Here is a 45308-nt window from a genome sequence, read left to right as displayed (position 1 = left end):
TACAATCTGTTCCCTATTCCCGCCAACGAGACGCCCGCCATACCATTAAGGAACATTTTGTTCCCTAATCCCGTACACGAGACGCCCGCCACACCATTATGGAACAATTTGTTCCCTATTCCCGCACACGAGACGCCCCGCAAGGCGCCTACTTCCCGCCCAACTGACCGCGCAACCGATTCCGCTCCGCGACCAGCTCCCGGAAGGCGGCGTCGAGCGCTTCCGCCTCGGCCGGCGGCGGCTGCATGCCGAGCTTGCCCATCACCTCCGCCAGCCTCGTCTCCGTCCGCATCAACTCCTCTTCCGCCGACCTGCGGCTGACGTCGTTCGGGCGTGCCGTTCGTTTGGCCGCCTCATACGCTTCCCAGCCGCCGTCGAACGAGACGACCCGATCGCCCTCGATCGAGAGAATGCGGCTCGCCACGCGATCCACGAACCGACGGTCGTGCGAGACGAACAGCAACGTGCCCTCGTACTGCATCAACAGCTCTTCAAGCGCCTCGACGGTCGGCAGGTCGAGAAACGTCGTCGGCTCGTCCAGGATCAATACGTTCATGTCGCCTAAGAACACTTTGGCGAAAGCCGCCTTCACCCGTTCACCGCCGCTCAAGTCCGCGACCGCCTTAAACACGTCGTCTTGGCGGAACAGCAAACGGGCCAGGACGTTGCGGACGAGCGGCTCCGAATGGACCGACGTTTCCAGAACATTCGCCAGCACCGTCCGATCCGGCCGAAGAATATCCAGGTTCTGGCTGAAATAGCCCGGCTTCACGTTCGCGCCGAGGCGGAATCCGCCGTCTTCGTGCAGCAGCTGGCGAAGCAGCGTCGACTTGCCCGAACCGTTCGGACCGATCAGGGCGACCTTCTCGCCGGCCGAAATGCGGAACGTCGCCTCTCGCCACAACGTCCTCCCGCCGGCCGAAGCTTCCGCGCGATTAGCGACGATGAGCTGCTTGCCCCGGAGCAGCTCCGCGCCCGGAATGTCCATCCGAACGGTCGGAGGCTCCTTCGGCTTGTCGACGCGCTCCAGCTTCGCGAGACGGGTCTCGATCGACCGGATGACGCGGTGCACGTCCTTCTGCTTTTTGCCGTGCTCCGTCTTGTATAGACGGGATTCCGAAGTGCTCATGCGCGAAGGCGGCTTCATCATTTTGCTCGCTTTCCGCTCCTTGAGATGAACGGCCTGCTCGAGCTGCATTCTTTTGTCGATATAAGCCTCGTATGCCGCCTGTTGACGTTCTTTTTCCGCCTGCTTTTGGACCAAATAGTCGCTGTAGTTCCCTTTGTATTCCTGAACGGATTCGTCCTCCAGTGCCCAAATGCGGCCGCACGTCCGATCCAGAAACGCGCGGTCGTGGGAGACGACGACGACGGCGCCCCGGTAGCGGTCCAACTGCGCCTCCAGCTTCGCGATCCGCCGCGCGTCCAGATGCATCGTCGGCTCGTCCGCGAACAGCACATCCGCGTCTCGAGCGAGCGCCTCGTCGATCGCCTTTGCCGCCGTTTCCCCGCCGCTAAGCCCGTCGGCGTCCGGCTTGAGCTGAGGCAGCAGACTTCGCGAAGCTCCCGTCTCAACGGTGCCTCCATCCGCTCGGATGGTACCCGCCAATAGCCGGAGCAGCGTCGTCTTGCCGGCGCCGTTGCGGCCGACGATGCCGATCCGATCGCGTTCGGCGATCCGCAGCAGCGGGATCGCGAACAGGCGTCTGTCGCCGATCGATTTTTCCAACTGATGTGCCTCTACTATCGTTCGCAACATCAAAAAAACCTCCCGTCCGGGAATCCGGATAGGAGGCGGCATAGGCAAGACGGCACGGATTGAAGACGCCCAAAAGGGCGCCCGTTCCGCGCTGCAAGCTTCCCAAAGACCGTACGAATCCTATCCAGAAAAAACCCGTTTCTCGCGAATTTTTTCTTGTCCGTAGATAGGATTAGTTGTTCATCGGCCTTTGGTTCACCCATTTCTTTTCAGATGACTCGACTCTACCACACTCTCCCGTCTCTGGCAACCGCGCGTCGTATGCGACTAATCTTGCGTATCCGTTACGCCCGATATCCCAGCAATCGGGCAATCGGCGCAAGCAGGCCGAAGATGGCGGTTTGCACGAAACGCGGGGGATTGGCAAGCCGGAACTCCCGCTTGTACCTCTGCATGAGCAATGCGCTCTGAAGCAGGTTGGGCGCGCCGGCCGCATTCGTTTTTCCAGCGCGGGAAAGCGCGAAGGTCGTTTCGAAAAAACGTTCGGTATCGAGCGCCGGCAGCGTCTCCCAGAGAAGCCGGGCCGGTTCGTTCCCGCCGTTCCACATCGTATGCCGCATGCCGGGCGGTATCCGAAAGCGTTCGCCGGTCCGGTAAATCCGCTCTTTCCCGTTCACTCGCGCATGAACGCAGCCGGTCAACACCTCGAATCGCTCCTCCTGCTCCGGGTGCAGATGTTCGGGCGGCGCGCCGCTGCCCGGCGCATAACTCGCCTCCATCTCGAGCACCTCTCCCCGGGTCATCTTCGCCGTCTTGCGAATGACGAGCTTTTGTCCCCGTAACGGGTCCGCCAGCAAATCTCCCGCTTGCGCCATCGCTTTCCTCTCCCTTCGTTTCAAAACGAACCATGTACGTCTTCAAGATAAGGCGAGTAGGCGGATGTTGTCAAGACGAACATCGTACGTTTTGCAAACTAGGAACCGGATTGACATCGAATCGCCTTAAACCGTACACTGTTAGGTATGGTATACATCAAAAAAATCGACCAGCATGCACTGATCGAAAAGACGTTCGAACTATTGGAGCGGGAAGGCGTCGAGGCGGTCTCGATGCGGCGGCTCGCGGCGTTGATGATGGTCCGGCCATCCTCTCTCTATCACCATTTCCCGGACAAAGCCGCCCTGCTCCGCGAGATCGCGGAGCGAGGGTTGTTGATGTTGGCCGCCGAGCTGAAGCGCGCCGCAGAGCTCGCGATGCCCGATCCCCGTCGCCGCATCCATGCGATGGGAATGACGTACCGCGAATGGTCGCTGCGGCATCCCGAGCTGTACCGGCTTCTATTTGCGGACGCTCCGCCGCTCTCTGAGGGAATGTCGCCCGCTTCGGACGCGGCCTTCGCTCCGATGCTGACGGCAATGGGCGAGCTCGTCGGCGAAGCGAAAGCGCCCGCGGCGACGCTAGGCACGTGGGCCTTTGTCCATGGATACGTCATGCTGGAGCTGACCGGACATGTTCGGCAATGTCTGCCTATCGAAGGGTTTCAGCTCGGTCTGGGCTGCTTCGTAGACGGGCTTGGACGGTCGTAGCAACTGCTGGACGACAGAGAAAGGAAGATTCGCTCGTGCAAGGCTACAACGTACTGATGGTCTACAACGCGGCCATGGATCGGCTGCTGCTGTGCAAGCGCCGCAAAAATCCATATCAGGGCTTGAGCAACCTCGTCGGCGGCAAAATCGAAACGGGAGAAACGGGCCAGGAAGCCGCGTATCGGGAGCTGTACGAAGAGACGGGCATTCCGGGCGAACGCATCAAGCTGCATCATGTCATGGACCTCACCTACTACTGGCAAAATTGCTACGTGGAGGTGTACGCCGGCAGGCTGAAAGCCGACATGGCGGTATTCGGCGACGAAAACGAATTGTATTGGTCGGATCTGGATCAAAACTTCTTCGACTTGTCGATGTTCGCGGGAGAGGGCAACATCGGTCATATGATCGAGCAGGTGAAAATGCGGCGCGATTTGCTTCTGGCCGACTAAGGTCGGCGCACTCGCCTCTACCGCATGCTGCCGCCAGCCGGCTTGCATGCCTTCTTCCGGCGGCTGGCCTGCGCGCGACCTTTCGGCAGCCATTCCCGTTTCCGCCGTCTGCGGAACACCGTTTCCACTTCAGCCTCCAACGCTCGCCCTTCGTCCTTTCGGCCTTCATCACCCGCCCCTTCAGCCCTCGACGCTCGTCCTTTCGGCCTTCTTCTCGGGCGTGAGCGCCGCTTCAAATTCGCTTTTTCCGCTTTCTCTCTTCCGCAGGTCCAGCGCCCGGCCAAGACGGCGCACCCCTTCTTCGATCTCCGTTTCGCTCAGATGACCATAGCCCAGCAGCATCTTACGCTTCGGTAGAATTCCCGCTTCGACCCCCGCTTCGGCCATGCGCCGCACCGCGTCCGGCGGGAAGTCCGCCGCGAAGGAGACGGCCAGATGCAGGCCGACCGCTTGGCCGAGTATGCGGTATTCTTTCGTCCAATGCACCTCCATAGCTTGAACCAGGCGGTTCCGTTTTTTGTGGTACAGCTTTTTCATCTTCTGTAAGTGCGCCCGCAGGTGACCTTCCTCCAGAAAACGGGCGAGCGCGAGCTGGTCGAGGATCGGCGTCTGGAAGTCCGACAGCCGCTTAAGCGCCCTGGCGCCGGCCACGAGCGGCTCCGGCAGCACCATGAAGCCGATGCGCAGCGCGGGAAACATCGTCTTGCTGAACGTACCGACGTAAACGACCCGCTCGGGATCGAGACTTTGCAGCGAATGGATCGGCGGTCCGTCGTAACGGAATTCGCTGTCGTAGTCGTCTTCGATCAGATAGCCGTCTCCCCGGCGAAGGTAGGACAAGAGCGCGATGCGCCGCTGGATCGGCAGGACGCCGCCGAGCGGAAAATGATGGGACGGCGTCACGTAAACGCATTTCGGGCGGATTTGCTGAGGCAGCAGGCGGGGATCGAGTCCCTCGTCGTCCGCGCGGACCGAGATGATCGTCGCGCCCGTAGACGCGAAAAGCGTCTTCAAATCCTCGTTCGTCGGATCCTCCAAGATGATTTCGTCACCCGCGCGCAGCAAAAGCCGCGTAAGCAGGTTGAGCGCCTGAACGGCTCCGTTCGTCACGAGGACCTGCTCGGGCCGGCAAACGACGCCGCGGGTCCGCCACAGGTGATCCGCCAGCTCTCGCCGCAAAGCCGCCCAACCTGCGGGGTCGCCGTAGCCGAGATCGTCGGGGGCGATGTTCGCCGCGGCGCGCTGCAGCAGCGTCCCCCACAAGCGAAGCGGGAAACGGTCCGCCGCGGGCTGCCCCGTTTTGAACGAGATGGCCGCGCCGACCTTCCGCGTCACGGCATCGGCCTTGCGATTCTCCGGTGCGCTCGGCGCTTTTCCGCTTTCATACTCCTTCATGCAGGCACCGTCGGCGACATAAGTGCCTGCGCCCGGCCGCCCCACAATGTAGCCTTCGGCCAGCAGCTGCTCGTATGCTTCGAGCGCGACGTTACGCGAGATTCCAAGCTCCCCGGCGAGCTCCCGCGTCGACGGAAGCTTCGCGCCCGCCGGCATCCGGCCCGTCAGGATCGCTTCGCGAAACGCTTCGAGCACTTGGCGGAACAACGGAACGGTCTCTCGCCGATCGATCGCAAACCACATGAACCTCGCTCCTTTCCAAGTGGTACTGTCAAATTCGCCTTCAAACGGCCCTTTTGCCGACCAGTAGATCTTGCTACAGTATACCTCATCCCCTTGCGAAGGAGTTGCCCGAATTTGCAAACCCCGCCCAAGCTCGCCTATGTCGAGCTTACGCTTGCCACCGTCATTATCGGCAGCTCCGTCGTCGTCGGCAAATGGACGACGGAGCAGATGCCCGTCTTCTTTTCCCAAGCCGCTTCGCTGGCCATCGCCCTCCTCGCGCTCGTACCGATTCTCGCGTTCCGGCGCGGCCTCTCGCTCCGGGTTACGCGAAAGGACGTGCTTCTCCTGATTGCGCAGGCGCTGCTCGGCATGTTTTTGTTCCGCGTGTTCATGCTGTACGGCCTCCGTCTCGTCACCGCATCCGAGGCCGGTATCGTGACCAGCCTGACGCCAGCCGTCGTCGCGGTGCTCTCGTACCCGCTACTGCGGGAGCGCCTGAGCTGGCGCGGCGCGCTCGGCGTGCTTTGCGCGCTGACCGGCGTCGCGAGCATCCGGATGTTCGAGTGGATCTCGGCGGGCCATGCCGCCGCGGCAGCCTCCGCGCTTGGTCTCCTGCTCGTCTTCGCGGCCGTCGTCGGCGAGGCGATGCTCTTGATTCTGCGGAAACTGACGGCCAGCCAAGTATCTTCCCTCGCCGGTACATCCTACGTCATCCTTTTTTCCTTTTTGATGTTCCTGCCGGTCGCGGGCGCCGAGCTCCGCAGCTTCGAGATCTTCAGCCTCGGCTGGCGGAGCTGGGCCGTGTTGGCTTATAACGGTTTGATCATCACCTTGCTGGCGTACGTCCTCTGGTTCCGCGGCATATCGCGTGTGCCGGCGGGAACCGCGGGCGTATATACGAGCATCATCCCCATCAGCACGCTGGTCTTGTCCTATACCTTGCTGCATGAACCTCTGTCTTGGATACACGCATTCGGCTGCGCCTTCGTCCTTGCCGGCGTCGCCCTCGTGTCCAAGCGCGGAACGATGAAGGGGTCCGGCAAACGGCAAAACGCCCCCCGCCGTCGAGGCGAGGGGCGCGCAGTCACGGATCCGAGCGATCCGCGATACGTTCGTACAGAAAATCCACCACATGCTTGACTTCCATGGCGGCGGGATCTCCATGCTTGCTGACGCCGAGCTTCATCTGGAGCAGGCACCCCGGATTGCTCGTGAGCAAATACCGGGCGCCGGTCCGATTGGCGTGTTCCATCTTGTGATCCAGGATCTGGCCCGCCATCTCCGGTTGCGTGACGTTGTATATACCGGCAGAGCCGCAGCAGCGGTCCGCCTCCTGCATCTCGACGAAAGTCGCGTTCGCGACGCTCCGCATGAGCTGGCGCGGCGCGTTTCCGCTCTTCATGACGTTGCGCAGGTGGCAGGAGTCTTGGTAGGTGATCGTCACCGGCTCGGCGGCGGTCGCGGCCGCTTCGTCGAAAGCGGGGATCCGGCCTCGCGAAACGAGCAGCTGGCTGATGTCCACGACCCGTGCGGCGAACTTCGCAGCCAGCTCGCGGTATGCGGGATCGTCGTGCAGTAGATGGTCGTACTCGACGAGCAGCGCGCCGCAGCCGCCCGCGTTCGAAACGATGTAGCTGACGCCGGCTTCTTCGAACGCCCGCAGATTCGAACGTGCGAGCTCGCGCGCCTGCTCCATCTCCCCGCTATGCGCGTGCAGCGCGCCGCAGCAGGTCTGGGTCGGCGGGATGACGACCTCGAAGCCCGCTTCGGACAGCAGCTTGACGGTATTCACGTTCGTCTCGGCGAACAAAACGTCCATGATGCAGCCTCGGAACAAAGCGACGCGGGCGATCGCCTCGCCCTTGGCGGGATAGAAGGTGCCGATCCGCTCGACCACGCCCTGGCCTGATGCCTCCGGGATAATGCCCTCCATCTCACGCACCGGCTTCGGCAGGAGCCGCAATAGGCCGGCACCGCGAACGACGCTGCGCAGGCCGGACTTCTGGTAGAGCGCAATCCCCTTGCCCATCCACTTCAGCCGGCCGCGATGCGGAAAGACGCCTTTGAAAAAGAGGTTGCGGATGCCTTTTACCGGGAGCCCGTGTTCGGCATGATCCTCGATCGCGTCCCGGGCTTGCTCGATCAGCTGGCCGTATTTGACGTCGGCCGGGCAGGCCGGCTCGCAGGCGCGGCAGCCAAGACAGTGATTCATCTGGTCGGCGAACGCTTGATCAGGCTCCATAAGGCCGTCGGCCACCGCTTTCATGAGCGCGATGCGGCCCCTTGGCGATTCGGGCTCCAATCCCGTTTCCCGGAAGGTCGGACAGGCCGGCAGGCAAAAGCCGCAGCGCATGCAGTTCGTCAGTTGATCGTAATCGAGCTTGGCGAGCAGCGTGCGGGATAACGGATTCGCATGATTGATCGCCGGCTTTTTCGGATATGCGGACGTTTCGGTCGGATTAGCCACGTTCGATCACCACCCTTTTTCTCGTCTCCTTAGCGAACATCTTGCCCGGATTGAGCAGGTGGTCCGGGTCGAACGCGCGCTTGATTCCCTTCATCACTTCCATTCCCGCCGCGCCGACCTTCCACTCGAGGAAAGGCGCCTTGACCATGCCGACGCCATGCTCACCCGTGATCGTCCCGCCGAGCGCGATCGCCGCCTCGAAAATTTCCTCGAACGCCAGTTCGACGCGGTGCACCTCGTCCGCGTCCCGCGCGTCCGTCGTCGCCGTCGGGTGCAAATTGCCGTCCCCCGCGTGGCCGAACGTGGCGATCGAGACACCGTGCTTGCGGGCGATCTCCTCGATCCGCAGCACCATGTCCGCGATGCGCGAACGCGGCACCGTCGCATCCTCCAGCATCGTCGTTGGCCGCAGCCGCGCGAGCGCCGTGAACGCGCTGCGCCGGGCCGTCAGCAGCCGTTCGGCATGCTCGCGGCTTTCGGCGACCTCGACGCGATCCGCTTGTTCGCTATCGCAAATCTCTTGGATGCGGGCGATATCCCGCTCCACCGTCTCCGGATCGCCGTCTTGCTCGATCAACAGGATGGCCGCCATGTCCCGGGGCAGCCCGAGCTTGGCGAAATCGTCGACGACGCGGATCGTCGGATTGTCCATGATCTCCAGCGTCGCGGGGATGATCTTGCTTTCGATGATGCGCGAGACGGTTCGCGCCGCCCCATACAGATCCTTGTACATGGCGAGCATCGTCTTTTTGCTGGCGGGCGGGGGCACGAGCTTCAGCGTCGCCTCGGTCACGATGGCGAGCGTCCCCTCCGAGCCGACCAGCAGCTTGGTAAGGTCGTAGCCCGCGACGTCCTTCATCAGCTTGCCGCCGGTCCGGACGATCTCGCCGCTCGCCAGCACGGCTTCGAGCCCGATGACGTAGTCCTTGGTCGTGCCGTACTTCAACCCGCGCAGCCCGCCCGAGCATTCGGCGATATTGCCGCCGATCGTCGAGATCCGCATGCTGCTCGGGTCCGGCGGGTAGAACAACCCGAGCGACTCGATGTGCGCGATGAAGCTCGCCGTGATCAGGCCGGGCTGCACGGTCGCCGTAAGGTTTTCCATATCGACCTCGAGAATCCGGTTCATCCTATGCATCACCATCACGACGCCGCCCTGGATCGGCACTGTGCCTCCGCACAGATTCGACCCGGATCCGCGGGTAACGACGGGCACCCGATGGGCGGAAAGCGCCTGCATGATTTCGGATACCTGCCCCGTCGTCTCCGGATAGATGACGCCGTCCGGCAGCGACTGCAGCATCGGCGTCCCGTCGTACGAATGGGCGACCCGCGCCTCCGAATCATCCCGAAAAAACTTGTCGCCGACGATGTTGCGAAGCCGTCGGGTCAATGCCGCGTCTAACATCGCTTGATTCCTCGCTCTCCAATTAGTCAGGTCATCTGATGACTTTGGATATAGTATAGGGGAAGCCGCCGATTTTGTATAGGGGCTCCATGAGGCGCTTCGCCGCGAGCGGTCCGTCAATCCGGCCGCAAACGGCGAAGGGCCGCATCCAGAATATCCTGAAAAACGGCGTTCCAGCCTTCGTAGTGCAAGGCTGCGTCCTCGGGCGCGACGAACATTCTCCCCGCGCATTCGTGCTTGGCGTCGAAAGGATGCAGCCGCTCGATCCTCATGACGTAAAAAGCCTGATACCCGACACGCGGGTATGGGCCGCTCTCGCTCCATCGCGGATTGCCGCGATGGTCGACCGACACCGCGCCGAGCGGCTCGCAGCGCCCTTCGACGCAGCCCTCCTCCAGCGCCTCCCGGAGAAAGCACATCTCGGGCGTCTCGCCCGCCTCGATGTGGCCGCCCGGGATGTCCCACCCGCGTCCGCGGACGTCGACCAGCATCAGCTCCCCATTGTGAAAGGCCATTCCGTGCACGCTGGTGACGAGCGCCCGCTCCGGTTCGCAGTCGGTATGCCAGGTCAATCGGACCGGGCCGCCCCAGTCGACCTCCACACTCGACATCGCCATCCCTCCCGTCCTTTTCCAACGATTCAGACTTAGGGTTCCTGTGACGGGGCGGGATCAGCCGACTGACGCTGCAGCTCCTGCAAATACTGGTCGAGCTGGTCGAACCGGTCCTCCCAGGCGCGCCGGAACGACTTCAACCAGTCGTCCAATTCGTTGAACGGCTGCGGACGAAGCCTGTAGATGCGCATTTGGGCGACGGGCTTCACTTCGACGAGGCCGGCCTCGCTAAGCACGCGCAGATGTTTGGACACTTGCGGTTGATGCAGCTGCAGCCGGTCGGCAATCTCCCCGACCGGGCGGGGCCCGTCGCGGAGCAGCTCGACAATGTGCAGGCGATTGGGCTCGGCTAGCGCGCTAAGCGTCGTCGTGTTCATAGCAAAATCTTCTCCATTCGCGGCATGATGAAACGTACGTCCGAAATTCTTACCCTCCATTATACCACGCGAAGCGCGGGCGTGCGCTGCTTTTGGAGAACGAAGGTCCGCCGTCTCGCAAAGGCGCCCGGAGGCGATGCGCCGTCCCCTCCGGGCCGGAGCCTCAATCCCGCGTCAGGGCGTACACCGAGGGTTGCAGCCCCTTCAGGCTAAGCGCCGCTTTCTCGAATGCGCGCAGCTGTGCGTCTGCGGCGGCGGCGAGCAACGCTTCTCGGGCGTCCGTGAGTACGATCGCCCGGCCTCCCGGCGCGAGCACCCGCCGCATTTCGCCCAGCATCCCGCGGTACAGCGCTGCGAGCGGCTCGTCCGCCGCGATCTGTCGCCCGAAGGGCAGGTTGGCCGCGATCTTGTCCGCGGAAGCGGCGTCGAGCGGCAGCCGCCGGGCATCCCAATGCCGGATGCGAACCCCGGGATGCGTCCCGACGTTCGCTTTCGCCGCAGCGACGGCCTCCTCGGATAGATCGCCGCCCGCCAGCGCGGCGTAAGGATAGGCGAGCCGTTCGCCTAGCAGCGTCCCCGACCCGCAGCAGGGATCGACGAAGCGGTCGCCGGGCGCGGGACCGGACAACCAGACGAGGGCGTGCGCGACAGTCGGCCGCAACGCGGCGCGCGTAAACGTCCGCTGCGCGCCGCGGAAGCGGTACGCGGCATCGGTGAGACGCAAGGAGAAGGCGGCCCGGTCGTGCGCGATATCCAGCCGGAACTCCAGCGCATGCGAATCGGGGTCGCGGCGAAGCCGCCGCCCGCAGCGGCGTTCGATCCCCCGGGCGGCTGCGTCGGCCGCTTCGAAACGGGAGTAGGTATGCGGCCCGACGCGGCTCGCGTGAATCTGATAAGCGATTTTTCCTTTCGCCCATCCGGGAAGCAAGTCCGCCGGTTCGAGCTCGGAGACGTCCCGCTCCAGCCGGACCAGGTCCGACTTGTGGGGGCCGACGGCGAAGCGGAGAAGCAGCCGGTACAGATTGTCCGCCGTGCGCAGCAGCGGGAAAGAATCGAAGGGAAGATCGGCCGCGAAGATTACCTTGCCCCGCTCGGCGCCGAGCAGCGCCGCTTCGGGCAGCCGGGTCCGGATCTCCGCGGTCAAAACGTCCTCCAAGCCGGGCAGGACGGTTGCGAAATAACGTGTCATGAGCATCGACAGCTCCTTCGTAAAGGGTGATAGCGGCACAAAAAAGACGCGAATGAACAGATGTTCACTCGCGCCTTCAAGGGCACGCCGAGACAGACCCCGCTGAGGGGATCCTTGGCATAAGTCGTGTGAGCTTCCGTCATTCCGGGCAGCGCGCGGAGCGAATCAGAAATCAGGCCCTGGCCTTATCGGTCCGGGCTTCCTCCGCGAACGCGTTATTCAGTTGGAAATCAACCGATAACGTCTGCCAAGAATACGGCCATCATCATCACGACTTATCCCTCCCGTTTACGAATAATTCGATTATAGCATAATGAGCGGCAAATGGGAGCCGAAAAATATATTGACAAAATATTATTTTTGTGTTATGATTAATATTTAATGTATTTACATAACGTATTTGCTCTGATACGATGACTTTTGCCGCTTGCTGCGCTCTTTTCCGAGTCCGGCGTCGGCCAGACGATTTCGAGAGGAGCACGAAGATGAACATTTCCCCCGGCATCGCTTTGCTGCCCATCTCCGCGACGATGATGGGCAACACCGAGACGATCTACCCCACCCTGCTGACCGACGACCGCCACGCCGTTCTCGTGGACGCCGGCTATCCGGGCCAACAGGACCTGATCCGCGCAGCGCTTGAAGAGCGCGGCGTTCCGCTCGAACGGCTGAGCGCCGTCCTCCTCACCCACCAGGACTTGGATCACGTCGGCTCGCTGCCCGCCCTGCTCGAGATGGCTCCAACGGGGATCGAAGTGCTCGCCCACGAAGAGGAACAGCCCTACATCCAAGGCGACCGCCAACCGCTCAAGCTCTCGCCCGAGGCAATTGAAGCGGCCGTTGCGGCTTTGCCCGACGCGGTGCCGGACGCTTGGAAACAAGCGTTTCGGCGTACGCTGGAGCAGCCGCCGCGCGCCGCCGTCGATCGCGCGCTGACCGGCGGCGAGACGCTCCCCTATGCCGGAGGCGTCGAAGTCGTCGCCACGCCCGGCCATACGCCGGGACACATCAGCCTTTACCATCCCGCCAGCCGTACCTTGATCGCGGCCGACGCATTGACCGTCATCGAGGAGGAACTCCGGGGACCGGACCCTCGGACGACGCTCGACATGCCGCAGGCGTTGGCGTCGATCCGGCGATTGGCATCCTACGAGATCGCTACTGTCATTTGCTATCACGGCGGCCTCTACCGCGGCGACGTCCGTGCGCGGCTCGAGGCCATCGCCGGGGATTAGGACTCCCGGCTGCGGGGCTCGCACGTTTCCGCCGGGTCCGCATCGGACCGGACAGCGGATACGTATCGGCCGTAGCCCTGCCGCGCCATCTCCTCGAGGGGCACGAAGCGAAGCGCGGCCGAGTGGATCCGGTAGTGCAGCTTATCCGGCCCGGGACCGTCATGCAGCAAGTAGCCCAGATGATTACCGGACAGCCGGCTGCGCAAGGCGGTGCGCGGCCGCCCGCCTCCGAGCTCGGCCGTTCTGCGGATGAAGCCCTCTTCGACCGGCTTCGCGAAGCTCGGCCACCCGGTGCCCGAATCGAACTTGTCGGCGGAGCTGAAGAGCGGGTCGCCGTTCGCCGCGTCGACGTACAAGCCCGGCCGATCGCAATTCCAGTAGGCGTTGTCGAAGGGCGGCTCCGTTTTCCCCCGCCGGATGACGGCGTATTGCGGCTCGGACAGCTGCGCCAGCAGCCGCCGCTCGTCCTCCGGCCGGTGCCAGGTCCGCTGCAGGTACGCTTCCCTGCCGGAGCCTTCGAGATAGCGCTTGTAGTCGTACGGATGCGACTTGTAGTAATGCTGGTGGACGTCTTCCGCCGGATAAAACGGGCCGGCCTGCACGATCTCGGTCACGATCGGCTTCTTGTACCTGCCGCTGGCCGCGAGCGCGCGCTTTGACGCTTCGGCCGCCTTGCGCTGCGCCTCGCCGTGGTAGAAAATCGCGGTCCGGTACGAAACGCCGCGGTCTTCGAATTGTCCGCCGGCATCCGTCGGATCGATCTGCATCCAGAACAGCTCCAGCAGTCGTTCATAGGGAAATCGGTCGGGCTCGAAGACGATCTGCACCGCCTCGGCGTGCCCCGTCGTCTCGGATCCGACCTCCTCGTAGGTCGGATTCGGCCGATGCCCGCCAGTGTAGCCAGAGACGACGGAGCGGATGCCCGGCAGCTCGTCGAACGGCTTCACCATGCACCAAAAACAGCCGCCCGCGAACGTGGCCAGCTCCGTTTTTTCTTCGTAGGCTGTCAATGCGAATCTCCTCCTCGCGCCGGGTCTGCGGCCTTGTTCGCTGCTCCCGGCCCCTCTTCTATGACTACTTTACCCGGAAAGGGGCAAGCCGTTCAAACCCTTCCATATTTTGTATGGCCGTCCGTAATATTTGAATATGTCGCTTCATAAAGTGATAACAAGGACAAATGTCCTTCGACAGCAAGGATAAGGGCGGTCGGCGATCCTTCCGGAAGGGAGGCGAGTCGGGTGACGATTAGAGACGCATTGAGCTTGATGATCGGATTCGGGACGTTCGTCGTTGCGTTGCTGGCCCTTGTCGTCAGTATTGTAAACACCGTCGGCAAAAAGAAATAAGACCGCCCCGCCCGGGAATCGGTCTTGTCGAAAAACGAACCATACGCAGCGCCGCCGCCGTTATCGGCCGTCGGGTAAAGGGTCGGCTGCCACCGACCCTTTACCATTCCTATTTCCCCCTCCCCATTTATATGCGCGCAAATCGCGGGCGTCCGGGAATTGCGCCGTAACCCTTCACTTCCCATGGACGACGGGGAACTCTCCGATACGAAGCTTCGCGCTGCCGTAAGGAACCAGCTCCAGCTCCACCGCCTCCTGCCCCTCCGTATGCGGATTCAGCGGCGGCGCGCCCGCGCTGCTGCCTTCCATCGGCCAATTGCGCACCAGCATTCCTTTCGTCCGCAGCTTGACCGGCGCCTCCCGGGCGAGGAACGGCTGCCGGGTCATCTCCCCGAGCACCGGCTCGAACCCGACGTCCTGCAGCAGGCCGTATCGCCAGGCGGTCGTCGGATAAATCTCCCAATCGCTGAACCGCTCGCGCCGAACATGCGGCAACCATTGCTCTCCGATCGGCAGCGCATAGACGAGCGGCCCCCGTTCGACGCTGACCGCGTACAAATTGCGCGTCGACGTCACGGTCCGCATCGGCAGCCGGAGCTCGAGCCGGTCGCCGTCTTGCCACTCCCGTTCTACACGGACGAATCCCTTCTCCGCTTGCGGGATTTGCAGCTCGCTCCCGTTCAGGTACAGACGGGGAGCTTCGCACCATGCGGGAAGTCGCAGATGCAAGGCAAAGCGCTCCGGCCGGGCGAGCGCGAGACCGATCGCGACCGATTCGCGAAACGGATAGTCGCCGGAGACCGTCAGCGCCGCTTCGACGCCCGAGCCGACCGTCGTCCGCACCTCGCAAGGCGCATACGACACCACCGCAAGCCCGCCGGCTCCGTCCGACATCCACGCATGCGAGACGAGCTTCGGCCAGCCCTGGTGCATGTTCGCGGTGCAGCAGCCGAAATGAGGCTCCAGGCCGAACAAGTTGGCTTCGTCGCCGTTGCTCCAGTCCCGCTTGGCTACGTTGCATACGACCTGGTTCACCTGCTGGTCGTACTGGTGCGACGTCCAATCGGCGGAGATGGCGGCCGGAAGCGCGTTGAAGGCGACTTTTTCCAGGATATCGCCGTATCGGCCGTCCCCGAAGATTCGGACCAGCTGCTCCATCGTGTACATGTATTCCACGACGGCGCACAGCTCGACGCCCTGGGAGGGGTGCGTGCCGGAAAGCCATTCGTCGCCGGAAAACATGCCATGCGCTTGGCCGTGATGCGTCATGAGGCTGTCGATGCCCTTGCGAACGGCTTCCTCTTGCTCCGCGCTGCCATCGAGCTCATAACGAAGTCCCGGCGTCTTCACGCCCATCGCGACGTTGACGACGTGCGTCCGGTGATCCCAATGCTCGACCTTCCGCCAGAACGGGAACCGCTCCAGAATGCCGGTCCAGTCCGTCGTCTGCCGCGATACAACGCCGGACAGTTCCAGCAAAAACGGCTCGCCGGTTCGCCGGTACGTCCAGTGCAGCGCGAGCATCAGCTCCGCTCCCCGCGGCACCGCCCATTCCCGAAGCGGACATTCGTCGATATGCCTCGCGACGTAGCGGAAAAACTTCACGAGGAACGGCACGATGCGCGCGTCGCCGGTCGCCTCTTCGAATTGGATCATCACCTTCAGCATGATCATGTAATGCCACCAGTCCTGCGAGGCCACTTCGGCGTTAACCGTCGAGATGCGGTCCGGCCCGAAGGATCCGTCCTCTTGCTGGCTGGCGAGCGACCACTCGATCCAGCGCCGGGCTTTGGCGATGAGGCGCTCGTCCTCCAGCAGGTACGCGAGCGGCACGAGGCCGTCCAGGTAGTAAGGCCCCCGTTCCCAGCTCTCGCCTTGTCCGCCGATCCATCCGTTGTCCGGCCCGACGTCCTTCCAGTGTTCCTCCAGATGCCCGGTCAGCCCGTCCGCCTGCAAGCGGAGCTGATCCCGGAGCCAGCCAAGCGGCTTGATCCGGCCGAGCGGCAGCGATTCGAAAGCCGTAGCGTGCAGCTTCATATCGGATATACCTCTCCTTTGTCTTTTCGTTCTCATGGGGAATATATCACGGCGCGAAGCGTAGATAGAATATCGGATCACGACCTGAAATTGTCCGATCTGAACTTATGATAGGGTGAAAAAAGGCTTCTTCAGGCCAGATTTATCGCAATCTTTTGCCTGAATGCGATTTGGGACGTACAATGAAAGGAATCGCGCAAAACCGCCTGCGTATCCCGCACTCCAGGAGGTCGTCATTCCGATGTCGGAAATCCGGTTCATCTCGCCCCCGCTGCCCCATTACATTTTGAGCGGGGAGGACACATACGCACCCGGCGTCTCTCACGCCTCCCGCAAAGACATCGGCGTCTTCGATCTGCTGGCGGTCGATCGAGGCTGTCTGCATATGGCCGAGGAAGACGCTGTCTACGACGTTACGGCAGGCGGCTATCTGATTTTGCGGCCGGACCGCTCCCACCGTGCCGCCAAACCATGCACGCAGGAGACGCATTTTTACTGGCTGCATCTTCAGATGCTTGGCGCGTGGCACGAGACGACGTCCACCCAGATCTCCCTCGATCCGATCGACGACAATCCTTACGTCCAGGTGAACCAGTTCACCTATCAGATCCCCCGGTTCGGACGAATGCGTCAGCCCTCCGCCGTCTTCGGACTGATGGACGAGCTGCACCGGCTCGACCGCGAGCCGTACGCCGTCGACCGCCTGAAGCAGCAGAAGCTGTTCCAGGAATTGCTGCTGCAGCTGCTGCCCGAGCCCGTCCAGCCGGCTTCGCGCCACCCGCAGCTGGCGGTCGCCGAGCAGGCGGCCGCGTTTCTGCGGACACACCATCGGCGGTCGCTCTCCTATGCGGAGCTGGCCGAGGCGGTGCATTTTCACCCTGCCTACATCGCCCGCTGCATGAAAGCCGTCTTCGGCTGCACGCCGCTCGAATACGTGACCCGCTATCGCATCGAACAGGCCAAAGGATTGCTCGTCCATACCGACGAGCCGGTCGGCCGTATCGCCGAGGCGGTCGGCTTCGGTTCGTTTCCGTTTTTCGTGCGCTGCTTCGCCAAGCATGCCGGCTGCCGGCCGCGCGAATACCGGATGCGCTACCGGGAAAGCGGGGGGCGCTAGTCGCGGTTGCGGCCGCTGTCGCGGTACTGGCCGGGCGTTAACCCCGTATGGCGCTTGAACGTCCGCTGGAATGTCGTCTCGCTCTGATAGCCGACGCGTTCGGCGATCTCCCGGACCGAAAGGATCCCGAGCGCGAGATAGCGTTTGGCCGCCTCCATCCGGCATCCGATCAGGAATTGGATCGGGCTCGCTCCCGTCTCTTCCTTGAATAGATGCGCGAGGTGGTAGGCGTTGACATAGGCCAGCCTGGCCAGCGAGTCTAGCGTGATCGGCCGGTCGTAATGCTCCTCCATGTACCGCATGGCGGTCAGGACCGCCGCCCGCCCCGGCTTGCGGGACGCGGCTGCCGCCGTTTTCCCGTGGACGTCGCGGGCCAGTCTCCCCAGCAGCGCGCCGAGGAGATGGTTCGCGATGTTGCGCGATTCCGGCCCGACGTCCGCCGCTTCCCGGATGCACGCCCCGAGCTCGCGCGCAAACGCGTCGGCCCGGTCGCCCAGCGGCAGCACCGGCGCCGTTCCCGGCGCCAAAAAAAAGTCCGGGGGCATCCCCCGCAGCGCCAGTCCGCGGAACCCGACGTACAGCGCCCGGAATGGATAGACGGTCGACTGCTCCTCGTGCCAGACGCCGCGATGGTAGAGCAGCAGCGTGCCGGCAGTCGCCTCGTACGTCCGGCCGTCGATCCCGAAGACGCCCCCGCCCCGGTCAACGAAAAGCATTTCGCTCATCTGGTCGTGCTTGTGCATCTGCAGCGAGAAAGGACGTTCCTTGCTGCATTCGAAGATTTGCCCACCCAGCAGAACAGGCGAACGGATGACGACCGACGCCTCCTCCATCCCTTTTCCCCCTATCGCAAGATCGGATAGCCGACTTCGCAAGAATCGCCATTGTTCCCGTTTGCGTTTCTATATACATTAGGCGTGAAAGCGCAATCTCCTTCCGGAAGAAGGAACGGCGCTTCGCTACTCGTCCGGCAGCCCGGAACCGCCGGCGCCGGCAAAGGAGGATGGATCGGCTTGCTTCGATTCGCCAAGCGGCGATTGTCCGCGGAGAAATACGAGGCGTGCTCGGTATTCGACGTCAATGAAGACGGAATCCCGGATATCGTGAGCGGTGCCTATTGGTACGAAGGACCGGATTACGTCCGGAAGCATCGCATCTGCGAGGTGACGGCGGTCAACGAGTATTACGACGACTTTTCCGACTTTCCCCTGGACGTAAACGGCGACGGCCGCCTGGACATCGTCACGGGCGGGTGGTGGGGGCAAACGCTCCGTTGGCGGCGCAACCCAGGCCAAGCGGACGAAGAATGGCAAACGTTCGACATCGACGTCTGCGGCAGCATCGAGACGATCCGCTTTTGCGACATCGACGGCTGCGGGACGCCGGAGATCTTCCCGAATACGCCGTCGGAGCCCCAAGCCTACTACAAGCTGCTGCGGGACGCCAATGGCAGGGCGAACGGCCGGTTCGCCCGGCACGTCATCGGCGCCGAAGCGAGCAGACACGGCATGGGATTCGCCGACCTGACCGGCAACGGACGGCTCGACGTCATCCTTTCGAGCGGCTGGCTCGAGCAACCGATCGATCCCGCGGCGGGTCCTTGGACGTTCCATCGCGAGTTCGATCTCGGCTCTGCGAGCGTTCCGATTCTCGGCTGGGACGTCAACGGAGACGGCCTGACGGATCTGATCGTCGGCCAAGCGCACGATTATGGATTGCATTGGTACGAGCAGCGGCGCGCGGCGGACGGCACCCGATCCTGGATCCGCCATGAGATTGACGGTTCCGGATCGCAGTTTCACGATCTGCAGCTCGTCGATCTGGACGGGGACGGCGTGCCGGAGCTGGTGACCGGCAAGCGGTATCGCGCGCACAACGACGGGGATCCCGGCGCGCACGATCCGATCGGTCTTTACTACTACAAGCTCGAGGACGGGCGGTTCGCAAAGCACGTCATCGACTACGGACCGGCGGGCGAGGCGTCCGGCGCGGGCATTTTCTTCTGGACGGAGGATCTGACCGGCAACGGCTATCCCGACATCGTCGCGCCCGGCAAAGACGGATTGTACCTGTTCGAGAATTTGGGCCCGGGAGGCGAAAAAGGATGAACGGAAAGCTGAGGATCGGCTTCGTCGGCGTCGGCGGCATGGGTCAGATGGCGCACCTGTCCAACTATGCGGCGTTGACGGAGCAGTGTGAAGTGGTCGCTTTGGCCGAGCCGCGCTCGCGCATGGCCCGGCTGGTGGCGGACCGCTACGGGGTGCCGGAGGTATACGAGGATCACCGCGAGCTGCTCGCGCGCACCCGGTTGGACGCAATCGTCGCGCCGCAGCCGTTTCGCCATCATGCTGCGATCGTGCCCGATCTTTTGCGGGCGGGAATCCCCATCCTGACGGAAAAGCCGCTGGCGCTAACCGCTGCGGCCGGCCGGGAGCTCGTGCGGATCGGTCGGGAAAGCGGCGCTCTGCACATGGTCGGCTACCACAAGCGGTCCGATCCCGCGATGGCGTATGCCAAGCGAACGATCGACGCCTGGAGGTCTTCGGGAGATTACGGCAGCATGCGCTACATCCGGGTGACGATGCCTCCCGGAGATTGGATCGCAGGCGCCGACCGACCGCTCGGCACAGACGAGCCGTATCCGCCCGTCACGCTGGAGCCCGGTCCGGAACGCTACACGGAGCGTCAGACGGCGCTGCTGGACAGCTTCGTCAACTACTATATTCACCAAGTGAACGCCATCCGTTTTTTTCTAGGGGAGGATTACCGGCTGACGTTCGCCGATCGTGCCGGCGTTCTCCTCGCCGGCGAAAGCGGCGGCGGCGTCACCGTCACGCTCGAGATGGCGCCCTACGCCACCTCGCACGAATGGCACGAGCAAGTGCTCGTCGCGTTCGAGCGGGGCTTTGTCCGAGTGGACCTTCCGGCTCCACTCGCCCGGCAGCACCCGGGCGCCGTCACGGTCCTGCAGGACAACGTGGCCGTCGGCGAAGCGATCAGGTACAGCCCCGTGCTGCCCAATGTCTCGGCGATGCGCCAACAGGCGATCAACTTTCTCGCGGCCGTCCGGGGGGAGCGTCCGGCCCCTTGCGAGGCGGCCGAAGCGCTGGAGGATCTCGCCTTTGCGGAGTCGTACGTCGATTACCGGATCCGCCACTACGGCGAGGTGTGATCCGCGTTGCGGACTGGCGCCGGGGTGGTTCGATGTTGGCGGGCGGATGGTCGTAAGTTACCGTTGGGATGGTTCGGTGTTCGCAGGCGGACGGTCGCATAAGGTCGGACCGTACGACCGTCCCGCGGCCCCGATGTATTCGATTTTTCGTATAAATGGGACCGCGCCGCCGCCCCGTGACCCCAATGTATTCGATTTTTCGCATACATGAGACCTCATCGCCGCCTCGCGGCCCCGATGTATACGATTATTCGCATACATGAGACCTCATCGCCCCTCGCGCCCCAATGTATTCGATTTTTCGCATACATTTGGCCTCATCGCCGCCCCGCGACCCCGATGTATTCGATTTTTCGCATACATGAGACCTCATCGCCACCCCGTGACCCCGATGTATTCGATTTTTCGCATACATTTGACCTCATCGCCGCCCCGCGACCCCAATGTATTCGGTTTTTCGCATTCATTTGGCCTCATCACCGTCTCGCGATCCCCATGCATACGATTTTTCGCATCCATCGGATCTCTGCAAGAAAAGCCCAACCCGGATGCCATCGCATCCGGGTTGGGCTTTGCCGCCTTGCCGCTTTGCCGCATTGTTGTTTTCCGGCACCCGCCGGCTCTATCCTTCACCGCTTTGCCCCGCTGGCGGCGATCCGGCTCGATTCCCGCACGACGAGCTTCGGCAGCAGCCGGATTTCTCCGCCCTCCCGGGGGACGCCGCGAATGCGGTCCATGAGCAGCCGCGCCGCCTGCCGGCCGATCTCCTCCTGCATCATCGCGACGGAAGTCAGCTTCGGATATACCCGGGAGGCGAGATCCAGGTTGTCCATGCCGACGATCGCCATCTCGTCCGGCGTGCGCAGCCCGGCCTCCTCGCATGCCTTCATGACGCCGATGGCCATCAAGTCGTTGGCGGCCACGATGCCCTCGGGCCGTTCCGCCCCGCGCAGCATCGCTTGGGCCGCCAGATAGCCGCCCTGCTCCGTGTAGTCGGATTCGGCGACAAGACGCTCGTCGAAGGGCAGGCCCGCGGCGGCCATCGCATCCTGGTAGCCGCAAAACCGTTGATGCCCGGTCTGCTCGCCCAGGCTGCCTCCGATGAAGCCGATGCGCGTCAGGCCTTGCTCCAGCAGATGTCCGGTCGCCAGCTTGATCCCCTCGTATGTGTCCACGTAGACGTAGTCGAACCGGTCGCTGCCTTCGGAGGAGACATACTTGTTCGTCAGCACGACCGGCGCCTGAAGCGCGTTGATGGCCCCGATATTGGCTTCGCCGAAGTCGAAGGAGACCATGATCATGCCGTCCGCGACCTTTTCCTTCACGTTCTGGATCGCCTTGAGCTCTTCCTTCAGGCTGTGCTTGGTATAGAATAAAATCAATAGATAGCCGTATTCCTCTAGCACCTGATTGATGCCGTTGATCATATCGAAGTAGAAAGGATTGCAGATGTCGGGCACGGCGAACAAAATCTTGTTCGTCTGCTTCATCTTCAGCGCCTTGCCCGCGCTGTTCGGGGCGTAGTTCATCTCCTCGGCCGCGGCGAGGATCCGGCTCTTCGTCTTCGGTCCGCAGTAGCCTCTGCCCGACAGCGCCCGCGACACCGTCGAAGGAGAGACGCCGACCCGCTCGGCAATGTGATAAATGGTGTGCTTGTCCATCCTGTCCTCCATACGGGGATTGGCCGCGTTGCCTTCGGCTCCATATGGTTCCACACTATCACCTCGCGAGCAGTTTATCAAATTCTTCCAACTATTTCCCCTCCCAATCGAATGGAAGGAAAACCTCCTGCATCGAATTCAAGCGGGAGAAAGCTCTCTTGCAGCGAAATCGAGCGGGAAGAAGCTCTCCTGAAACGATTTCAAGCGAAAGGAAACTCTCCTAGAGCGAAATCGAGCGGAGAAAAACCTCCTGCAACGAATTCAAGCGGAAGGAAGCTCATCTGTTTCGAATTCAAGCGGCAGGAAGCTCTCCCGCAGGTGAAATCGAGCGAAAGAAAGCCCCCCGCTGCGAAACGTTCTCACGCTCAACGGATTTGGATCTGCACCTTCCACAGCTCAGGATCTTTAGGCGCGGCCAAAAAGGCCGGCGTCTCCTCCAGCGAGATGACCTTGGAGACGAGCGGTTCAAGCGCGATGCGCCCCGTCTTCACCCAATCGAACGCGGGCAGGAACGTCCGGTTGATCGCCATCGACCCGAGAATCGTCCAGTCCCGACGGTACAGCTCGAACGGGTCCAGACGCACCTGCGTCCCGACCGGCGCGACGCCAAATTGCAAATACGTTCCGGCCGGCCCCACGTACGTCAGCGCCTCCTCGATGACGGCCGGGATCCCGGTCGCGTCAATGACGACGTCGTACCGCCGCCCCGCGAGCCGATCCCGCTCCCGGACCCGAATCCCCTCGGTCGCGCCGAGCGAGCGCGCCATCTCCAGCTTGCGGTCGGAGACGTCTACGACCGCAAGCTCCGACGCGCCGGACTGGGATAGCGCCTGCACGAGCTGCAAGCCCATGGCGCCGGCGCCGAACAGGAGCACGGACTGCCCCGCGCGCAGCCGGAGCCGGTTCATCGCATGGACGACGCACGCCATCGGCTCGATAAACGCGGCCGTGGCGAACGACATGTCGTCCGGCAGCAAGACGACATTGGCGGCAGGCACCGCGACGAACTCCGCCATGCTGCCGTTGACGGTATTCCCCAACGCCCCCCACGATTCGCACTGGTTGCCCGATCCGGTCAGGCAGTAGCGGCAGCGTCCGCAAAACAGTGAAGGGTCCGCCGTCACCCGGTCGCCGACGGCCAAATTCGTCACGTCAGACCCGACCTCGTGAATCGTTCCCGAAAATTCATGCCCCGGGATGAGCGGATAAGGGGAAAGGAACTCCCCTTCGAAAATATGAAAGTCGGTCCCGCAAATGCCGACCCGTTCGACCGCGACGACGACTTCGTCCGGACGCGGGGACGGATACGGGACCTCCTTGACGGCCGCGCGGCGCGGCGCTTCGATAACGATCGCTTTCATAAGCTGCCTCCTCGTCGATTTCGCGAATGTGACGGAGCGGGCGGCCTCGCGGGAGACTCGCCCCCCGAAAGCCGTCCGCCCCGCATGGTCTTAATTTTTCGTCATGCTGAAGTCGTCCGCCTGAATCCAGGTGTCCGCATTGTTCGCCCAGGTGCCTGCGTAGATTTCCACGCTGTGGCGGTTGCCGGCGTTAAACGTGACCGTCTGCAGCGTATAACTGCCTAACGGCTGCGTCAGATGGACCTCGCCGAGGACCGGTCCTCCTCCAATCGCCCGGGCGCCGAAGTAGCCGTCGTTTTGGTTCGGAGATGTCCGAATCCAGGCGCTCAGCGTATAAGAGGCGTTCGGCTCGACGGCGATCTCCTGCTTGACGGCGTTCCAGCCCGTCGTGTTTCGCGCCCAGGCGTTGTTCGCGCCCGTATGGGCAAAGCCCAGGTTGCGGTCCACGCCGGCGTTGCCGTTAGCGTACCAGGGCGACGTCAGCGACCCGGACGGCTGCTGCTCGAAGCCCGCCTGGGCGACGAGATTCGCGCTCCGCGTCAGGTTGACGTCATCCAGCTGCATCCACGTATCCCCGTTGTTCGCCCAGATGCCCCCGTATACCTCGACGATCGTATTGGCGCCCGAGTTGAACGTGGCGGTCAGTTCGGTATAGGCGCCGAGCGCCTGGAACCGCGTCTCGCCCAGCACCGGCCCGTTGCCGGGACTCCTCGCCCCGAAATAGCCGTCGGTGTTGTTCGCCGAGGTGCGAACCCAGCCTTTCAGCGTATAATCCGTATTCGGCTGAACGACGACGCGTTGCTTCAGCGCGTTCCAGCCGCTGTTGTAGCGGACGAAGCCGTTGTTCTGCCCCGATCGGGCGCCGCCGTTGCTGCGGTCGATGCCGCCGTTGCCCTCGACGTACCAGGGCGCCATGACGGGCGTCGCTTCCTGCGTCTCGAAGCCGGGCTCGGACAGCAGGTTGCCCCCGGAAGCGTCCGCGCTGAGCGTCGTCTTCATCAGAAACGTATTGTACGGCGTCCACTGGGACATGACGAAATACATGTCCGTTCCGTTCATGGACCACGGGTGGATAAAGGCGTTGTACAGCCCCGGGTAATCGGAACCTTTGGCCAGCAGCTTTTCCCCGCTCCAGGGACCCGTCAGCGTGGCGGAATCCCGCATGACGACCGCCTGGCGATGTTCGTTCAGATACGTCATGACGTACCGGTTGAAATGCGCGTTGTAGGCGACCGACAGTTCGCCCGCCACGCCGATGGCGACCGGGGCGGCGGCGGACTTGGAGGCGGTCCAGCCGTTCCCGTCCCAGTATCGGTAGTCCCCGATGTTCAGGAGGCCGGTTTCGGCAACCCGCGATAGGTAGACATTGCCGAAACGCCCGTTCGGCGTCGAGTACATGTAGACGAATCCGCCGTCCTTTACGAAAGCCGCCATTTGGAACGGATCGGACCAGGTGCCGTTGTTCGCCCACCGCGCCGTCGGGTGCTTGATCCACGTCTGGCCGTTGTCGTCGGAGTAAGCGATGCCGGCGTAGTTGGTGAACCATTCGCCGGGGTTGCCCCAGTGATTGACCGACATGTAATGGATGTAGTGCCGCGTGCCGACGGTGACCCCGGCGGTCGGGATGACCGTGATCTCGTCGTTGTTGATTTTCTTGGACGACAAGAGTTCCTTGGCGTGTCCCGGCGTATCCTGAATCATCGTCGAAAAGGACAAGCCGTCCGCCAAATTCGTATCCGAGGACTTGGCCAGCACGTTGCTCCGCCAGCCGCCGCCGCAGCCGCCGTTGCCGCACCATCCGGGACCGAACGTATCGCCGAACAGCGCGAAGATTTCGCCGCCGCCTTTGTCCCACAGAATGCCGAGGTCGGTGCCCTCCACCTGATATTGGGAAGCCGTCTGGTTCGGATTCGGGAGCGTCTCTCCCGCGGGCGTGGCGCCCGTGACGCGGGCGACCTTGACGGTACCGCTAGGCGTAATCGCCGAGGCGGTGCCGGAAAATACCGCCGCCGCGGCGAACACCGCCGTTAGCGTGCCGTATGCGAATGTACTTCGTTTCATTTGCGCATCGACCTCTTTTCAACGGAATGGAACGTGCCGCTTGCCCTCAAGCGTATTCGATCATGACGACGGCCGACGGCGGAAGCGCAAGCTCGGCGGTGCCGTCCCCGGCCTCGCGCAGCGCGACGTCCCGGTCCGGATCCGCGCCCGGCCGGTAAAGACGCGCTTCCCGGCGCAGCGCCGGACGCGGCAGCTCGTCTTGCGCCGGCAGCCGGACGCGAATCCGCCGCTCTTCTTCGCTGACGTTCGCGAAGAACAGCGCCACGCGCTCGTCCCGGTACTGCCAGGCCGAGTGCACGACGGCATCGACCTCGAGCTCGCCGGCGTCGTTGTATTCGGGCGTCTCCTTGCCGTGGTTGTAGTGCTGCCAATCCAATACGATCCGCTCGCTTGCGAAGGCGAGCGGACGGAGCATCCGGCCGTACGCCCAGTAGAGGCGGGCGTCGCCGACGCGCAGCCGCGCGTATAGGGACAGGTAGCCCGCTCTTGCCGGCGAGAACGCGTAGCCGCGTGGATCGAACGGATAATAGTGCTCTTCGGGCGCGTTCTCCAGGCCGTCCAGCGCCTCCATCGGACTGTATTCGTAGTTCAACTCGTACAGGCCGCCACACAGGTAAGTACGGGCCACGGTAAAGCGATAAAGCGAGCCGATCTCCTCGACCAGCTTGCCCCAGCCGTCCATCCGCAGCGCCCCGTATTCGTGGTACACGTAGGCGAACATCGGAACGAGCTCCGCGTCGCCGGACTTCAGCAGATCGCGGATCGGCCAGCCTTCGAGCGGCGCCGCCGGCTGTCCGCCGGCTCTTGCCTGGTAATAGTCGATCAGGTCCAGCATCGTCTCGTTCATCATCTCCGTGCCCATCGGCACGCCTCGGCCTGCCGCTTCGCGCATGGCCGCTTTCGTGTCGGCGTAGTTCCGGCGGTACGCTTCCTCGATGATCCGGCCGGCGCCGACCGGGTGTCCGTGCGATTCGTCCATGCAGATCTTCAGAATGTTGTTGGCGGAGATGTCGTAGTAGATCGCGTCCACGTCGTCCGACCGCTGCAGCGTCTCGTCGCGCCGGACGTGGAAATCGTGCGTATAAGGGTGGGCGGGGCACAGGAACGGGAACTTGTAGGCGTCGATGCTTTTCTTGTTTTCCGGAAACCGCTGCGCCGCCTCGCGCCCCAATTCGCCGTCCGCGCCTTCGAAGTGGTACAGGTAATCGAATTCGAACGGTGCGAATCGGTCGCCGTTCTCGCGAATCCAGTCGAGATTGTCCGGGTTGAACCGGGTCGGGAACCAGTCGTCGAAGCCGCCGGGCACGCCTTTGTAAAACGTCTGGGGCGCGTTCGTCCAGTCCGGGCCGAGGACGTGAAAGATCGGCGTGCCGATGTGCGCCCGGTACGCGCGCAACCATGGCGTACGGTCCGAACCCGCGTTGATCCCGAACGTTGCGGCGCCCATCTCCTCGTGGAGCCAGGCGGTTCCTTCCGCGCCGCTGCGGTCGGCCAGCAAGCCGTGCGCGCACCATTTCTGCCGAACGGCCCATGCTTTGTAGCGATCCGCGGCCTCATACCAGTCGCCGGCGTCCAGGAACGCGACCAGCACCGGGTACGCGGGCGCAAGACCGCGGCCCGGAGCCATGTCCTCGCAGCCGTGGATGAACGAGGCTTCGAGCAGGTCGTTGCCGTTCTTGTAGAAATTCAGCCACTTCGGACAACCATCGCCGTCGGGCGTCGCCACGTACAGTCCGCCGACGCCTTCGCCGCAATAGGCGAAAAATTGCATGGTCGATCCGGAGAAGCTCTCTGGATAGGGCATGTACCGGAACCCCGCGCCCCCCGCGACGAAGCGGCGGAGCGGATCCCGCACCTTGAAGCCCGTCGCGAACGGATGCGCGACGTAGTCTTCTCCGTCTCCCCGAATGGCGCCGATGTTCGGCAGGATCGGATATTCCAGACTCAGAATCCGCTCTCCGGAGCCGTTGTCCGCCGCGCAGCGGAACGACGCTTCGCCGTCTTCCGGCGCGAGCGAGACGGTCGCCCGCACGACGACGCCGGATGCGGTGCGCCAGGTCAGCGCCGCCGCATCCGATCCGTCGCCCGTCTCCAGCCGCGTCCATTCGAACGAATCGAACGCCCCGCTGAAGCCGTCGTCCGTCTCCAACCGGAACGGATCGGCGGGCAAGCCCGCATCCGCCATCGCGATTAGATCGATGCCTTTCGCAAGATCGCGCATTCCCCGCACCGTCCCGTCCGTCTCGCTGAGGTCCAGCCGCATGCGCGCGTTTTCCAGTCGGATCAAGGCCCTTCGCCTCCTTTATTTCAACCCGGAAATTTTAATGCCCGAGATGATGTACCTCTGGAAGATGAGGAACAGGATGATCGTCGGCGTCGCGGACAAGGCGGAGCCGGCCATCAGCATCCCCATCTCGGTCGCGCGCTCGGAACGGAACGTATAAAGGTACTGCATAATCTGGAACAGGTCGGGATTGGTGATCGTCATCGTCGGCCACACGAAAGAATTCCAGTAGGCCAAGTAGGAGCCGATCCCCACAATGACGAAAACGGGAAAGGACATGGGCAGAAACACGCTGGTGAAAATGCGGACCCGCCCCGCCCCGTCGATCAGCGCCGCCTCCTCCAGCGCAAGCGGAATGTTCAGATAGAACTGCCGGATGAAAAACATGTGGCCGGCCGAAGCGACGCCCGGCAGCACGAGCACGCCGAGCGTGTCGAGCATCCCCATCTTGTTGACCACGATGAACGACGTCAGCAAGATCGCCATGCCGGGAATAAACATCGTCGTGATGACGTAGACCCACAAGACCTTTTTAAAACGGAATTCGAGCCGGGCGAACACATAGGCCGCGGCCGAGTTAACCCCGAGGCTCAGCGCCGCGAACAAGATGGCTCCGCCGAAGGTCACCCCCATCGCTTTCAGGAACGCCGGGTCCCCCAGGATGTCCGTATAGTTTTGCACGAGCCATTGCTTGGGGAAAAACCGGAACGGCGTCGCGAGCACTTCGGCCCGTCCCTTGAACCCCGCCAGGACGACCCACAGCAGCGGGAACAGCGCGAGCGCGGTCACGAGCGCGGCGATCGACGTCAGCGCCGTTCTTTGAATGCCGGTAAGCTTGTTCACTCTCGTTTCCTCCTCTCCGCCGGTTACCCGTCGACCGCTTTCTCCGAATTGAGAATCCGGAAGATGATCGCCGAGATGCTGCCCAGCACCACGAACAGCAGAAGCGAGGCCGCGATCGAATTGCCGACCATCACGTCGTTGCGGAAGTGGTTCAGAATGTATAGGTTCGGCGTCGTCGTGACGCTTAGCGGACCGCCGTTCGTCATGACGAGCGACAGCTCGAACTGGGAGATCTGCGCCGTGAAGCCGGTGACGAGAAGGTACAGAATGACGTTGCGCATGAGCGGGATCGTGATATGCACCATTTTGGTCCACGTCCCCGCGCCCTCCAGGTCCGCCGCTTCGTAATAGCTCTCGGGAATGTCGTGGAGTCCCGCAAGCATAATCAGCGTCGTCAAGCCGAAGCCAAGCCAGATCGCCGGGGCGGCCACACTGGGCAGCGCCGTCGCGACGTCCGCCAGCCACGCCTTGGGCTCGGCGCCGAACAGGCCGATCAAATAGTTGGCCAATCCGCCGGTGTAGTCGAAGATGAAGACAAAGATGACGGAAGCCACGATGCCCGAGATGATCGTCGGGATGTAGACGGACGTCTTGACGAAGCCGGAAAACCGGGGGCCGAGGCGTTTGATGACGTTGGCGAACAGAAAGCTCAGCACGAGCATCGCCGGCATGACCATCAGCGCGAACTTGAGACCGACCCACACCGACTCGAGAAACAGATCGTCCGTGAGGACGAGGCGAAAGTTGCGGAATCCGACGAACACGGAATCCTGATAGAAACTCCAGTCATAGAAGCTGACTCGGAGCGCGTAGACAAACGGAATGACGACGAAGATCGTCAGCAGGATGAAGATCGGCGCGAGCAGCAGATAGGCTGTGCCGTTGTCCTGACGGAAGTTTTTGTTGCGCATGTCCATCACCGTCCATAGGCTCGGATAAGGGGGGACAATCCGGGCGGCTGCGGCGCCGCCCGGATCGCCTCGTTCGCTAGGCTTTCGGATTCGTGCCCGCGAGTTTGTTTTTCTCGATGAAGTCGTTGATGTCTTTCTCCGCTTTGGCGATCGCTTTGTCGACGCTCGTGCCCTTCATGGCCGATTCGATCCCCGTCGAGAGCGCGAAGCTGATATCCCACGGATAGATCGGTTCCGCCTTGGCGTAGGGGATGACCTTTTCCGCGATCATGGCGCGCCAGGCGTCCTTCGATGCGTCCGGATCCGACTTCATCGCTTCGTCGACGGATTTGCGCGGCGAGAACTTCGAGAACTGGGCGGTCTTGAAGAAGTCGATCATGATGGCCGGGTCGCCGGCGAGCAGATAGGAAATGAAGGAAGCCGCCTCTTTCGGATGCTGCGCCTTGCCGTCGACGGCAAGCGTCCAGCCGCCGAGCGTTGCGGTCGTCTTCGTCTGGTCGCCGTCGATCGAAACCATCGGCGCGACGCCGACTTTGTCGAGCATGTTTTTGTACGTGTTGCGGAGTTGCCCGATCGCCCAGGAGCCGCACACCTCCATCGCGACCTTGCCTTCGCCGAACGGCTTGATATCCGCGTATCCGGCGAGCGCCTGCTTCGGCATGGCGCCGGATTGGTAGGCGTTCTGGTAGAACTCGAACACCGATTTGTAGGCGTCGTTGTTAATGTCGGCCTTCGACCAGTCGTCCGTCAACGCGAGATGGCCGGCGGCATTGTACTGCATTCCCCAGCTGGACCAGCCCAGATCGGGCGCGGTCTGAGCGGTCGCGAGACCGAACACGCCTTTTTTCGTCAGCTTCTTGGCGTCGTCCAGCAGCTCCGCCCAGGTGGTCGGCGGCTTCTCCGGATCAAGGCCCGCTTCCTGGAACAGGTCCTTGCGGTAATAGAGGACAGCGGACGGCTCGACGAGCTTCGGATACGCGTAGTACTTGTCGCCGACCGTGACGAAGTCGCGGATGTTGTCGTACAGATCGTCGAATGCGGCGGGGTCCATCAGGTCGTTCAGCGCCATGATCTGCCCGGTCTTGGCCGCGTTGGCCACGTTGCCGTAGTTGATCGTGCGGATCTCGGGCGCCTTGCCCGCGGCTTGCGCGGCCTTCATCTTTTGATCCCACGCGTCCCCCGGCACGATCGTCAGCTTGATCTCGACGCGATCTTGGGACTTGTTGAATTCGGCGACCCATTTTTTGAACCATGCGTCGGTCGTGTCTTCGAATTTTTGCGCCCAAAATTCAATCTTGACCTTTTCAGCCGGCGTACTGTCGCTCGGGCTCGCGCTGGCCGATGCGCTCGGAGACGCCGGAGCGCTGCCGCCGCTCGGGCTCGGGTCTGCGTTTTTGCCGTTCGAGCCGCCGCAGGCCGTCAAAACCATGGACAGGATGAGGAGCGAGGAGCTGGCGATCGTCCAGGTGCCGCGTTTGCTTCTTTTTGCTTGTTGAAGCATGGTGAATCCTCCCTTTTTTTAAATGTCGTGCTATTTAAACGCTGAGCGTCTAAACCGAATGTCGTAGATCCCCAAGCAACGATTAGGGATTCGCGCTCTGAATCCGCTTTCATTTTTCCAGCGAAGCCCTGAACCAGAACACGTTGTACGGATCCCAGAGCGACAGCGTAAAGTAGATCGTCCGGCCGCCGTCCGTCGTATAGCGTTCATTCATGAACGGCCCATACAATCCGGGCTGCTCCGCGGAAGTCACCAGGTCGATCGGCTCGCCCCATGGTCCCCACGGCGACAGCCCTTCGCGGATGACGACGCCCCTTCCTTCTTTCAGGTAGGTCATCAGCCACCGCTTCAGGTACGGATTCCAGACGACGGACAGCTCTCCGGCCGTATCGTCCACGACCGTCTTCGCCTCCGCGAGATCGGCGCTCCAGATCGGCCGGCCGCGATCGTCCAGACCGGCATAGTACCGGTAGTCGGACAGCCGCTCCAAACTCGGCTCGGCGACCTTCATCAGCTTGACGCCGCCGAAGCGGCCGGACGGGATGCCCCACAAATAGAGCTCGGCGTCCTTGCTTCCGCTGTCCTTCACGAGATAGGGACTGATCTGGATAAAGTCGCCGTCTCCGGGCCACCGGACGTCGTCCAGCAGCGTCCAGTTCTGCCCCTCGTCCACCGACTTCGCGAGACTCGCGTAGTTCGCGTCCCAGCGGCCCGGCTCTCCCCAATGGTTGACGGACATGTAGTACAAGTACAGGGCGCCGTTTGCGGCGACGCCGTGCGTCGGAATTTTCGTCATCTCGTCGTAGTCGGCCTTGCGCGAGGGCAGCAGCTCTTTGGCCGTGCCGATATCGTCCGTGATCATGCCGTCCAGTCGGATGCCGTCGGACGGATCGGCGTCGTTCGTATAGCCGATCGTATTGGACCGCCAGTAGCTGCCGCCGCCCCCGATCTGGTCCGGCGAGCGTTCGCCGAACGTATCGCCGAAGACGAAGTACGTCCGGTCGCCCGCGTTCATCATGGAGCCGAGGTCGGTGCCATAGACGGCGTAGCGGTCGGTCTGGCTGGGCGATTCCGCCCCCGTGATCTGCCCGACCTCCCGCACGTCCGTCACCCCCTTCAGGAGAAACGTCTTGCCTTTCGCGTCCAGCATCGGATTCGTCCCGGCGCCGGAGCAGCCCGCCAACACCAGGAGCAGGGCGGCGGCGCCAGCCACCGCGGCTGCGCTTCTCATCTTCTCATCCTCCTTCGACCGGCGCCGTGCGGCGGTCAGGGATTGTCGTGCTCGAAGATCCGCGACAGGTTGGCGGGGTCGAACGGCTTGATGTCCGGCAGCGGCAGGCGACCTTCGACTTTTGGCAGTGCCGGGAACGGCTGATGCGGCTCCTGCTGGTACCAGTACGCCGTCGAGGAGACGTCGTCGCTGCGGTGATTGTTGTGACCGTGCTCGATCGTCACCCGGATGCTTTTCTCGAACATGATCGGATCGAGAATATGGTAGCGGTACGTCGAGATTTTGCCGCTCCAGTTCGGTCCTCCGCCCAAGATGATGCCGTGATACGGGGTGCATACCTCTTGCTGCGGACACCAAGCGGTATTAAAGTAGTCTTCCATTCCCGTGCCGTGCAGCGTCGGGGGCCAAGACTCGCCGTCGATGAAGATCATGTCGTCGCCTTCGCCGTACCAGTTCCACTCCCGGGTGTCGCGAAGGTTGTGCACATTGAAGTTGCAGCCGATGTAGTGACCCTTCCCGACCGCGTCCAGGATGAGGTAGTTGCCGTCGCCGGTCGTGTTTTTGCCGCCGAACTCGAACGTCGCGTTGTCCACGCCGTCCTCCGGGATGCCGTCCGTCGGGTTTTCCCGACGCCACTGCGCATGGAATCGCAGTTCGTCCGACGGCAGCGAGTCGTAGGCCTCGTAGTCGATATAGAAGTAGAATTTGATCGGCTGCTCCGCTTCGCTCTCGACGACGATGCGGGCGCCGCTCGCGAAAGGCATCCGGAAAAAGCAGTTAAACGCCTTGCCGTCTTCCGGACTCATCATGAGCGCGGCCGACGTATAGTTGCGGGTCAAGCCGTGCCCCATGCCGAAAAAGTCGCCGATCGGCGCTTCCACGCTCGGTTCCGTCTCTCCGTCCCAGTACATGCGGAGGACGATTTTGCGGGGCAGGTAAGCTTCTTCCGCCGGTGCGTCCGTCGCCATCGTCATCCAAATGTGCGTAATGGCGCCCGCGCCGGGGATGCTGCAGATTTCCGCCACGTCTCCCGGCCGAATGGAGTAATAGTCTTTGTTGCCGCCCGTGCGGTCGTAGCTGGACTCCCGCTTGCGGCGACCTGAACGGACGAGGCTCAAGGAAGAAAGGGAGGTAGGCAGATTCATGGTTAGCGCTCCTTTTGTCGAAATTCTGCGAATACTGCAATCGATTGCACAACAGTTGGCAAGACCCGATCAGATGCGACCGGTCTTGAGGTTTCGAAGCCGTTTCATGACGTCGCTTGCGCCGCGGCCGAAATAGTCGTGAAGCTCGGCGTAGGCCGCGTACAGCTCGTCGTAGACTCGCGCATGGGCGGCGATGGGCCGATACGATTCCTCGCGGATTCTAGCCATTCGGTCGGCGGCCTCGACGATCGTATCGTAGCCTCCCGCCTCGGCGCCCGCGGCGACCGCGCCGAACATTGCGGCACCGAGTGCGGCCGTCTGCGTGGAGTCCGCGATTTTGATCTCCCGTCCGGTCACGTCCGCATAGATCTGCATGAGCAGCCTGTTGCGCTGCGGCAGCCCGCCGCAGGCGTACAGCTCGTCGATCGCCACGCCGGCGGCCGACAGCGTCTCGATGATCTTGCGCGTGCCGAACGCCGTCGCCTCGAGCAGCGCGCGGTAGATTTCCGCCGGCTTCGTCCGGAGCGACATGCCGACAAGCGCTCCACCCAGCTCCGCGTCCATGAGGACCGAGCGGCTGCCGTTCCACCAGTCGAGCGCGAGTAGGCCGCTTTCGCCCGGCGCCAGCTTCGCCGCTTCCCGCTCGAGCCAAGCGTGAACGCTTAGCCCCACCGCTTCGGCTTCGCGGACTATCTCGACCGGCACGGCTTCGTTCACGTACCAAGCGAACAGATCGCCGACGGCCGGCTGACCGGCTTCATAGCCGTAGTAGCCCGGGACGATGCCGTCCTCCACGACGCCGCAGATGCCTTCGGCATGCGCCTCCGTCTCGCTGAGCAGCAAATGGCACGTAGACGTGCCCATGGCCAGCACCAGCTTGCCGGGGGTAACCACCCCGACGGCCGGGACCATCGCGTGGGCGTCGATGTTGCCGACGGCGACCGACGTGCCGGGTCGCAGGCCTGTGATGGCCGCCATCTCCCCGGTCAAGCCGCCGGCCCGCGAGCCGAGCGGCAGAACCGGGCCGCGCAGCTTCGCGGTCGCCAGATCCGCGAGGCGCGGATCGAGCGAGCCGAGGAACGAAGCGGACGGGTAGCCGTCGCGCTTGTGCCAGGCGGCTTTGTAACCCGCCGTGCAGCTGTTGCGCGTGAGGTTGCCGGTCATTCGGAGAACGACCCAATCCGCGGCTTCGATAAACGTATCGGCCTGCTCGTACAGGCTCGGCGCCTCGTTCAGAATCTGCCACACCTTGGCGATCATCCATTCGGACGATTGCTTGCCGCCGTACCGCGCGGGGAACGATTCGCCCGCGGCCGCGGCTGCCGCGTTCAAGCGGTTCGCCTCCTCCTGGGCAGCGTGGTGCTTCCACAGCTTCACCCAGGCGTGCGGGTTCGACTTCCATGCGTCCCGGAAACAGAGCGGCGTGCCCTCCGCGTCGAGCGGCATCATCGTGCAGGCCGTAAAGTCGATCCCGATGCCGACGACGTGCGCCGGGTCGACGCCGGACGCGCGCAGTACTTCGGGCACCGAACGCCGCAGCACCTTCAAGTAGTCGTCCGGATGCTGCAGCGCCCAATCGTAGCCCAGCTTTTCGCCCGAGCCGGGCAGCGCTTCGTCGATCACGCCGTGCGGGTAAGGCGTGACGTGGGTGGCGACCTCTTCCCCGGTGGCGATGTCGACGAGCAGCGCCCTGCCCGATTCCGTGCCGTAGTCGACTCCGATCGCGTATCGCTTGGTCATCTCGTTCGCCCCCCCTTCCTACTTGTACAGCGGCCCGTAAGCCGCGCAAGCCCGATAGTCCGCGCCGACCGGTTCCAATCCGCCGAACGCCGACCAGGCGCTCGGGCGAAAGATCCGCTCCTCCGGCACGTTGTGCATGCTGACCGGGATTCGCAGCATCGACGCAAGCGTGATCAGATCGCCGCCGATGTGGCCGTAGCTGACCGAGGCATGGTTCGAGCCCCAGTTGTTCATGACTGCGTACACGTCCTTGAACAGCCCTTCGCCCGTCAAGTTCGGCACGAACCAGGTCGTTGGCCAGGTCGGGTTGCTCCGCCGGTCCAGCACGTCGTGAATGTCGTCCGGCAGCTCCACGGTATGACCCTCAGCCAGTTGGAGCACGGGGCCGACGCCGGCGATCAGATTGATCCGCGCCATCGTGACCGGCATGCCGCCTCGGGTCGTGAAATCGGTGGAGAAGCCGCCCCCCCGGAAAAAGTCGACCGCCGGACACCACTCCGTCGCATCCAGGCAAGCTTGGACTTCGGCCTCCGTGATCTCCCAATGCGGCTTCATCGCGGGCGCCCCGCCCCTCGTCTGCCGTCCGGTTCCGTCCAACGCGGCCGGACCGGAGTTGATCAGGTGGATGACGCCGCCGGCGGCAAGGCCCGTCAGCTCGCGCCCGCTCACCCGCTTCACCGCTTCCGGGCTCCAGTAGGTGCGGACGTCCGCGAAAATCTGCGCCGCGTCCGTCAGCAGATGCCCGAGCAGCATCGTCACGCCGTTCAGCGTGTCGTTCTCGGTCGCGACGATATATGGTTCGCGGATGCCGTTCCAGTCAAAGGAGGAGTTCAGGATCGCCTCCATAAAGTCTCCGGTCGGGAAATAGTCGGTCCACGCGCGCTGTCCCTGGAAGCCCGCCGCGATCGCATGTCGGCCGAGCGCTTCCTCGCCGTACCCCATCTCCGCGAGCTTCGGATTGCCGACCATGAGGTCGCGGGCGATAAGCGCCATCTTGGCGACGGTTTCCCAGTCCTTCTCCTTTTGCTCGTCGGAGCGCTTCAGATGCGGCGGATTGACGTCCTCGCCCGGCTTGCAGTTCGCCTTGATCCAGGCGATGGCGCGCTCGTACTCGTCCCGGTCGTAGATGCCGAGCTCCAGCCGGCGGACGAACTCCGTCATGTCGACGTATTCGTTGCGCATGCCCAGATACCGCTGGTAAAACGTCTCGTCCGCCACGCAGCCGGCGATGCCCATCGAGACCGAGCCCATGGACAAGTACGCCTTGCCCCGGATCGTCGCCACGGCAAGCCCCGCTTTTGCGAACTGGAGCAGCTTCTCCTGCACGTCAGGCGTAATCTCCGTATCCCCGATATCTTGAACGTCGCGGCCGTAAATCGAGAAAGCCGGCAAGCCTTTCTGATTGTGGGCGCTCATCGTCGCCGCCAGGTAAACCGCCCCCGGCCGTTCCGTGCCATTGAAGCCCCAGATGGCCTTCGGCCGCGTCGGATGGGTGTCCATCGTCTCCGTCGGGTAGCACCACGACGGCGTGACGGAAATCGTGAGCCCCACGTTCTCCCGGGCGAACTTCTCCTCGGCGCGCGCCGCCTCGGCGACGCCGCCAATGCACGTATCCGCGATGACGCACTCGACGGGAAGGCCGTTGCTATGTTTCAACCTTTCGGAAAGGAAGTCTGCGGTGCGCTTGGCCATCTCCATCGTGACTTCTTCGAGCGATTCCCGAATGCCGCCTCTGCGACCGTCGACGATCGGACGAATGCCGATCTTCGGCAACTCGCTCTGCAATCGATTGCACATTGGGTAAGTATTGTTCATCTGATCCTCTCCTGACTGACCTATGGAATCCCGCTTCGGCGACTTGCACGACGATCGCCGCCTCCTTGCCGAGTCGGGTGTTTGCAAACGGGGATGGATGGGCGGTTGGGACCGGGTTAGCGGGTGAAGCGTCTGCCCGGCTGCCGGCCCTTAATTCAGGCGGTTCACTTCGTGCCGGAAAATCTCGACCGCAGGCTCGAGCGCTTCTCCCTTGGCGTCGATCCTGCGCAGCAGGAGCTCGCCCGCTCTCGTCCCCATCTCGTAGGGACGCTGATCGATATAATAGAGGCCGGGTTCCTTCAGCAACGATCCCGCCTCGACCTCTCCGAAGGACGCGACAGCCATGTCGCCGGGGATGCGCAATCCGTTGCGGACGATTTCGAGCAGGACGCCGAGGCTCATGCGGTTGTTGAGCGAAATGACGGCCGTCGGACGCGGCTCGGCGGCGAGAAATTTGCGAACAGCCAGAATGCCGTCTTCGGTGGAAAATTCGCCGTTGTACACGATCGGCTCTGTCGTCACCCCATGCGCCCGCAGCGCCTGCAGCACGCCGTCGTACCGTTCCCGGCCGGTGCTCGCGCGCGCCGGGCCGTTCACGACGCCGATGCGGACGTGGCCGTCTTCCAGCAACTGACTCGCGAGACGGAAGGCGCCTTCCGCGTTGTCTTCCGCAACGAGGTCGAGGCCTGCCCCTTCGTCGTCCTCCTCCAGCTTGCGGTCCACGAGGACGATCGGCACACCCGCATCGGCCAGCCGGCGAACCGTGCCGTCGTTGCCGCCCGCGGTCGCGAGCACGATGGCGTCCACCCGCTTTTCCTGGAACAGCTGAAGCAGCCGTTCTTCCTTGTCCGGGTTCTCGTCCGAGCTGCCGAACATCAGTTGAAAGCCTTCCGGGCCGACGACGTCCTCGATCCCTCGCGAAATGCCCATGAAGTACGGGTTCGAAATATCCGGCACGATGACGCCGATCATAAACGTCTTGTCTTGCTTCAGACTGCGTGCGATGGCGCTCGGCTGATAGTTCAGCCGGTCGACCGCTTCCATCACCCGTTCTCTTACTTCGTCGCTGACGTAACCGCTCTCGTTCAACACGCGGGAAACGGTCGCCGTCGAGACGTCTGCGGCTGCGGCGACTTGCTTGATCGTTGCTTTCGACACTTGCCCTTCACCTCAAAACGTTCCTTGCGCTTTCTTGTAAACGAGTACGTAATCGATTACACACTCAGATTACAAGACGACCGGGCGGGCTGTCAACCATTATTTTTGAGGCGTTATCGGAAGGGTTGGGGCGCTGTCCGACGGCTGGATTGGCGGTTCTTGAAGGACGGTATGGGCCGCTTCCGCCGGCGTTTCGCGGGAGTAGGGGCGCGGCGAATGTGCCGGGAGCAGCACGTGGCGCGGCGTTAGCGGGGCGGCGTTAGCCGGTTTGGACGATTATCTCGTGCACAATGGAGCTCTCGAAGGCGGCGTTAGCCGTTTTGGGCGGTTATCTCGTGCAGAAGAGGGCCTTTGGTGGCGGCGTTGGCCGGTAGTCCCTCCACGATTCAGTAACTTTCCATGTCCAAAATGTCCAAATTCGGCTCGGTCGATCCGGCCAGTTCGGTCAGCAGCTCGATCAGCAGCGTGCGCTTCTCCTCCGACATCGCGCTCGCGATCGCATCGGCCGCTTCCCGAAGCGCAATGGCCGTTTTCTTGATGATCGGCTTCGCCTCGTCGACGACGCGAATCAACGTAGCCCGTCGATCGTCGGGATCCGGGATGCGGACAATGACATTTTCCTGTTCGAGCGCGTCGACGAATTGGGTGACGGTACGCGCTTTGATGCCGAGCTCGGCGGCCAGATCGCTCATTCGGATTTCGCCTGCATGCAGGACCACCCGCAAAAATCGCATCCGCGGCCCCGTCAAATAAGACGGGATTTCGCTTTCGCTAAGCCGTTCCGCCAATTGACGATGGATGATGTGACTGGATTTGAACAGCGCCTCCAGCAGCACCCCCGGGGAAGAAGCAACTTTCGGATCCGAATACTGATTCATGGACTCTATCCTCCTCTGCGCGCCTGCCTGCCGGATCGGACCAAACCGAACGCTTTTCGCAAGTGTTTCGCTAATAGTGAGTATACACAATATCCGCTTACTCTCTCTTATTCATTGTACGCGAATTCTCGCCATCTGAAAAGGAGATCCCAAGTCAAACCTCTCTTCTATCTCCGCACCGCCAGTTCGGTCGGACTTCTACGGATCTCCCCTTCGCAACCTTCAGCTCGGCGTCAGCTTCGACGGCTCTCCTCCTCAGTATTCTTTAGCTAGACCAGGAGTTCCGACGCTCCCCCTCTGCTGCGACAGCCAACCTACCCCCTGACTTGCTAAAAAAGGGGCACGCCTCGGGCTTTCCCCGCCTTAACGTCAATCTACACGCTAGTAAAGGACTAGTACTTGCAAAAGTGCAACTGTTTTCGACGAATCGTCCCCTTAACCCACCATTAGCTGCAAAAGCACAACTAAAATCTAGCCAAAACGGCAAATCCGCCGTTCTATCCAGAATTAGAGGTACGAATGCAACTATATTGCACAAAAGCCCCATTTTCGCGAAAATGAGATGCACGATTGCAACTAAATAGAAGTTTGCGGTCATTCGTCGAGAAGGTGAGGAGTGACTAGGAATCGATGGGCCGGAACGAAAGTCGGTAATCAGTTCGGCCGGATCAAAAGCGGGAATGGATTCGCGACTTCGAAAGCGGGCTGCGTCGGGTGATTGCAAACGGAGGTCGGTGATCGGTTCGGCCGGACTGGGAGTGTGGAACGGATGGTTCAAGCAACGGCCGAGTTTGGACAAGAACGAAGGTGGATTAATCTCGGTATCCAGGCGGCGGTTGGCTTGACGGTCAACGACAGCTAAAAGGACGATCGCCGGGATCGTCCCCTTTTTGGTGAGCAGCGCCGCCCCTATCCTGAAACGCGAGGTTGCGCGTGAGCTTCCCCGTCGATGTCGACGCAGTGCGGCCCGGCGATGGCGCCCTTGCCCGCTTCCTCGCCGCGATGGCCGGCCGTCCCTGCTAGGCCTCGATCGGCGCTCCGCCCCTGCTAGGCCTCGATCGGCGCTCCGCCCCTGCTAGGCTTCGGCCGGCGGACCGCCCCGGCCCGCCTCCGCGACGAAGGCCGTCAGCATGCGCACTCCGAAGCCGGTCGCGCCGACGGCATGCTGCCCCCGAGCGGAGGATGACTCCTTCGGGCCGTTCATGTCGATATGTACCCATCGGAGCGACGGATGGACGAACTTGCGCAGGAAAAGCGAGGACGTGATGACGCCCGCTTCCCCTTTGCTGCTGATGTTGCTCGTATCGGCGTAGTCGCTGTCCAGGTAAGCTTCGTACTCGTCGACGAGCGGCAGCTGCCAGATCCGCTCGCCGAACGGCTCGCCCGCGTGCTTGAGCGCCTGGATCAACGCGTCGTCGCCTAATGCGCCCGCGATCCGGGAACCGAGGGCTCCAACGACGGAGTGGGTGAGCGTCGCCAGATCGATCGCCACCGAAGCGCCGATCCGATGCGCATGGATGAGCGCGTCGGCGAGCACGAGCCGTCCTTCGGAGTCGGTGTTGCCCACCTGAACGGTCACGCCGTTGGCGTAGCGGATCACCTCGCCCGGCAGGAGCGCCCGGTCGGAGGGGCAATTTTCCGCCGCCGGCACGAGCGCGGCCACGCGAACCGGCGCGCCGCTGCGGACGAGCGCGTCGGCGGCGCCGAGCACGGCAGCCGACCCGGCCATGTCCATCCGCATGTCGCTGATGTCGTTGTCCCGCTTCAGGCTGATGCCGCCCGTATCGAACGTGATGCCCTTGCCGACGAGCGCAACGAGCGGCGCCGCCTCGTCTCCGTCGTAGCGAACCTCGATAAACGCGGGCGGATTCGCGCTGCCGCGGCCGACGGCGGCGAGACCCGTGAATCCGAGGCGCTCCAGCGCCTCGCCTTCGTGCACGGTCACGCGCGCCGACGTGCCCGCGAACCGCTCGACCGTCCGCTCCGCCAAGTCGCGCGGACGAAGGCCGTTCGGCGGCTCGTTCGTCAAATCGCGCGCCCAGATCGTGCTCTCCGCGCGGATGAGGGAGAGACGCATCGCCCCCCGGCAAGCCGGACTGTCCGCGGCGTCGATCGCAAAAGCGAGGCTCGGCTCGCTCCGCGGCCCCGACTTGTACTTGTCGAAGGCGTACGCGCCGAGCATCGCGCCTTCCACCCAAGCGGCGACGGCCTCCGCCTCGTCGAGCGCAGCGGCCCCCTCCGCCCGCGCCAGCGCGAAGGAAACTCCCGCCTTCCGGCGGCCGTCCCGCACCAGTGCCCGTCCCGCGTCCCCAGCCGCCTCGCGCAGCCGCAGCGGTCCGAAGTCGGCAGCCGCGCCCAGGCCGACGAGCAGGACGTCCGGACGGCCGTCCACACCGTACAGCCACGTGACCGCATGCCGCTCGCCCATCCCCGGCTTCAGCTTGGCGGCCAGCGCCCCGATCGCCGGGACGTTTCCCGCCTGCGGGAGCCGGTCCGCAAACGCGGGCAGCACAAGCGCGTCCGCCCCGCCCCCAGTTCCCATCCCCGCTGCGCCCAGCTCGAACTTCATGGGGCGGCGCCCCCGTCCGCCTCGACGATCCAAGTCTCGAACGACCGGCTGCCGGCCTGCATCCGGATGACGCGCGCTCCGCGCGCTAGCTTGCCATAGCAGTTATATCCCGTAACCCTTCCGTAGCAAAGCCGAATGCCGTGCAAGGTGCCGCAATAGTCGTTGTCGTGGTCGTGACCGACGAAGGTGCCCATGACGTCGCCCATTTGCACCATCGCGCCGAACAAGCCGGTGTTCACCCGCGGACACTCCACCCGCTCCTCCTTCGTCCCGACGAGGTCCGTGTCGCTCTGCCACGCCTCGTCGTACTCCGGCACCGGAATGTGGAAGAAGGCGAGCGCCGGCAGCGGACCGCCGGCCTCCGCCGACAGCCGCCGGGACTGTTCGACGTACCAGTGGATCTGATCTGGCTGAATCCAGGCATAGCCGCCGATCGGCTCTGGCGCCTCGATGCCCGAATCGAAAAAGTAAAGCGTCGCCGCGTCCGTCCCCGCTTTCCGAACTTGCAGCACGAAGTTGCCTACGCCGCCGATATCCGCCGGCCCCGCCTCCGTGAGACAGTTCGGGTCCTCGCGCTGGATCGCCAGCAGCTGCTCGCGGGTCACTCCGGCTTCCGCGTCGTGGTTGCCGAAGACGGCGGCCCACGGCACGCCGGACGACGACACCGGCGCAATCGCCCGGCGGAACGACGCCTGCGGGTCCGGCACGCCTTGGCTCCAGATCATGTCGCCCGTCAGGACGACGAGATCCGGCTGCGCCTCGGCGATCAGGCGCGAGACGAGCGCCGCGGTGCGGCCGTCCTGTTCCCGGTCCTCCGGCTTGTCGTCGCCGTAGTGCATGTCTGTCAGCTGCAGGATCGTAAACGATCCGTCCTCGCGAAACTTTAATTCACGCTTCTGTTCCCCGTTCACTTCCGATTCCTCCTTTTCGTTAAACGGCGCCTTTACTTCCATTCACCCAAGAGCGGCCGATAAGCCTCTAAATAGTCGGCTGTCAGCTGCTTGGCGAGCGAGTACGAGCCGACGAGCGGATGCGAGGTCAGCGCCTCGATCGCCAGTTCCTTGGAACGTTCGCGCACAGCCTCCACGGTCAACCGCTCGAAGCGCTTGACGCTGCGCATGAGCAAATATTCCGCCTCCGGCACTTCGCCGATCGGCACCGGCACGGCGCCGTTCGCGCCGATCCGGCACGTGACTTCGACCACGTCGTCGTCCGCGAAGCCGGCGATGCTGCCCGCGTTCGGAACGGACAGGACGACGGCACGTTCGGAGCCCGACTGCAGCGCGTCCACGAAGTCGAGCATGACGCCCGCGTAGCCGAGCGACTCCGGCAGCTTCAGCTCCTCGGCCGGCAGCTCCGGCTTCGCGGCCGAGTCGGTTTCGATCGCCATGTAGGAGGCCTCCCGCTTCTGCGTATAGTAAAGATACGTCTGCAGCGCCTTCTCCGGCTGCCTCGGGATGTCGATTACCCTCAGCGCTTCGAGCATCTCCCGATTGTTATACGCGATCATCCGGCCTCTTGTCTCGCCGGCCCGCCGGATATTGGCGATCGCCCGCTCCCGGTGGTAGTAGTAATAAAGATATTCGTTCGGCAAGTACGGCAGCGATCGCAGCAAATCCGGATCGAACATCGCGAATTCGCCGACGCGGGACAGGAAGGCGGGATCGGTCTTCAGCCCCGCGAGCCGGTCTTCTCCCCCATAAACCGCCTTGCGGATCCAAGACAAGTGGTTGAGGCCGAAAAACTCCACGTAAAGCGCCTCCGGGTCGAGGTCCAGCGCTTCCGCCATCCGCAGCTTTGTGTGGCTGGGCGTGTCGCAAATGCCGACCACCCGATCGTAGCCCGCGCTCCGAAGCGCCTGGGTGACAAGACCGGAAGGATTGGAGAAATTGAAAATCCAGGCGTTCGGAGCGACTTCCCGCGCGAGCGCGCAGTAATCGAGCAGCACCGGAATCGTGCGCAGCGCCATGGAGAAGCCAGCCGGCCCCGTCGTCTCCTGCCCGAGAAGCCCGTATTGCATGGCGATCCGCTCGTCCTCGGCTCGGGACGCTTCCTTGCCCGCGCGGATCGTCGTGACGATGTAGTCCGCGCCGGCCAGCGCCGACCGGGGATCGGTCGACAGCTCGATGTCGAGGGACACGCCGCTGCGGGCGACGACGACCCGGCAGAGCTGCCCGATCGTCTCGAGCTGCACCGGGTCGACGTCGAGCAGCACCAGCTTGTCGATGCCCGCCTGCGTCGCGCGGAGCGTCAGGCTTTGCGTGAACAACACAGCCCGGACGCCGCCGCCGCCGATTAACGTCAATTTCATTGCGCTACCTCCCAATGATCCGTCGTTTGGGCGATCCGTTCGCCGACGAACCGCTCCAGCTCGGCGCGATCGCGGACGCCCGCGCTGCCGCCGAACCGGCTGACGGACATCGCGCCGCAGGCGTTGGCGAACAGCAGGCACTGCTCCGTCCGATGCCCGTTCAAGTAACCGTACATGTAGCCTGCATTAAAGGAGTCTCCCGCGCCGGTCGTATCGACGACGTCCGCCTCGAACGCGGAGCGGTACGCGACCCGGCCGCCGATCGCCGCCAGGGCGCCCGCTTCGCCGAGCTTAAGCACGACGTGCCGGCCGTGCTTGGCGAGCTCCCGCAGACCGCGCTCCGCAGAGGCGCAGCCGGTGTAATGCCGGGCTTCGGTCTCGTTCAGAAAGAAGACGTCCACTTCCCGGATCAGCTCGTAGATGCCCTTGTACCATTCGCCCGTATCGTCCCAGCCGACGTCGAGCGAAGTGGTCAGGCCCAGCTGCTTGAGTCGCCGCGCCATGTCGACGTATTCCGCATGGTTGCGGCTGCCGCGGTAGCCGGTGAGATGGACGTGCCGGCCGAGGGCGACGCTGTCCATATCGAGCTGCTGCAGACTCAGCTCCTCGTTGGTTCCGGTGTACGTAATAAACGACCTGTCCTTTTCCGGATTGATGGCGATCGAAATGCCGGTGTTGCGCCGACTGCTCGTTCGAATATACCTGGTATCGATACCATATTGAAGAAAACGTTCGCGGACGAATTGGCCGAATCCGTCTTCCCCGAGAACGCCGTTAAATGCGATTTTCATGCCCAGCTTCGCGAGCGCCAAGCTGAACAGCGCCGCGCCTCCCCCGACGTGGAGGGTCATCTCGTTCACTAGCACTTCCTGACCGGGCGCGGGCATCTCGTTGCATCCCGCCACGACCAGATCGATATTGGCGTCGCCGATCACGACGACATCGTATGGTTTCACAGTTGGTCACATCCCCGTTGGCTTGCGGATTCCTCCACTCTCTTCCTTGCTACTGTTCCTCCCTGCGCTGGCAGCTTTCCCGTTCGACCAGCCGGTGCGCCAGGACGACGTCCTCAGCCTGCGCCGATTCGCCCGCGATCTGCTGCAGCAGGACGTTCATCGTCACTTGGCCCATTTGATGGATGGGCTGCTCCATCGACGTCAGCGACGGACGGACGAGCTCCGTCAACTGGCTGCCGTCGAAGCCCATGACGGAAATGTCCTCGGGCACTCGCAGCCCCGCGTCCCGGATGCAGTTGATCGCGCCCACCGCCATGTCGTCGCTCACCGCGAACACCGCCGTCGGCGGATTGTCGATGCGCAGCAGCTCTTTCATCTGGTCGTAGCCGCTTTTGACCTTGTAATCGCCGAAGCGGATATGCTCGTAGACGAGCTTTTGGCCGCGGTCCGTCATCGCGTTGCGGTAGCCACTGTACCGGTTCTGTCCGGACGTGATGTCGCGCATGTCGCCGCCGATGAATCCGATCGTCTCGTGGCCCAGCCCGATCAGGTATTCGGTCGCCT

The 45308-nt window shown here is 63.0% G+C and carries 37 protein-coding genes (1 of these 37 only partly in view); 7 read left to right on the top strand and 30 right to left on the bottom strand.

Annotated features, from left to right (window positions below; all coding sequences use genetic code 11):
* Positions 1–148 precede the first annotated feature (148 nt).
* Positions 149–1759, bottom strand: a complete 1611-nt coding sequence (gene abc-f / locus LKX83_RS20245) for a ribosomal protection-like ABC-F family protein (protein ID WP_227884286.1) — start codon at positions 1757–1759, stop codon at positions 149–151.
* 284 nt (positions 1760–2043) lie between these two features.
* On the bottom strand, positions 2044–2574 hold the full coding sequence (locus LKX83_RS20240) for a cupin domain-containing protein (RefSeq protein ID WP_227884284.1): 531 nt from the start codon (positions 2572–2574) through the stop codon (positions 2044–2046).
* 147 nt (positions 2575–2721) lie between these two features.
* On the opposite strand from LKX83_RS20240, the gene LKX83_RS20235 reads away from it, so the two are divergent.
* Complete coding sequence (locus tag LKX83_RS20235) at positions 2722–3285, top strand: TetR/AcrR family transcriptional regulator (RefSeq protein ID WP_227884282.1); 564 nt, start codon at positions 2722–2724, stop codon at positions 3283–3285.
* A gap of 35 nt (positions 3286–3320) precedes the next feature.
* Complete coding sequence (locus LKX83_RS20230) at positions 3321–3737, top strand: NUDIX hydrolase (protein ID WP_227884280.1); 417 nt, start codon at positions 3321–3323, stop codon at positions 3735–3737.
* 180 nt (positions 3738–3917) lie between these two features.
* Here the strand turns inward: LKX83_RS20230 and pdxR are convergent, their stop codons facing one another.
* Positions 3918–5375, bottom strand: a complete 1458-nt coding sequence (gene pdxR, locus LKX83_RS20225) for a MocR-like pyridoxine biosynthesis transcription factor PdxR (protein WP_227884278.1) — start codon at positions 5373–5375, stop codon at positions 3918–3920.
* A gap of 114 nt (positions 5376–5489) precedes the next feature.
* Here pdxR and LKX83_RS20220 point away from each other — a divergent pair, with 114 nt between their 5' ends.
* A complete protein-coding gene (locus LKX83_RS20220) occupies positions 5490–6497 on the top strand; it encodes a DMT family transporter (protein ID WP_227884276.1) in 1008 nt (335 codons plus the stop codon).
* Here LKX83_RS20220 and LKX83_RS20215 read toward each other — a convergent pair.
* The 5 genes from LKX83_RS20215 to LKX83_RS20195 all read right to left on the bottom strand — a co-directional run bounded on the left by LKX83_RS20215 (position 6442) and on the right by LKX83_RS20195 (position 11412).
* Positions 6442–7824: a (Fe-S)-binding protein gene (locus tag LKX83_RS20215; RefSeq protein WP_370639104.1), complete on the bottom strand. Its 1383-nt coding sequence runs from the start codon at positions 7822–7824 to the stop codon at positions 6442–6444. The genes LKX83_RS20220 and LKX83_RS20215 overlap by 56 nt on opposite strands.
* Positions 7817–9232, bottom strand: coding sequence for an FAD-binding oxidoreductase (locus LKX83_RS20210; RefSeq protein WP_227884274.1), 1416 nt, complete (start codon positions 9230–9232; stop codon positions 7817–7819). The genes LKX83_RS20215 and LKX83_RS20210 overlap by 8 nt, the downstream gene beginning before the upstream one ends.
* 116 nt (positions 9233–9348) lie before the next feature.
* Positions 9349–9843 carry an NUDIX domain-containing protein gene (locus LKX83_RS20205; RefSeq protein ID WP_227884272.1) on the bottom strand — a complete coding sequence of 165 codons (495 nt, stop codon included), beginning with the start codon at positions 9841–9843 and terminating at the stop codon, positions 9349–9351.
* A 35-nt stretch (positions 9844–9878) separates the two neighbouring features.
* Positions 9879–10223, bottom strand: coding sequence for an ArsR/SmtB family transcription factor (locus LKX83_RS20200; protein ID WP_227884271.1), 345 nt, complete (start codon positions 10221–10223; stop codon positions 9879–9881).
* Positions 10224–10386: 163 nt separating this feature from the next.
* Positions 10387–11412, bottom strand: a complete 1026-nt coding sequence (locus LKX83_RS20195) for a methyltransferase domain-containing protein (protein ID WP_227884269.1) — start codon at positions 11410–11412, stop codon at positions 10387–10389.
* Between the two features lie 485 nt (positions 11413–11897).
* On the opposite strand from LKX83_RS20195, the gene LKX83_RS20190 reads away from it, so the two are divergent.
* Positions 11898–12647 (top strand): MBL fold metallo-hydrolase, encoded by a 750-nt coding sequence (locus LKX83_RS20190; protein ID WP_227884267.1) that lies wholly within the window; start codon positions 11898–11900, stop codon positions 12645–12647.
* On the opposite strand, the gene msrA is transcribed toward LKX83_RS20190, so the two are convergent.
* The 3 genes from msrA to LKX83_RS20175 all read right to left on the bottom strand — a co-directional run bounded on the left by msrA (position 12644) and on the right by LKX83_RS20175 (position 16030).
* Positions 12644–13657 carry a peptide-methionine (S)-S-oxide reductase MsrA gene (gene msrA / locus LKX83_RS20185; RefSeq protein WP_227884265.1) on the bottom strand — a complete coding sequence of 338 codons (1014 nt, stop codon included), beginning with the start codon at positions 13655–13657 and terminating at the stop codon, positions 12644–12646. The genes LKX83_RS20190 and msrA overlap by 4 nt on opposite strands.
* Positions 13658–13749: 92 nt before the next feature.
* Positions 13750–14100, bottom strand: a complete 351-nt coding sequence (locus LKX83_RS34720; RefSeq protein WP_465249336.1) for a hypothetical protein — start codon at positions 14098–14100, stop codon at positions 13750–13752.
* 67 nt (positions 14101–14167) lie between these two features.
* On the bottom strand, positions 14168–16030 hold the full coding sequence (locus LKX83_RS20175) for a beta-L-arabinofuranosidase domain-containing protein (protein WP_227884262.1): 1863 nt from the start codon (positions 16028–16030) through the stop codon (positions 14168–14170).
* Positions 16031–16271: 241 nt separating this feature from the next.
* On the opposite strand from LKX83_RS20175, the gene LKX83_RS20170 reads away from it, so the two are divergent.
* Positions 16272–17147: a helix-turn-helix transcriptional regulator gene (locus LKX83_RS20170; RefSeq protein ID WP_227884260.1), complete on the top strand. Its 876-nt coding sequence runs from the start codon at positions 16272–16274 to the stop codon at positions 17145–17147.
* Here the strand turns inward: LKX83_RS20170 and LKX83_RS20165 are convergent.
* Complete coding sequence (locus LKX83_RS20165; RefSeq protein WP_227884259.1) at positions 17144–17980, bottom strand: helix-turn-helix transcriptional regulator; 837 nt, start codon at positions 17978–17980, stop codon at positions 17144–17146. The two genes, LKX83_RS20170 and LKX83_RS20165, sit on opposite strands and share 4 nt — an antisense overlap.
* A gap of 180 nt (positions 17981–18160) precedes the next feature.
* Between LKX83_RS20165 and LKX83_RS20160 the strand changes: the two genes are divergently transcribed.
* Together LKX83_RS20160 and LKX83_RS20155 are read left to right on the top strand one after the other, a co-directional pair.
* Positions 18161–19255 (top strand): FG-GAP repeat domain-containing protein, encoded by a 1095-nt coding sequence (locus LKX83_RS20160; protein WP_227884257.1) that lies wholly within the window; start codon positions 18161–18163, stop codon positions 19253–19255.
* Complete coding sequence (locus tag LKX83_RS20155) at positions 19252–20319, top strand: Gfo/Idh/MocA family protein (RefSeq protein ID WP_227884255.1); 1068 nt, start codon at positions 19252–19254, stop codon at positions 20317–20319. Before LKX83_RS20160 ends, LKX83_RS20155 begins: the two co-directional genes overlap by 4 nt.
* 629 nt (positions 20320–20948) lie before the next feature.
* Here the strand turns inward: LKX83_RS20155 and LKX83_RS20150 are convergent.
* From LKX83_RS20150 to LKX83_RS20065, 18 genes are all read right to left on the bottom strand, one after another.
* Complete coding sequence (locus LKX83_RS20150) at positions 20949–21980, bottom strand: LacI family DNA-binding transcriptional regulator (RefSeq protein ID WP_227884253.1); 1032 nt, start codon at positions 21978–21980, stop codon at positions 20949–20951.
* Between the two features lie 365 nt (positions 21981–22345).
* A complete protein-coding gene (locus LKX83_RS20145) occupies positions 22346–23341 on the bottom strand; it encodes a zinc-dependent alcohol dehydrogenase family protein (RefSeq protein WP_227884250.1) in 996 nt (331 codons plus the stop codon).
* A gap of 90 nt (positions 23342–23431) precedes the next feature.
* Positions 23432–25402 (bottom strand): DUF4185 domain-containing protein, encoded by a 1971-nt coding sequence (locus tag LKX83_RS20140; protein WP_227884248.1) that lies wholly within the window; start codon positions 25400–25402, stop codon positions 23432–23434.
* A 46-nt stretch (positions 25403–25448) separates the two neighbouring features.
* Complete coding sequence (locus tag LKX83_RS20135; RefSeq protein WP_227884246.1) at positions 25449–27689, bottom strand: DUF6259 domain-containing protein; 2241 nt, start codon at positions 27687–27689, stop codon at positions 25449–25451.
* Between the two features lie 15 nt (positions 27690–27704).
* Positions 27705–28529 (bottom strand): carbohydrate ABC transporter permease, encoded by an 825-nt coding sequence (locus LKX83_RS20130; RefSeq protein ID WP_227884245.1) that lies wholly within the window; start codon positions 28527–28529, stop codon positions 27705–27707.
* Between the two features lie 23 nt (positions 28530–28552).
* On the bottom strand, positions 28553–29440 hold the full coding sequence (locus tag LKX83_RS20125; RefSeq protein WP_227884242.1) for a carbohydrate ABC transporter permease: 888 nt from the start codon (positions 29438–29440) through the stop codon (positions 28553–28555).
* A 76-nt stretch (positions 29441–29516) separates the two neighbouring features.
* Positions 29517–30941: an ABC transporter substrate-binding protein gene (locus tag LKX83_RS20120; protein WP_227884240.1), complete on the bottom strand. Its 1425-nt coding sequence runs from the start codon at positions 30939–30941 to the stop codon at positions 29517–29519.
* A 109-nt stretch (positions 30942–31050) separates the two neighbouring features.
* A complete protein-coding gene (locus LKX83_RS20115) occupies positions 31051–32172 on the bottom strand; it encodes a DUF4185 domain-containing protein (protein ID WP_227884238.1) in 1122 nt (373 codons plus the stop codon).
* A gap of 35 nt (positions 32173–32207) precedes the next feature.
* The gene (locus LKX83_RS20110; RefSeq protein ID WP_227884236.1) at positions 32208–33317 is read right to left on the bottom strand and encodes a glycoside hydrolase family 172 protein; all 1110 of its coding nucleotides are present in this window, start codon (positions 33315–33317) and stop codon (positions 32208–32210) included.
* Between the two features lie 69 nt (positions 33318–33386).
* Positions 33387–35057 (bottom strand): ribulokinase, encoded by a 1671-nt coding sequence (locus tag LKX83_RS20105; RefSeq protein WP_227884234.1) that lies wholly within the window; start codon positions 35055–35057, stop codon positions 33387–33389.
* An 18-nt stretch (positions 35058–35075) separates the two neighbouring features.
* Positions 35076–36872, bottom strand: a complete 1797-nt coding sequence (locus LKX83_RS20100) for an L-fucose isomerase (protein ID WP_227884232.1) — start codon at positions 36870–36872, stop codon at positions 35076–35078.
* Positions 36873–37022: 150 nt separating this feature from the next.
* Entirely contained in the window at positions 37023–38030 is a 1008-nt protein-coding gene (locus LKX83_RS20095; protein WP_227884230.1) for a LacI family DNA-binding transcriptional regulator, read from the bottom strand.
* A 386-nt stretch (positions 38031–38416) separates the two neighbouring features.
* Entirely contained in the window at positions 38417–38908 is a 492-nt protein-coding gene (locus tag LKX83_RS20090) for a MarR family winged helix-turn-helix transcriptional regulator (RefSeq protein WP_227884229.1), read from the bottom strand.
* Between the two features lie 1075 nt (positions 38909–39983).
* Positions 39984–41477 (bottom strand): leucyl aminopeptidase family protein, encoded by a 1494-nt coding sequence (locus LKX83_RS20085; RefSeq protein WP_227884227.1) that lies wholly within the window; start codon positions 41475–41477, stop codon positions 39984–39986.
* The gene (locus LKX83_RS20080; protein ID WP_227884226.1) at positions 41474–42388 is read right to left on the bottom strand and encodes a metallophosphoesterase family protein; all 915 of its coding nucleotides are present in this window, start codon (positions 42386–42388) and stop codon (positions 41474–41476) included. Before LKX83_RS20080 ends, LKX83_RS20085 begins: the two co-directional genes overlap by 4 nt.
* Positions 42389–42420: 32 nt before the next feature.
* The gene (locus tag LKX83_RS20075; RefSeq protein ID WP_227884223.1) at positions 42421–43788 is read right to left on the bottom strand and encodes a family 4 glycosyl hydrolase; all 1368 of its coding nucleotides are present in this window, start codon (positions 43786–43788) and stop codon (positions 42421–42423) included.
* The gene (locus LKX83_RS20070; protein WP_227884221.1) at positions 43785–44744 is read right to left on the bottom strand and encodes a carbohydrate kinase family protein; all 960 of its coding nucleotides are present in this window, start codon (positions 44742–44744) and stop codon (positions 43785–43787) included. Before LKX83_RS20070 ends, LKX83_RS20075 begins: the two co-directional genes overlap by 4 nt.
* A gap of 49 nt (positions 44745–44793) precedes the next feature.
* Positions 44794–45308 carry the 3' portion of a LacI family DNA-binding transcriptional regulator gene (locus LKX83_RS20065; RefSeq protein WP_227884219.1) on the bottom strand. 499 nt of this gene lie beyond the right edge of the window, so the window shows 515 of its 1014 coding nt (coding positions 500–1014); its start codon lies off the right edge, out of view; it ends in the stop codon at positions 44794–44796.

It is taken from the genome of Cohnella baijiui (genome assembly GCF_020731285.1).
Classification (GTDB): Bacteria; Bacillota; Bacilli; order Paenibacillales; family Paenibacillaceae; genus Cohnella.
Note: the sequence above shows the minus strand (reverse complement) of the source record. Positions and strands in the feature narration are given on the sequence as shown.

Bases quoted from the DNA above. Each gene is read 5' to 3' on its own strand.
- abc-f (WP_227884286.1), bottom strand. From the start codon at position 1,759: ATGTTGCGAACGATAGTAGAGGCACATCAGTTGGAAAAATCGATCGGC.
- LKX83_RS20240 (WP_227884284.1), bottom strand. From the start codon at position 2,574: ATGGCGCAAGCGGGAGATTTGCTGGCGGACCCGTTACGGGGACAAAAG.
- LKX83_RS20235 (WP_227884282.1), top strand. From the start codon at position 2,722: ATGGTATACATCAAAAAAATCGACCAGCATGCACTGATCGAAAAGACG.
- pdxR (WP_227884278.1), bottom strand. From the start codon at position 5,375: ATGTGGTTTGCGATCGATCGGCGAGAGACCGTTCCGTTGTTCCGCCAA.
- LKX83_RS20210 (WP_227884274.1), bottom strand. From the start codon at position 9,232: ATGTTAGACGCGGCATTGACCCGACGGCTTCGCAACATCGTCGGCGAC.
- LKX83_RS20205 (WP_227884272.1), bottom strand. From the start codon at position 9,843: ATGTCGAGTGTGGAGGTCGACTGGGGCGGCCCGGTCCGATTGACCTGG.
- LKX83_RS20200 (WP_227884271.1), bottom strand. From the start codon at position 10,223: ATGAACACGACGACGCTTAGCGCGCTAGCCGAGCCCAATCGCCTGCAC.
- LKX83_RS20195 (WP_227884269.1), bottom strand. From the start codon at position 11,412: ATGACACGTTATTTCGCAACCGTCCTGCCCGGCTTGGAGGACGTTTTG.
- LKX83_RS20190 (WP_227884267.1), top strand. From the start codon at position 11,898: ATGAACATTTCCCCCGGCATCGCTTTGCTGCCCATCTCCGCGACGATG.
- LKX83_RS34720 (WP_465249336.1), bottom strand. From the start codon at position 14,100: ATGGTAAAGGGTCGGTGGCAGCCGACCCTTTACCCGACGGCCGATAAC.
- LKX83_RS20175 (WP_227884262.1), bottom strand. From the start codon at position 16,030: ATGAAGCTGCACGCTACGGCTTTCGAATCGCTGCCGCTCGGCCGGATC.
- LKX83_RS20170 (WP_227884260.1), top strand. From the start codon at position 16,272: ATGTCGGAAATCCGGTTCATCTCGCCCCCGCTGCCCCATTACATTTTG.
- LKX83_RS20165 (WP_227884259.1), bottom strand. From the start codon at position 17,980: ATGGAGGAGGCGTCGGTCGTCATCCGTTCGCCTGTTCTGCTGGGTGGG.
- LKX83_RS20155 (WP_227884255.1), top strand. From the start codon at position 19,252: ATGAACGGAAAGCTGAGGATCGGCTTCGTCGGCGTCGGCGGCATGGGT.
- LKX83_RS20150 (WP_227884253.1), bottom strand. From the start codon at position 21,980: ATGGACAAGCACACCATTTATCACATTGCCGAGCGGGTCGGCGTCTCT.
- LKX83_RS20145 (WP_227884250.1), bottom strand. From the start codon at position 23,341: ATGAAAGCGATCGTTATCGAAGCGCCGCGCCGCGCGGCCGTCAAGGAG.
- LKX83_RS20140 (WP_227884248.1), bottom strand. From the start codon at position 25,402: ATGAAACGAAGTACATTCGCATACGGCACGCTAACGGCGGTGTTCGCC.
- LKX83_RS20125 (WP_227884242.1), bottom strand. From the start codon at position 29,440: ATGCGCAACAAAAACTTCCGTCAGGACAACGGCACAGCCTATCTGCTG.
- LKX83_RS20120 (WP_227884240.1), bottom strand. From the start codon at position 30,941: ATGCTTCAACAAGCAAAAAGAAGCAAACGCGGCACCTGGACGATCGCC.
- LKX83_RS20115 (WP_227884238.1), bottom strand. From the start codon at position 32,172: ATGAGAAGCGCAGCCGCGGTGGCTGGCGCCGCCGCCCTGCTCCTGGTG.
- LKX83_RS20110 (WP_227884236.1), bottom strand. From the start codon at position 33,317: ATGAATCTGCCTACCTCCCTTTCTTCCTTGAGCCTCGTCCGTTCAGGT.
- LKX83_RS20105 (WP_227884234.1), bottom strand. From the start codon at position 35,057: ATGACCAAGCGATACGCGATCGGAGTCGACTACGGCACGGAATCGGGC.
- LKX83_RS20100 (WP_227884232.1), bottom strand. From the start codon at position 36,872: ATGAACAATACTTACCCAATGTGCAATCGATTGCAGAGCGAGTTGCCG.
- LKX83_RS20090 (WP_227884229.1), bottom strand. From the start codon at position 38,908: ATGAATCAGTATTCGGATCCGAAAGTTGCTTCTTCCCCGGGGGTGCTG.
- LKX83_RS20085 (WP_227884227.1), bottom strand. From the start codon at position 41,477: ATGAAGTTCGAGCTGGGCGCAGCGGGGATGGGAACTGGGGGCGGGGCG.
- LKX83_RS20075 (WP_227884223.1), bottom strand. From the start codon at position 43,788: ATGAAATTGACGTTAATCGGCGGCGGCGGCGTCCGGGCTGTGTTGTTC.